General features: G+C 61.2%; 54 protein-coding genes (2 of these 54 cut by a window edge). 32 read left to right on the forward strand and 22 right to left on the reverse strand.

What is annotated here, in order from left to right:
- From KX928_RS00270 to KX928_RS23905, 4 genes are all read left to right on the forward strand, one after another.
- Positions 1-109, forward strand: partial view of an HlyD family secretion protein gene (locus KX928_RS00270; RefSeq protein ID WP_219497662.1) — the final stretch only. 908 nt of this gene lie to the left of the window's left edge; 109 of the gene's 1,017 nt are visible here — the last part of the coding sequence; the start codon falls outside the window, past its left edge; it ends in the stop codon at positions 107-109.
- Positions 99-2,870 (forward strand): ribosome-associated ATPase/putative transporter RbbA, encoded by a 2,772-nt coding sequence (gene rbbA / locus KX928_RS00275; RefSeq protein ID WP_257883456.1) that lies wholly within the window; start codon positions 99-101, stop codon positions 2,868-2,870. The genes KX928_RS00270 and rbbA overlap by 11 nt, the downstream gene beginning before the upstream one ends.
- Before the next feature lie 15 nt (positions 2,871-2,885).
- The gene (locus KX928_RS00280; RefSeq protein WP_257883457.1) at positions 2,886-3,998 is read left to right on the forward strand and encodes an ABC transporter permease; all 1,113 of its coding nucleotides are present in this window, start codon (positions 2,886-2,888) and stop codon (positions 3,996-3,998) included.
- A 93-nt stretch (positions 3,999-4,091) separates the two neighbouring features.
- The gene (locus KX928_RS23905; protein WP_257883458.1) at positions 4,092-4,220 is read left to right on the forward strand and encodes a hypothetical protein; all 129 of its coding nucleotides are present in this window, start codon (positions 4,092-4,094) and stop codon (positions 4,218-4,220) included.
- Positions 4,221-4,255: 35 nt separating this feature from the next.
- Here the strand turns inward: KX928_RS23905 and KX928_RS00285 are convergent, their stop codons facing one another.
- From KX928_RS00285 to KX928_RS00315, 7 genes are all read right to left on the reverse strand, one after another.
- Positions 4,256-5,686 (reverse strand): NAD-dependent succinate-semialdehyde dehydrogenase, encoded by a 1,431-nt coding sequence (locus KX928_RS00285; RefSeq protein WP_219497667.1) that lies wholly within the window; start codon positions 5,684-5,686, stop codon positions 4,256-4,258.
- A gap of 16 nt (positions 5,687-5,702) precedes the next feature.
- Complete coding sequence (locus tag KX928_RS00290; RefSeq protein ID WP_219497669.1) at positions 5,703-6,701, reverse strand: biotin/lipoyl-containing protein; 999 nt, start codon at positions 6,699-6,701, stop codon at positions 5,703-5,705.
- On the reverse strand, positions 6,691-7,686 hold the full coding sequence (locus KX928_RS00295; RefSeq protein ID WP_219497671.1) for an alpha-ketoacid dehydrogenase subunit beta: 996 nt from the start codon (positions 7,684-7,686) through the stop codon (positions 6,691-6,693). The genes KX928_RS00290 and KX928_RS00295 overlap by 11 nt, the downstream gene beginning before the upstream one ends.
- Before the next feature lie 10 nt (positions 7,687-7,696).
- Complete coding sequence (locus KX928_RS00300; RefSeq protein ID WP_219497673.1) at positions 7,697-8,695, reverse strand: thiamine pyrophosphate-dependent dehydrogenase E1 component subunit alpha; 999 nt, start codon at positions 8,693-8,695, stop codon at positions 7,697-7,699.
- Between the two features lie 57 nt (positions 8,696-8,752).
- Positions 8,753-10,051, reverse strand: coding sequence for a M24 family metallopeptidase (locus KX928_RS00305; RefSeq protein ID WP_219497675.1), 1,299 nt, complete (start codon positions 10,049-10,051; stop codon positions 8,753-8,755).
- Between the two features lie 83 nt (positions 10,052-10,134).
- The gene (locus tag KX928_RS00310; protein WP_219500004.1) at positions 10,135-10,944 is read right to left on the reverse strand and encodes an SDR family NAD(P)-dependent oxidoreductase; all 810 of its coding nucleotides are present in this window, start codon (positions 10,942-10,944) and stop codon (positions 10,135-10,137) included.
- A gap of 16 nt (positions 10,945-10,960) precedes the next feature.
- Positions 10,961-12,703 (reverse strand): extracellular solute-binding protein, encoded by a 1,743-nt coding sequence (locus KX928_RS00315; RefSeq protein ID WP_257883539.1) that lies wholly within the window; start codon positions 12,701-12,703, stop codon positions 10,961-10,963.
- Positions 12,704-13,006: 303 nt separating this feature from the next.
- Between KX928_RS00315 and KX928_RS00320 the strand changes: the two genes are divergently transcribed.
- From KX928_RS00320 to KX928_RS00355, 8 genes are all read left to right on the forward strand, one after another.
- Complete coding sequence (locus KX928_RS00320) at positions 13,007-13,963, forward strand: sugar ABC transporter substrate-binding protein (protein ID WP_219497679.1); 957 nt, start codon at positions 13,007-13,009, stop codon at positions 13,961-13,963.
- Between the two features lie 76 nt (positions 13,964-14,039).
- Complete coding sequence (locus tag KX928_RS00325; RefSeq protein WP_219497680.1) at positions 14,040-14,837, forward strand: SDR family oxidoreductase; 798 nt, start codon at positions 14,040-14,042, stop codon at positions 14,835-14,837.
- 67 nt (positions 14,838-14,904) lie between these two features.
- On the forward strand, positions 14,905-15,879 hold the full coding sequence (locus KX928_RS00330; protein ID WP_219497682.1) for an ABC transporter permease: 975 nt from the start codon (positions 14,905-14,907) through the stop codon (positions 15,877-15,879).
- A gap of 13 nt (positions 15,880-15,892) precedes the next feature.
- A complete protein-coding gene (locus KX928_RS00335; protein ID WP_219497684.1) occupies positions 15,893-16,894 on the forward strand; it encodes an ABC transporter permease in 1,002 nt (333 codons plus the stop codon).
- Positions 16,891-18,411: a sugar ABC transporter ATP-binding protein gene (locus KX928_RS00340; RefSeq protein WP_219497686.1), complete on the forward strand. Its 1,521-nt coding sequence runs from the start codon at positions 16,891-16,893 to the stop codon at positions 18,409-18,411. The genes KX928_RS00335 and KX928_RS00340 overlap by 4 nt, the downstream gene beginning before the upstream one ends.
- Positions 18,408-19,283, forward strand: coding sequence for an NAD(P)-dependent oxidoreductase (locus KX928_RS00345; RefSeq protein WP_219497688.1), 876 nt, complete (start codon positions 18,408-18,410; stop codon positions 19,281-19,283). Before KX928_RS00340 ends, KX928_RS00345 begins: the two co-directional genes overlap by 4 nt.
- Positions 19,280-19,990: a ThuA domain-containing protein gene (locus KX928_RS00350; protein ID WP_219497690.1), complete on the forward strand. Its 711-nt coding sequence runs from the start codon at positions 19,280-19,282 to the stop codon at positions 19,988-19,990. The genes KX928_RS00345 and KX928_RS00350 overlap by 4 nt, the downstream gene beginning before the upstream one ends.
- A gap of 384 nt (positions 19,991-20,374) precedes the next feature.
- The gene (locus KX928_RS00355; RefSeq protein WP_219497693.1) at positions 20,375-21,952 is read left to right on the forward strand and encodes a putative bifunctional diguanylate cyclase/phosphodiesterase; all 1,578 of its coding nucleotides are present in this window, start codon (positions 20,375-20,377) and stop codon (positions 21,950-21,952) included.
- Between the two features lie 332 nt (positions 21,953-22,284).
- Here KX928_RS00355 and KX928_RS00360 read toward each other — a convergent pair whose 3' ends face one another.
- A complete protein-coding gene (locus KX928_RS00360) occupies positions 22,285-23,811 on the reverse strand; it encodes a cryptochrome/photolyase family protein (RefSeq protein WP_219497695.1) in 1,527 nt (508 codons plus the stop codon).
- Complete coding sequence (locus KX928_RS00365; protein ID WP_219497697.1) at positions 23,808-24,473, reverse strand: SDR family NAD(P)-dependent oxidoreductase; 666 nt, start codon at positions 24,471-24,473, stop codon at positions 23,808-23,810. Before KX928_RS00365 ends, KX928_RS00360 begins: the two co-directional genes overlap by 4 nt.
- A 275-nt stretch (positions 24,474-24,748) precedes the next feature.
- Between KX928_RS00365 and KX928_RS00370 the strand changes: the two genes are divergently transcribed.
- The 7 genes from KX928_RS00370 (at position 24,749) to KX928_RS00400 (ending at position 33,169) form a co-directional block, all read left to right on the forward strand.
- Positions 24,749-26,317 (forward strand): 2-isopropylmalate synthase, encoded by a 1,569-nt coding sequence (locus KX928_RS00370; RefSeq protein ID WP_219497699.1) that lies wholly within the window; start codon positions 24,749-24,751, stop codon positions 26,315-26,317.
- Between the two features lie 247 nt (positions 26,318-26,564).
- On the forward strand, positions 26,565-27,605 hold the full coding sequence (locus KX928_RS00375) for a rod shape-determining protein (RefSeq protein ID WP_219497701.1): 1,041 nt from the start codon (positions 26,565-26,567) through the stop codon (positions 27,603-27,605).
- Positions 27,606-27,679: 74 nt separating this feature from the next.
- A complete protein-coding gene (gene mreC, locus KX928_RS00380; protein ID WP_219497703.1) occupies positions 27,680-28,582 on the forward strand; it encodes a rod shape-determining protein MreC in 903 nt (300 codons plus the stop codon).
- A complete protein-coding gene (locus tag KX928_RS00385) occupies positions 28,579-29,118 on the forward strand; it encodes a rod shape-determining protein MreD (RefSeq protein ID WP_219497705.1) in 540 nt (179 codons plus the stop codon). Before mreC ends, KX928_RS00385 begins: the two co-directional genes overlap by 4 nt.
- A gap of 31 nt (positions 29,119-29,149) precedes the next feature.
- A complete protein-coding gene (gene mrdA / locus KX928_RS00390) occupies positions 29,150-31,093 on the forward strand; it encodes a penicillin-binding protein 2 (RefSeq protein ID WP_219497707.1) in 1,944 nt (647 codons plus the stop codon).
- Complete coding sequence (rodA, locus tag KX928_RS00395; RefSeq protein ID WP_219497709.1) at positions 31,090-32,229, forward strand: rod shape-determining protein RodA; 1,140 nt, start codon at positions 31,090-31,092, stop codon at positions 32,227-32,229. Before mrdA ends, rodA begins: the two co-directional genes overlap by 4 nt.
- A gap of 7 nt (positions 32,230-32,236) precedes the next feature.
- On the forward strand, positions 32,237-33,169 hold the full coding sequence (locus KX928_RS00400; RefSeq protein ID WP_219497710.1) for a 2-hydroxyacid dehydrogenase: 933 nt from the start codon (positions 32,237-32,239) through the stop codon (positions 33,167-33,169).
- A 1-nt stretch (position 33,170) separates the two neighbouring features.
- Here the strand turns inward: KX928_RS00400 and KX928_RS00405 are convergent, their stop codons facing one another.
- The 6 genes from KX928_RS00405 to KX928_RS00430 form a co-directional block, all read right to left on the reverse strand.
- Positions 33,171-35,186: a M3 family metallopeptidase gene (locus tag KX928_RS00405; RefSeq protein WP_219497713.1), complete on the reverse strand. Its 2,016-nt coding sequence runs from the start codon at positions 35,184-35,186 to the stop codon at positions 33,171-33,173.
- Between the two features lie 72 nt (positions 35,187-35,258).
- On the reverse strand, positions 35,259-36,320 hold the full coding sequence (locus KX928_RS00410; protein WP_219497714.1) for a HesA/MoeB/ThiF family protein: 1,062 nt from the start codon (positions 36,318-36,320) through the stop codon (positions 35,259-35,261).
- Positions 36,320-36,772: a dUTP diphosphatase gene (dut, locus tag KX928_RS00415; RefSeq protein ID WP_219497716.1), complete on the reverse strand. Its 453-nt coding sequence runs from the start codon at positions 36,770-36,772 to the stop codon at positions 36,320-36,322. The genes KX928_RS00410 and dut overlap by 1 nt, the downstream gene beginning before the upstream one ends.
- A gap of 24 nt (positions 36,773-36,796) precedes the next feature.
- Positions 36,797-37,993, reverse strand: a complete 1,197-nt coding sequence (gene coaBC / locus KX928_RS00420) for a bifunctional phosphopantothenoylcysteine decarboxylase/phosphopantothenate--cysteine ligase CoaBC (protein ID WP_219497718.1) — start codon at positions 37,991-37,993, stop codon at positions 36,797-36,799.
- A gap of 72 nt (positions 37,994-38,065) precedes the next feature.
- Positions 38,066-38,845, reverse strand: coding sequence for a ChaN family lipoprotein (locus KX928_RS00425; protein ID WP_257883460.1), 780 nt, complete (start codon positions 38,843-38,845; stop codon positions 38,066-38,068).
- A 44-nt stretch (positions 38,846-38,889) separates the two neighbouring features.
- Entirely contained in the window at positions 38,890-39,768 is an 879-nt protein-coding gene (locus KX928_RS00430; RefSeq protein ID WP_219497720.1) for an RNA polymerase factor sigma-32, read from the reverse strand.
- Positions 39,769-39,865: 97 nt separating this feature from the next.
- On the opposite strand from KX928_RS00430, the gene cobU reads away from it, so the two are divergent.
- From cobU to KX928_RS00450, 4 genes are all read left to right on the forward strand, one after another.
- Positions 39,866-40,387, forward strand: a complete 522-nt coding sequence (gene cobU / locus KX928_RS00435; RefSeq protein ID WP_219497722.1) for a bifunctional adenosylcobinamide kinase/adenosylcobinamide-phosphate guanylyltransferase — start codon at positions 39,866-39,868, stop codon at positions 40,385-40,387.
- Complete coding sequence (locus tag KX928_RS00440; RefSeq protein ID WP_219497723.1) at positions 40,384-40,965, forward strand: histidine phosphatase family protein; 582 nt, start codon at positions 40,384-40,386, stop codon at positions 40,963-40,965. The genes cobU and KX928_RS00440 overlap by 4 nt, the downstream gene beginning before the upstream one ends.
- A 60-nt stretch (positions 40,966-41,025) precedes the next feature.
- On the forward strand, positions 41,026-41,706 hold the full coding sequence (locus KX928_RS00445; RefSeq protein ID WP_219497725.1) for a glutathione S-transferase: 681 nt from the start codon (positions 41,026-41,028) through the stop codon (positions 41,704-41,706).
- A gap of 79 nt (positions 41,707-41,785) precedes the next feature.
- On the forward strand, positions 41,786-43,300 hold the full coding sequence (locus KX928_RS00450) for a YifB family Mg chelatase-like AAA ATPase (protein ID WP_219497728.1): 1,515 nt from the start codon (positions 41,786-41,788) through the stop codon (positions 43,298-43,300).
- Here the strand turns inward: KX928_RS00450 and gshB are convergent.
- The 3 genes from gshB to rsmI form a co-directional block, all read right to left on the reverse strand.
- Positions 43,297-44,232, reverse strand: a complete 936-nt coding sequence (gene gshB, locus KX928_RS00455; RefSeq protein ID WP_219497730.1) for a glutathione synthase — start codon at positions 44,230-44,232, stop codon at positions 43,297-43,299. The two genes, KX928_RS00450 and gshB, sit on opposite strands and share 4 nt — an antisense overlap.
- Before the next feature lie 66 nt (positions 44,233-44,298).
- Positions 44,299-44,676, reverse strand: coding sequence for a YraN family protein (locus KX928_RS00460; protein ID WP_219497732.1), 378 nt, complete (start codon positions 44,674-44,676; stop codon positions 44,299-44,301).
- Positions 44,677-44,682: 6 nt separating this feature from the next.
- Complete coding sequence (gene rsmI / locus KX928_RS00465; protein ID WP_219497735.1) at positions 44,683-45,540, reverse strand: 16S rRNA (cytidine(1402)-2'-O)-methyltransferase; 858 nt, start codon at positions 45,538-45,540, stop codon at positions 44,683-44,685.
- Positions 45,541-45,624: 84 nt separating this feature from the next.
- Here rsmI and KX928_RS00470 point away from each other — a divergent pair, with 84 nt between their 5' ends.
- The 3 genes from KX928_RS00470 to murJ are packed head-to-tail and all read left to right on the forward strand — an operon-like array spanning position 45,625 to position 51,131.
- Positions 45,625-46,803 (forward strand): penicillin-binding protein activator, encoded by a 1,179-nt coding sequence (locus KX928_RS00470; protein WP_219497737.1) that lies wholly within the window; start codon positions 45,625-45,627, stop codon positions 46,801-46,803.
- Positions 46,804-46,812: 9 nt separating this feature from the next.
- Positions 46,813-49,590, forward strand: a complete 2,778-nt coding sequence (locus KX928_RS00475) for a [protein-PII] uridylyltransferase (RefSeq protein WP_219497739.1) — start codon at positions 46,813-46,815, stop codon at positions 49,588-49,590.
- Positions 49,587-51,131, forward strand: coding sequence for a murein biosynthesis integral membrane protein MurJ (murJ, locus tag KX928_RS00480; RefSeq protein ID WP_219497742.1), 1,545 nt, complete (start codon positions 49,587-49,589; stop codon positions 51,129-51,131). The genes KX928_RS00475 and murJ overlap by 4 nt, the downstream gene beginning before the upstream one ends.
- Before the next feature lie 8 nt (positions 51,132-51,139).
- Here the strand turns inward: murJ and KX928_RS00485 are convergent, their stop codons facing one another.
- Positions 51,140-51,826 (reverse strand): rhomboid family intramembrane serine protease, encoded by a 687-nt coding sequence (locus KX928_RS00485; RefSeq protein ID WP_219497744.1) that lies wholly within the window; start codon positions 51,824-51,826, stop codon positions 51,140-51,142.
- Positions 51,827-51,903: 77 nt separating this feature from the next.
- Between KX928_RS00485 and trpS the strand changes: the two genes are divergently transcribed.
- On the forward strand, positions 51,904-52,920 hold the full coding sequence (gene trpS, locus KX928_RS00490; RefSeq protein WP_219497746.1) for a tryptophan--tRNA ligase: 1,017 nt from the start codon (positions 51,904-51,906) through the stop codon (positions 52,918-52,920).
- On the opposite strand, the gene KX928_RS00495 is transcribed toward trpS, so the two are convergent.
- Positions 52,917-53,456 carry a hypothetical protein gene (locus tag KX928_RS00495; RefSeq protein ID WP_219497748.1) on the reverse strand — a complete coding sequence of 180 codons (540 nt, stop codon included), beginning with the start codon at positions 53,454-53,456 and terminating at the stop codon, positions 52,917-52,919. The two genes, trpS and KX928_RS00495, sit on opposite strands and share 4 nt — an antisense overlap.
- Before the next feature lie 193 nt (positions 53,457-53,649).
- Here KX928_RS00495 and KX928_RS00500 point away from each other — a divergent pair, with 193 nt between their 5' ends.
- The 4 genes from KX928_RS00500 (at position 53,650) to KX928_RS00515 (ending at position 56,597) form a co-directional block, all read left to right on the forward strand.
- Positions 53,650-54,129 carry a VOC family protein gene (locus tag KX928_RS00500; RefSeq protein WP_219497750.1) on the forward strand — a complete coding sequence of 160 codons (480 nt, stop codon included), beginning with the start codon at positions 53,650-53,652 and terminating at the stop codon, positions 54,127-54,129.
- A 74-nt stretch (positions 54,130-54,203) separates the two neighbouring features.
- Positions 54,204-55,304, forward strand: coding sequence for a histone deacetylase-like amidohydrolase (locus KX928_RS00505; protein ID WP_219497752.1), 1,101 nt, complete (start codon positions 54,204-54,206; stop codon positions 55,302-55,304).
- A 16-nt stretch (positions 55,305-55,320) separates the two neighbouring features.
- Positions 55,321-55,899, forward strand: a complete 579-nt coding sequence (locus tag KX928_RS00510) for a nitroreductase family protein (protein ID WP_219497754.1) — start codon at positions 55,321-55,323, stop codon at positions 55,897-55,899.
- Positions 55,896-56,597, forward strand: coding sequence for an EI24 domain-containing protein (locus tag KX928_RS00515; RefSeq protein ID WP_219500009.1), 702 nt, complete (start codon positions 55,896-55,898; stop codon positions 56,595-56,597). Before KX928_RS00510 ends, KX928_RS00515 begins: the two co-directional genes overlap by 4 nt.
- On the opposite strand, the gene KX928_RS00520 is transcribed toward KX928_RS00515, so the two are convergent.
- A complete protein-coding gene (locus KX928_RS00520) occupies positions 56,551-56,847 on the reverse strand; it encodes a DUF1467 family protein (RefSeq protein ID WP_219497756.1) in 297 nt (98 codons plus the stop codon). The genes KX928_RS00515 and KX928_RS00520 overlap by 47 nt on opposite strands.
- A 22-nt stretch (positions 56,848-56,869) precedes the next feature.
- Positions 56,870-57,274: a methylmalonyl-CoA epimerase gene (mce, locus tag KX928_RS00525; RefSeq protein ID WP_219497757.1), complete on the reverse strand. Its 405-nt coding sequence runs from the start codon at positions 57,272-57,274 to the stop codon at positions 56,870-56,872.
- 163 nt (positions 57,275-57,437) lie between these two features.
- On the opposite strand from mce, the gene KX928_RS00530 reads away from it, so the two are divergent.
- Positions 57,438-57,671 carry the 5' end (the start) of a response regulator gene (locus KX928_RS00530; RefSeq protein WP_219497758.1) on the forward strand. The gene runs 486 nt beyond the window's last position, so the window shows 234 of its 720 coding nt (coding positions 1-234); the start codon lies at positions 57,438-57,440; its stop codon lies beyond the right edge, outside the window.

Below are 57,671 nucleotides of genomic sequence, written 5' to 3' on the forward strand. Positions count from 1 at the left end.
TGTCGCCTACGTGCATCTGGACGGCGCGCCGGAGCCGGACTGGTCGTCTTTCCTGCAGGAACTGGACCTCGACGCGTCGGTGATGAACGAGACGCCTGATGCCGGATGATGCACAGGTATCGGAACATCGGATGGCGGCGCAGATCCGTGACCTGCGCCATGTCTATAAAACCGCAACACCGCTGGACGGGGTTACACTGGACATCCCCGAAGGCCGGATGGTCGGGCTGGTCGGACCGGACGGGGTTGGCAAATCCACATTGCTGAGCCTGATTGCCGGCGCCCGCAGGATGCAGAAAGGCAGTTTGCGGGTACTTGGCGGCGACATGGCCTCAAGCGCCCATTGCAGGGCGGTCAGCCGCAGGATCGCCTACATGCCTCAGGGGTTGGGCAAGAACCTCTACGAGACACTCAGCATCCACGAAAACCTCGACTTTTTCGGCAAGCTTTTTGGCCTTGGGCCCGAGCGCCGCGCGTCCCGCATCGAACAGTTGACCGAAGCAACCGGGCTGAACCCCTATCTGACGCGCCCGGTTGGCAAATTGTCGGGCGGCATGAAACAAAAACTGGGCCTGTGCTGCGCGCTGATCCATGACCCCGATCTGATGATCCTGGACGAGCCGACAACCGGTGTCGACCCGCTGTCACGGCGCCAGCTGTGGGAGTTGGTGGACGCGATCAAGGCAAGCCATCCGAAAATGAGCGTCATCGTCTCCACCGCCTATATGGATGAAGCGGAACGCTTTGATCAGCTGATAGCCATGGATGCAGGCCGCATTCTGGCCGTTGATACGCCCGAGGGGCTGAAGGCCCAGACCGGCACCGACACGATCGAAGCCGCCTTTGTGAAACTCCTGCCGCAAACCGCGACCGACGGGCACAGCCGGCTGGCAATTCCACCGCTGGATCATGTCGATACGCAGCCCGCGATCGTGGCAGAGGGCCTGACCCGGCGCTTCGGGGATTTTACTGCGGTGGACAATGTCAGTTTCCGCATCCGCGTGGGCGAGATTTTCGGCTTTCTGGGCTCCAATGGCTGCGGCAAGACCACCACGATGAAAATGCTCACCGGCCTGTTGCCCGCCTCCGAGGGCCAGGCATTCCTGTTTGGCAAACCCGTCGACACGAAAGGCACGGACATGCGCCGCCGCGTGGGCTACATGACACAGTCCTTTTCGCTCTTCGGGGAATTGACGGTGGTGCAGAACCTGCGGCTGCACGGCCGCCTGTTCCACCTGACGGCGGAAAAGACCAGCGCCCGGATCACCGAGCTGTGTGCCCGCTTCGGTCTTGATCCCTACCGCGATACGCATGCCGCAGCGCTGCCGCTGGGCATCCGCCAGCGGCTGTCCCTGGCGGTGGCGATCATTCATGAACCCGAAATGCTGATCCTGGACGAGCCGACATCCGGTGTCGATCCGGTGGCGCGCGACAGCTTCTGGGAGCTTCTCGTCGAGATCTCGCGCCGCGATCAGGTCACGATCTTCATTTCCACCCACTTCATGTCCGAAGCCATGCGATGTGACCGCATTTCACTGATGCACGAGGGCCGTGTCCTTGTTCGGGGCACGCCGGAGGATCTCGTGCGCCAGAAAAACGCCCCCGATCTCGAAGCCGCCTTCATCAGTTATATCGAGGATGACATCGGCACTCTCGGCGATAGCCGCGCCCGCGCGCAACAAGCCCTGAAAGACGCAACCGCCGCCGTCCCCGCCGCATCGCCAGAGCGACCGGGCCGCGTTCTGGCCGCGTTCGAGCGCACCTTTGCCTTCAGCACGCGCGAGGTGCTCGAAGTCCTGCGCGATCCGGTCCGCCTTGCATTCGCCTTCCTCGGCAGCATCTTTCTGCTGCTGATCATTGCATTCGGCATCTCCCACGACGTGGAGGACGTGACCTTCGCCGCACTGGATCTGGATCAGACCCCGGAAAGCCGCGCGTATCTGACACATTTCTCGGGCTCGCGCTATTTCATTGAACAGCCGGAGTTGCACAGCCCGACCGAATTCGAGACCCGGCTGAAATCCAATGACATCACGGTTGCGCTGGAAATTCCCCGTGGCTTCGGGGAAGACGTCAAGGGATCGTCGACGCCGGAAGTTTCCGCCTGGATCGACGGCGCCGATCCGCAGCGCGCCGGCACGATCGAAGGCTACGTGACCGGCGGGCACATGGAATATCTCGACCGGCACCTGAAAAACAGCGGTCTGGACATGTCTGACTTCGAACTGGTCACCGTCGAAACACGCTATCGCTACAATCCGTCGTTCGAGAGTATCTATGCCGTGGGCCCCTCCGTACCCGCCATGTTGCTCATGCTCTTCCCCGCCATTCTGATGGCCGTCAGCGTTGTGCGGGAAAAGGAGATCGGCACGATCACCAACTTCTACGTCACACCCACCAGCCGGCTGGAATTTCTGGTGGGCAAGCAGTTGCCCTACGTGATGATCGGTCTGGTGAATTTCGTAGCCATGTCGGTGCTGGTGGTCGTGGTTCTGGATGTGCCTCTGAAAGGCAGCATCCTGGCGCTGACGCTTGGCGCGCTGCTCTACGTGACCGCGGCGACGGGCTTTGGCCTGCTGGTATCGACCTTTACCCGCACACAGGTCGCAGCGGTATTCGCGACCGCCATCCTGTCGCTGCTGCCGACCATCCAGTTTTCCGGCATGCTGCAGCCCATCTCGACGCTGGAGGGGGGCGCGTGGCTGGTGGGCACCCTGTGGCCGACCAGCTATTTCGTGCATCTGAGCGTCGGCGCCTTCACCAAGGGCCTTGGCCCCGGCGACACCCTGCGGGATCTCGCGTATCTGCTGATCTATGCGCCGCTCTTCACGGTGATCTCCGCGATGCTTCTGAAAAAGCAGGAGGTCTGACGGATGCGGCAGCTCATGAATATATTCTGGTTGGGGATCAAAGAGCTACGCAGTTTCTTCAGCGATGTGGTCATGGTGATTTTCCTCGTCTGGTCTTTCACCTTTTCGATTTACAGCGAAGCAACCGGAAGCTCCGAAGACGTGAACAACGCCTCCGTTGCCATCGTGGATGAAGACCGCTCCGCCCTCTCCCGCCAGATCGTGACAGCGCTCTACCCGCCCTACTTCCGGACCCCCGAGGAGATCGCCGCGGCGGAAATAGATCGCAGCATGGATCAGAACAAATACATGTTCGTCCTGAGCATCCCCCCCGATTTCGAGCGCGACATCCGCCGGGGGGAGCGCCCCACCGTGCAACTGAACATCGACGCAACAGCCGTGGCGCAGGCCGCGCTGGGGGCGGGCTACCTGCAGGCGATCATCGAGGGTGAAGTGGCCCATTTCGCGCAGCAATTCGGCGATGAATACACACCGCCCGTTACGCTGGCCCTGCGGCGGGCGTTCAATCCCAACGGGTCGGATTCGTGGTTTCTCGCGATTAACGCCATTCTCAACAACCTCTCCATCCTGACCATCGTACTGACCGGGGCGGCGCTGCTGCGCGAACGTGAACACGGCACCATCGAACACCTGCTGATCATGCCACTCACCGCCTTTCAGATCGCGATGGCAAAGGTCTGGGCGAACGGGCTGGTTGTGCTGGTCGCCTTTTCGCTGTCGATGTTCTTCGTCGTTGAAAACCTGCTCGACGTGCCGATTGCAGGCTCAAAGCCGCTCTTGCTGCTGGGGGTCACCATCTACCTTTTCGCCGCCGCGGCGATTGGTATCCTGCTCGGCACCGTCGCCCGGACCATGGCGCAGTTTGCGCTGTTGATGCTGCTGACGATCATGCCCATGATGATGCTGTCCGGCGGTGTTGGCCCGATCGAAAGCCAGCCCGACTACATTCAGCCGATCACGTGGCTCCTGCCGTCCCGGCACTTCATGGAGTTTGCACAGGCGGTGGTTTTCCGCGGCGCCGAATTCGAAATCGTCTGGCGTCCGCTGTTCAACATGATCTGGCTGGGCTCGGTCTTCTTCACCATCAGCCTGATGCTGTTCCGTCGGTCGGTCACATCGCAACGCTGACGCCCCGATTGACACACGTCAAAACCAACCGGCCTGCCGGTGGGATAAGTCACCTGTCGCAATGATCGTAACGCTCAAGCATGGAGAATGGGGATGTTGATGTCACCAATGCTGTTCATATGTCTGTTTTTTGCCGGATTCGGGATGCTGCTGCTCGGCACCGGGGTGATCTGGTGGGTTTCCCTGCAGGCCAAACTGATCAACGAAATGACGAAGTCATGATCATGCGCGAATAAGACGGGGCCCCCGGCCGCCCCCTACCAACTGGCGGAGATGTACTGGGTTTCCATGAATTCCAGCATGCCCTCGTGTCCGCCTTCGCGACCCAACCCCGACTGCTTGACCCCGCCAAACGGTGCTGCCGGGTCGCTGACCAGACCGCGGTTGAGACCCACCATGCCGTATTCCAGACGCTCGCAAACCTGCAGGGCGCGTCTGAAATCCTGCGAGAAAACATAGGCGACCAGCCCGTATTCGGTGTTATTGGCCCGGGCAATGGCGTCCTCGGTGTCCGTGAAGGTCTGAATTGCGGCGACAGGTCCGAAAATTTCATCCGTCACGCAATCCGCGTCTTCCGGCACGTTCGACAGCACCGTGGGCGGGTAAAAGAACCCCGTGCCCTCCGGCGTGGTCCCGCCACATTCCAGCGTTGCCCCTTTCGCGACAGCATCCGCGACGAAACCGGCCACCTTGTCACAGGTATCGGCGTTGATCAGCGGGCCCACATCAACCGAGGGGTCGCTGCCGTCGCCAAGTTTCAGCGCCGACATCTCGGCGGTCAGGCGGCGGGTAAACTCCTCAGCGATGGCGTCATGCACATAGATGCGGTTGGCGGCGGTGCAGGCTTCGCCCAGATTGCGCATCTTGGCCAGCATCGTACCGTCGATTGCCGTCTCCATATCGGCGTCTTCCAGCACCAGGACGGGCGCGTTGCCGCCCAGTTCCATCGCCGGTTTCAGCACTTGGTCGGCGGCCCCCTTCAACAGCTTGCGCCCCACGCCGGTGGAGCCGGTAAAGCTGATCACACGCACGCGCGGGTCCTGCATCATATGATCAACCAGCGCCCCGGTGCGCCGGGAAGGCAACACGTTGACCAACCCCGGCGGCACACCCGCCTCCGCCAACAGCGGCATCAGCGCCAGCATGGTCAGGGGCGTTTCCGATGCCGGCTTGATGATCACCGCGCATCCTGCGGCAAGCGCGGGTGCGATTTTGCGCGTGCCCATGGCGGCGGGATAGTTCCAGGGCGTCACCAGCACCGCCAGCCCCGCCGGTTTGTGCTGCACCACGATCCGTGCGCCGGACCCGGGGGCATGGGTGATCATCCCGTCCGCGCGCACCGCTTCCTCGGCGAACCAGCGGAAGAATTCCGCGGCATAGCGCGCCTCCCCCATCGCATCGGCGCGGGCCTTGCCGTTTTCCAGCGTGATCAGATCGGCAAAATCCTCCAGACGGGCGGTCATCAGGTCCCATGCCCTGCGCAACACCTCGGATCGGTCACGCGGCGTTCGGGCGACCCAGTCTGCCATCGCCGTTTCCGCGGCGTCGAGGGCTGCATCGGCATCGGCGATCTCGGCGGAGGCAACCGTGGTAATGACCTTCTCGGTCGCAGGGTTGATCACGTCGAAACGCAGGTTGGCGGCCCCTGCCCGCCATTGGCCGTTGATGTACAGATCGGTGTGTTTCATGTGAGATCCAGTTCGCTCAAAGCAGGTGATGCAAGGGGTCGGCGAGGCGCTCTGCAAATCCCGACATCAGGGCGATTGCGGCGGCGTCATCCAGTTGGCCAGTGGTGAAATCAAGGCTCAGGCGCAGCCACTCGCCGTCGCTCGCAATGCTGAGAACGGGCGTCGCGTCAGCGCTCAGGCGCAACCCGGTGATCGGACTGCCCGTCAGGTCCCTCAACACAATGTCCGCCGCATCAGTCGGCGCTGCGACCTGATGCAGCAGCCGCGTCTTGTCGGGGTTCAGCACGGCACCTGTCGCGCCGGTCAGATCGGAAAGCATCACGGTCAGATCACCGGCATCCGGCACGGCGCGGCGCATCGCACCGGCGGCAAAGCTGGCCCAGAGCGCAGTGGCGGCAATACTGATCCCACCGTCTTCCAGCATCCACGCGAGAAATTCATCGGTCCCGGCGCGCGGCGCGCTGGCGGTGATCTGAAACAGCCCGGGCGCGATGTCCGGGCCATTGCGGCCTGCCACCGGCAGATCTTTCAGCACCTCGATATCCACAGCGCGATAGGGTTGCGGATGCCCGGCGGCAACCAGTCGGTTGAGGTCCAGCCCCGCCTGATGGGCAAGCCGCCGCGCCTTGGGGGACGCGAGAACACGGCCGTCGCCCGCTGGGGCCTCGGCCTTCCGTGCCTGCGGCGGCCGCGGTGCGGGCGCATCGGGCTTTGTGACCGGCGTGTCGGCCTGCGCCACCGGCTTTGCGGCAGGCTGCATCGTGGGCGCCTGGGGTTTTTCTGCGCTAATAATCGCGATGGTCTGACCGGTCGGGACGTCCTCTCCCGGCTCTGCCAGCAGCGCCGATATGTATCCATCCGCCCCGGCGGGCACTTCCATCGTGCTCTTGTCGGTCTCAACCTCGAACAACACATCCTCGGCGGTTACCGCGTCACCCGGCGCTTTCTGCCATGTGACCAGCAGGCCGGAGTCCTGCGCCATGCCAAGCACTGGCATGATCACCTCATGCGGCATCTATCATCTCCCCGGACATCAGCTTGCGGGCGGTGTCGGCAACGCCTTCGGGCGTGGGCACGGTGATATCTTCCAAAGCCGGGGAAAACGGCACCGGCACATCCATCGCGCCCATCCGCAGCGCCGGTGCATCCAGATGATAGAAGGCCTTCTCGTTGATCCGGCTGGCGATTTCCGCCGTGACACCAAAGCTCTGGTGCCCTTCATCCACAACGATCACGCGGCTGGTTTTCCGGGCCGAGGCCAGCAGCGTGGCCTCGTCCAACGGCACGATCGTGCGCGGGTCGATCACTTCCGCGGAAATCCCCTCGGCGGCAAGCAGGTCAGCGGCCTTTTCACAGACCTGCACCATGGAGGATGTCCCGATCAGCGTGACATCCGTGCCGTCGCGTTTGATATTGGCCTCGCCGAAGGGGATCAGGAATTCCTCTTCCGGCACCGGGGCCTTGTCCTGATACATCAGCTTGTCTTCGAAGATCACCACCGGGTTGTCGTCCCGGATCGCGGTTTTCAGCAGCCCCTTGGCCTCGTAGGCCGAACTGGGCAGCGCAACCTTCAGACCGGGGATATGGGCCACCAGCGCATGCAGCGATTGCGAATGCTGGGCCGCCGACCGCCGTGTCGCCCCGAGGTTGGTGCGCAGGACCAGCGGCGCGCTCATCTTGCCGCCCGACATGTAGTGGGTCTTGGCCGCCTGATTGCACAGCTGATCCATGATCAGAAAAATGAAATCTCCGAACATCAGGTCGACGATGGGCCGGGTGCCGGTCATCGCAGCCCCCACGGCCAGCCCCATGAACCCCGGCTCCGCAATCGGCGTGTCGACCACGCGGCTGGTCCCGAATTCCTCGACGAGGCCGGACAGGATCTTGAACGGCGTGCCGGCCTCCGCCACGTCCTCGCCAATGATGAAGGTGGTCGGGTCGCGGCGCATTTCCTCGGCCAGCGCTTCGTTCACGGCCTGCGACAGTGTAATTTCCCGCATCTCTCTCTCCTCAGGCCAGCGCGTGCCGGACGTCGGTAAAGACGTGCATGTCGACCTCCGACACATCGGGGTATTTTGCGTTCAGCGCGTAATCCACGGCGTCGGCGGCTTCGGCCCTGATCTCGGCGTTCACCGCCTCCAGCGCGTCATCCGACGCGATGCCTTCCGCCACCAGCCACGACCGGAACCGGATGATCGGATCGCGGTTTTCCTTCCAGTCCTTCTCCTCTGCCCTGGAGCGGTAGTAGTCACGGTTGATGTCGCCCACGTGGTGCCCGTGATAGCGGTAGGTCATGAGCTCGATGAAAAACGGGCCGTCGCCGGTGCGGGCGCGGGCCACCAGTTTCTGGGCCAGATCATTGACCGCCAGCACGTCCTGACCATCGACCTGATGCGCTTCGATACCGAAGGCCTCCGCACGGGCAAGGATGGACCCGGCGGCAATCTCGTCAGTGCGGGTGTATTCCGAATAGCCGTTGTTTTCACAGGCATAAATCACCGGCAGGCGCCACAGGGCGGCCATGTTCATGACCTCGTACATCAGCCCCTGCGCGGTCGCCCCGTCGCCGAAAAAGCAGACAGTGACATCCTCGGTACCCAGCAGTTTGGCGGTAAATGCCGCGCCCGTGGCAATACCCATCGACCCGCCCACGATCGCATTCGCCCCGAGGTTCCCGTTCGACTGATCGGCAATATGCATCGACCCGCCCTTGCCGCGGCAATAGCCTTCTTCCTTGCCCAGCAGTTCGCAGAACATCTCTTTGAAATCCGCCCCCTTGGCCACGCAATGGCCATGGCCGCGATGGGTCGATGTGATCTTGTCGGTGACGGTCAAGGCTTCGCAGATGCCTACCGCCACGGCCTCTTCACCCGAATACATATGGGTCAGCCCCGGCATCTTGGCCGACAGGTACAGCTGGTTGGCGTTGTCCTCGAAGGTTCGGATGCGCACCATCTGGCGATACATGCGCAGGTAGTCTTCGGAATTGGTCTGCTTGGCGGGGCTCATATGCATATCTCTTCGGAAAAGAGCCCGGCCCCGAAAGGCCGGGCAGTCTCAGGGAGGTCAGTAGCGATTGGCGATTGGCAGGTCTTCGGCGGGGAAAAGGCTGATCACCTCGCAGCCGGCCTCGGTCACCACCACCTCTTCCTCGATCCGGGCCGCCGAATAGCCGTCGGCGGCGGGGCAATAGGTCTCCAGCGCGAAAACCATGCCGGTCTGAATCTCCATCGGATGATCCAGTGACACCGCCCGGCTGATGATGGGCCGCTCGTGCAGCGCCAATCCCAGCCCGTGCCCAAACTGCAGCCCAAAGGCCGAATCCTCATCCGGAAACCCGAATTCCTCCGCCCTGGGCCAGACCTCGGCCACCTTGTCGGTGCTCACCCCCGGTCTGATCATCGCGATGGAGGCATCGATCCATTCGCGCGCCTTCACATAGGCATCGTTTTGCGCAGGTGTCGCCCGGCCGATGTTGAAGGTCCGGTAATAGCAGGTGCGGTAGCCCTGATAGGATTGCAGGATGTCAAAGAACGCCTGATCGCCGGGCCGGAAATACCGGTCGGTGAAGTTATGCGGATGCGGGTTGCAGCGCTCGCCGGAGATTGCGTTGATCGCCTCGACATCGTCGGACCCCATCTCGTAGAGCATCTTGTTGCTGAGCGCGACAATATCGTTTTCGCGCACGCCCGGTTTCAGCTCTTCGTAGATCATGTGATAGACGCCATCGACCATGCTGGCCGCCTGGGTCAGTAGCTGGATCTCGTCCCAGTTCTTGATCTCGCGCGCCGCCAGCATGATCTGCTGGCCGTCAACGACATTGATGCCCTCTTCCTTCAGCGCGTGGAACATCGCGGTTTCCGCATAATCCACACCCACGGGCATATCGGCCATCCCCGCGTCACGGATCAGGCCCGCGATTTCCCGGGCATATTTGCGCATCAGGCCGAATTCCGGCGGGATCGTGCCGCGCATGCCCACCACCCCGGCCCGGCAATGCTCCGGCACCAGCCAGTCGGAAAACTTCTTGTGGTGCATCGCGGCAGAGCCGAAATCCCACACGTAGGGGGCGTCATCGCCGGTCAGCAGGCAGAAACGGCACATCTTGTCGCGTTCCCATTCGCCGATCTTGGTGGACGAGACGTAGCGGATGTTGTTCACGTCGAACAGCAGCAGGGTGCCGGCGCCGGAGGCCTGAAGCGCCTGCCGCGTGCGCGCCAGCCGGTAGCGGCGCAGACGGTCATGGTCGATCCGGCGTTCGAAATCGACCGATGTATGACCCCAGGCGGGCAGACGCCCCTCCCACTGCCAGTTGGGTTCAAGGTCCTGCGGGGTCAGCAGGTTCGGCATCAAGGCACGTGACATGTGAAAATCCTGTTCGGGGCGGGCACCTGCCGGCCGGATATGTGAAACTGGTTGACGGGCGGGTCAGCACCGCGCCGGCAGGGTCACTGGATGCACCAGCCACCATCGATGTGGATCATCTGGCCGGTCATGTAGTCGCTGTCGTCACTGGCCAGAAACGAGGCGGTGCCGACGATGTCATCGGGATAGGACACCCGCTTGATCTGCAGCGCGTCGCGAACGATGTCGTCATAGGCCTGCCCTTCCCGCTCCTTGAAACCGATGTCGACAAGGTCCTTGTCGAGCTGTTCCCAAAGCGGGGTGACAACGACGCCCGGCGCATAGCCGTTGACCGTGATGCCATGCTCGGCCAGCGCCACGGCCCCGCAATGGGTCAGGGCGAGACAACCGTATTTGGAGGTACAATAGACCGTTACATCCACCAGTGGCTTGCGCGAGGCGATGCTGCCGACATTGATCAGCTTGTAGGGATGCCCTTCCATCGGACCCTGGGCAATCATCCGACGGGCGGTTTCCTGCATACCCAGCCACATCGCCTTGGTGTTGACGTTCATGATCATGTCCCAGTTGTCTTCGTCGATATCCATGAAGAACCGGGGTTTGTTCAGGCCCGCGTTGAAGACGCCCACGTTGATGCTGCCGAAATTGTCGACGGTTGCATCGACGGCAGCGGCATTGTCCGCGCGTTTCGTGACATCCATACGGACCGCAATCGCCGAGCCGTTGCCCTTGGCATTGATCCCCTCGGCAACGCTTTGCGCCTTGTCCTGATCCAGGTCACCGATGCAGACATTGGCCCCCTGGGCGGCAAAGGTCTCGGCGTTGGCCTGGCCCATGCCGCGCGCGGCACCGGTGATCAGAATATTCTTACCTTTCAGGCGATTGGGGTCCATGGTTTCCTCCTCGGTGTTATTTTTGTCGATTGTCGTCAAGCGTGGCATCCGCGCGTTCCTGCGCCCGCCGCAAGGCGTCGCGCGGGGGGACGATCCCGCGCAGCATGTCATGCAGTTCCTCGCCGCAGATGCGGATCACCTCGCTGATCTCCGGCACCGGTGGGCGCGGCCAGAACTGCAACTCGTCCCGCCACGACATCGCGTCCACAGCCTCGAATATCGGCGAGGCGCGGCGCACCTCCGGATCGGCGCCGACGGAGTAGCGCGGGTTGGTGCGGCTGCCATTCTGGACATAGAGTTTCTGCGCCTCGGGCGAGGTGAACACGCGCAGCGCTTCGGCTGCGGCGGCCCGGCGGTCCCTGGGCAGGTTGGCCGGTATGCCCATCACGTAACCGCCCACCGGCGCCACCGGCGTGGCTCCCGGCCCCGCCGGGTGCGGCAGGAACCCGGTCTGCCCGAAGGCGGGCGACGCGGGGTCGCCTTCGAAATACGGGGCGAGCAGCGTATAGCCATATGCCATCGCCACATTACCGGCGGCAAAGGGGCGAATACGCTCGTACCATGACATCGACAGAATATCGGGCGGCGAATATTTCAGCAGCTCCATCAGGTATTCGGCGGCCAGCAACCCGGTTTCGGTGTCGATGGTGAAGCGATAGCCGCCGCGGTCCAGCTGTTCGGTGTCAAAGCCCCCGGCGATCTGGTGCAAGTCCACGATCGGTTGTCCGAAATCCGACAGGGTGGTCAGAAACGTGTGGCCCAGCGCGGTGCCCCGGGCGGCGTTCCACGCGATCCCGTAGCGCCCATGGTGCGGGTCGTGCAGCGCTTTGGCCGCGCTCAGCAACGCGTCGGTGGTGGCGGGCGGCTCCAGCCCGGCATTGGCGAACCGGTCACGCCGGTAAAACAGCAGCTCCGGCGTCGTCTGGGCCGGAACGCCGTAGGCGCGGCCGCCCCAATGGGCCGCCTTCCAGCCCGCGGTATGGAAATCTGCCGGGTCCAGCCGCGCAATATCCATGACCTCGTCCAGCGGCAGCAACACGCCCTTCTCGACGAATTCACCGATCCACGGCAGATCCACGGCGATGATGTCGTAGCGGCTGGTCGGCCGCTCGGCGTTCTTCAACGCCTCTTCGCGCAGCCGGTCGATTGAAAAGGCGCGTTGCTGGATCTGCGCGCCGATCACCTGTTCGAACTGCCGCTTGAGGGTTTCCATCACCATGAAGGTCGGATCGCCATGCACCAGAACCCGCACACCGCCCGACAGCTTCAACGGCTCGCCAAGCACCTGGAGCGGCGGGATGGACTTGGTCGCCATATAGGAACCGCCGAAATAGTAGTCCGCGGATTCGGCGCGCATTTCACTGGCGCCGAATTCGATCTCGGCCAGACGCCGGACGCGCGCCGAGAGCTGCATCCAGCCGTCAAACAGCAACTCGCTCGGATGCAGCGAGAAACTCTTGCCCGAGCGGGTGCGCGGACGCTGTTCGATCAGCCCGGTTTCGATCATCTCCTTCACGCGGCGCGAGGCCGTGGCATAGGGGATATGCGATGCCGAGATCAGCGAGGTCGGCGTGACCGTCTTGCCCTCGATATGATTGCGGATCAGGAACAGGGACATCAGGAAGAAGGGGTTCGGCGCAAAGACCTCGATCACGTCTTCGAGTTCTTCGCAGAAGCTTTCCAGAAACGAGATCACCTGCAGCATTTCGATCCGGTCGCGCGGCGAGACTGTCTGAAATGTCAAAGCTGAGCCGTCCATAGGTCTGTACCGTTTTGCATCCCGGTCGGGGGGGTGCGCCGGGCTTGGCGCATTTTTGTTCGATTTGGACAAATTCGATTCGGTCATGTTGCCCTCTCCCTCAAAATGTTCAGAATGGCCGCGGACCAGTATTGCTTAGATATCCGATCTGGACACCAGGATTCTCAAATTGGATATTTTCGGGGGATTTCAGCACACCGGATTTCGCCACCCTGTCGGAGCCAATCCGATCAACGGATAACGATTCCCGCGGAGGAGAGCCGGGAATTGGCAGAACAAGAATGTTACCCGGGAGGAAACACTATGAATATCCGCACGACTCTTGCTGCAACCTCTGCCCTGGCCATGACGGCTGTCGGCGGATCGGTCGCGGCCGAAACGATGACCATCGGCATCACCCAGAACAACGTGGGTGTCGACAGCTATCAGACCACCTACGAGAAAGCGTTTATCGCCGCTGCGGAAGCCAACAGTAAAGTTGATGTCGTGGTTCTGGATGCCGGCGGCGATGTCGCGCGCCAGATCGCCCAGATGGAAGATCTGATCCAGCAGGAAGTTGACGCCATCATCATCTGGCCCACCAATGGCGAAGCCGTCATTCCTGCGGTGCGCAAGGCAAGCAAGGCCAACATCCCCGTGGTTGTGACCAACTCCAACATCGCCGAGGCGGGCTTTCCTTTCGTCGCGTCCTTCTCCGGCCCTGACAACATCACGCAAGGATCGCGCTCGGCGGAAATCATGTGTGACAAGTTCAAGGAAATGGGCATCGAGAACGAGGCCCGCGTGGTGCAGATCTCCGGCCAGCCCGGCTACACGACAGCCATCGAACGCCAGAAGGGTTTTGATGACCGCCTGCCCGAGGTCTGCCCCAACGTGACGCTTGTCGAAACCCAGCCCGGTGACTGGAACCGCGAGAAATCCCAGAAGGTGATGGAAGCGTTCCTCGTCAAATATGATGACATCGACGGCGTCTATTCCGGCGATGACAACATGGGTGTCGGCGCGCTGAACGCGGCAAAGGCTGCGGGCCGTGACGGCATCATCTTTGTCGGCGCCACCAACTTCGCCGTCGGCTACGAAGCGATGGAGCGGGGCGAATACTGGGGCTCGATCTACCAGTCTCCGGTCGACGATGCCAAGGCCGCGCTGAAAACCGCGATCGAGACGCTGGAAGGCAAGGAACTGCCCTTCCTGAACTACTTCGACACGCCGAAGATCACCCAGGACAACATGGGCGACTTCACCAAGCCTGTTTTCTGAGGCTCTCCCGTGATGCGTGGGGCCGTCGGGTCCCGCGCATCCATTTCCCAGGAATTGCCAAGCGAGGGAGGAACCCATGGGTCGGGTCTCTGGACGGTCCTGCATTGTCACGGGTGCTGCACAAGGCATCGGGCGCGCCATTGGCGAGGCGTTGCTGGATGAAGGCGCCGACGTTTGTTTTGCCGACATCAACGGCGAGAAGGTCGCCGAGGTGGCACTGGCGAACACAGATCGGGCCCGCGCGAACGGCGGCAGGCTGACGCACCGGGCGGTCGATGTCACCGATCGCGATCAGGTCTGCGCCATGATCGGTCACGCGGTCGGGGTGTTTGGCAAGCTGGACGTGAAATTCAACAATGCCGGTGTCAACAAACCGATGAATTTCCTCGATGTCACGAACGAGAACTGGCATTTCATCATGGGTGTGAACGGGCTGGGCTGCATGATCGGCATGCAGGAAGCCGCCCGCCAGATGATCGCGCAGGGCACCGGTGGCAAGATCATCAACACCGCCTCGATCGCCAGCCGCCAGGGGTTCGACAACGTCGCCCCCTATTGCGCCTCGAAATGGGCCGTGGTGTCATTGACCCAGTCGGGCGCGCGCGATCTGGCCAAACACGGCATCACCGTGACCGGTTTTGCGCCGGGCGTGGTGGACACCGAGATGTGGGAGGAGGTCGACCGCGACCTGATGGAGATCGGCGCGGCCCAGCGCCCGGGGCAGGCAATGGAGGAGTTTTCCGCCGACATCCTGAAAGGCCGGGTCGCGCAACCGGATGACATAACCGGCACAACGACATTCCTCGCGTCAGCGGACAGCGACTACATGACCGGCCAGATCGTGATGATCGACGGCGGCATGACGCTGGTCTGAACGCGGGAGACGGATAAGACTGCCCTGCGGGGAACAGCTTCGACACAGCGGAGCGAGGGAGTATGGGATGGCACAGCTGACGAAATCTGACATCGGGGGTTTTCTGGCCCGACAGGGCATCCTTGTGGCCTTCGCCGTCTTCATCATCGGGTTCACTCTCGCGAACCCGCGGTTTCTTGACCCCGATAACATCATGGGCGTGATCCGCTCCTCCGCCATTCTGGGCGTGATGGCGCTGGGGGTTACCTTCGTGGTGATCAGCGGCAACCTCGATCTTTCCGTCGGGTCGATGATGTCCTTTTCGACTATCGTTGTGCTGGATCTTCACGACAAGCTCGGGCCGACACTGGCGATCCCGGCAATGTTCGCGATGACCTTATGTCTCGGTGCGCTGATCGGGTTTCTGGTGGGCTACCTCAAGCTCAACTCACTGATCGTGACGCTGGGTATGCTGTCGGCGATCCATGGCCTGACGCTGACCTACTCCGGCGGCAAGAACATGGACATCGCCGATAAGGAGGGCACGTGGTTCAGTGTCTTCGGGCAAGGCGACGCCCTGGGCATTCCCGTGCCGATCCTGCTCTTCGTCCTGCTGGCGGCCTTTCTGGGCATCGTGCTGGCGAAAACGCCCTTTGGCCGCAAGGTCTATGCGGTGGGCGGCAACGGGGTCGCCGCGACATTCTCGGGCATCCGGCGGGCGCGGGTCGTCTTTACCTGCTATCTCGCCTCCGCCTTCTGCGTCGCAACCGCCGGCCTCCTTCAGGCCAGCCGGTCCATGGGCAGCCAGAACACGGTGGGCCAGGGGCTGGAGCTGGAGGTGCTGGCCGCCGTCATCCTGGGCGGCGCGTCCCTGCTCGGCGGCTCCGGCACGATCTTCAAGACCGTCATCGGCGTGCTGATGCTGGGGTTCATCCAGAACGGTCTGCTTCTGGTCGGGCTGCAGTTCTACGTCCAGTACGTGGTGACCTGGGTGATCATCATTCTGGCCGTCTGGCTCGATATCGCCGCCAAGCGCGGCACACTCTGGTCACCGATCGCGTAGGGGGAACCGACACATGCAGGCTGGCACACTGAGCACTTTTCTCAAACGCGGCGCGATCTGGGGCTTCATCCTGTTCGAGCTGATCTTCTTCAGCGTCGCGGGCGCATTCCTGTCCCTCAGCGACAAGGCGTTCATGGACCTCGACAACATGCTGCGGCTGTTCAAACAGTCCGCCCCCATCGGGATCATCGCGATGGGCATGACCATCATCATGATCAACGGCAATATCGACCTCAGCGTCGGAGCCACCTTCGCGCTCTGCGCCATTGTCCTGCTCGACAGCCTGACATGGCCGATCTTTGCCGGGCTGGGCGACTGGGTGATCCCGGTGTCCTGGGCGCTGGCGCTGCTGACAGGCGTCTTGCTGGGGGCGATCAACGGGCTGATTGTCTGGAAGACCGGGGTGGATGCCTTCATCGTGACGCTGGGGTCCATGCTGGGCTACCGCGGGCTGGTCTTCATGTACAACGGCGAACAACCCACCAGCCACCTGAACTGGACACTGGTGGATTTCGCCGAGACGCAGTTCCTGGGCCTGCACACCGCCACATGGTTCCTGCTGGCCGTGACCCTGGTGATCTGGTTCCTGATGACCCGCACCATTCACGGCCGCAACGCCTATGCCATCGGCGACAACCGCGAAGCGGCCGTGAATGCCGGCATCCGGGTCGGGCCGCACATGATGATCAACTTCATGATCATCGGCTTTCTGGCCGCCCTCTCCGCCGTGGTCTTCTATTCCGAAAGCGGCTCGGTCAACCCCAACGACGGCGAACTTTACGAGCTCTGGATCATCACCGCCGTGGTGCTCGGCGGCACCAAGCTGACCGGCGGCGCGGGTTCGGTGATCTCGACCTTCGGCGGCGTGCTGGCGATCCAGCTGCTGCGCAAGGGTCTGGGCCATATCGGCGCGGATACCTCGACCGTGAACCTCGTGATCGGGCTCATCCTGATCGCCGTGCTCTACCTTGACCGGCAACTGAACCGCAAAGGCGCAGAGGAGTTGAAGATATGACCGGGCAAACCCCCGCCCTGCGTCTCGAAGGGATCGTCAAGACCTTCCCCGGCGTGCGCGCGCTCGATGGCGTGTCCTTTTCCGTCATGCCCGGCGAGGTCCACGCCCTGATGGGCGAAAACGGTGCCGGAAAATCCACCCTGATGAAGGTTCTCGGCGGTATCTACCAGCCCGATGCGGGCCAGATCCTGATCGAGGAGGCCCCCACCGTCATGGCCTCCCCGCTGGAGGCCAAGGCCAAGGGGGTTGTCTTCATCCACCAGGAACTCAGCCTTGCAGACGAGCTGTCGGTTGCCGAGAATGTCTATCTGGGCGAGTTGCCACGCAAATCCTTCGGACGCGTCGACTGGGACAGGCTCTATGCGGATACCGAAAGAATTCTCGACCGGCTGAAGGTCGGGTTCACCCCGCAGACCCTCGTGGGCGATCTGTCGATTGCCAACAAGCAGATGGTCGAGATTGCCCGCGCCCTCACGGTTGATGCCAAGGCGGTGATCTTCGATGAACCCACCGCCTCGCTGACCGATGCCGAAAAGGATGTGCTGTTTGAGGTCATCGCCGACCTCAAGGCGCGCAACGTGGGCATCATCTACATCTCGCACCGGATGGAAGAGATCTTCCGCATCACCGACCGGGTCAGCGTGCTGCGCGACGGCCAGCATACCGGCACCGCGATCACCGCCGATACCAACGAGGAGGCGGTGACCCAGATGATGATCGGGCGCAAGCTCGACCTGTCGCGCAACGTCGCGCACCACGAATTGGGCGACGTGGCCCTTGAGGTGCGCAACCTCAGCTGCGGCCACCTCTACAAGGATGTCAGTTTCAAAATCCGGCGCGGCGAGGTGGTGGGTTTCTACGGGCTTGTCGGGGCGGGGCGCACCGAAATCGCGGAAACCCTGTTTGGGTTGCGCGACCCCTCTGCCGGGCAGATCCTGCTTGATGGTCAGGCGCTGCGCATAACCTCCCCTACCGACGCGATCGAACGCGGCATCTCACTGGTGCCCGAAGACCGCAAGGGCCAGGGCCTCGTGCTGGGCATGAACTGCCGGGACAATATGACCCTGCCGCAGGTCGACGATCTCAAAGCCGGGCCTTTCGTCGCCGAAGGCGCGGAGGTGGCGATCTTTGACCAGTATCGCGACCGGCTGGATATCCGCACGCCGGGCTGGAAGCAGCTTGTCGGCAACCTCTCGGGCGGCAACCAGCAGAAGATCGTGATCGGCAAGTGGCTCAGCATGCACCCCAATGTGCTGATCGTCGATGAACCGACCCGCGGCATCGACGTGGGCAGCAAATCCGAAATCCACAACCTGATCCGCGACCTCGCAGCGCAGGGCTACGCGGTAATCGTGATCTCCTCGGAAATGCCCGAGGTGCTGCATGTGGCAGACCGGATTTACGCTCTCTTCCAGGGGCGGATCACCCGCGAGTTCACCTCCGAGGACGTGACCGAGGACAGCCTCGTGCGGGCGATCTCGGGGCTTGCCGACAACGGCGGGGCGCAGGTGGCATGAGGCGCGCGGGCTTTGCGGGGCTGGGGCGCATGGGTCGCCGGATGGCGGCCAATTGCGCGCGAGCGGGCCACGATGTGACGGTCTGGAACCGCAGCAGCGGGCCCGCGCAGGCCTTCGTTCAGGCGGCTGGCGGGCGTATCGCGGACACGCCGGCGGTGCTGTCCGGCCAATCGGATGTCGTGATCACCATGCTCGCGGATGATGCGGCCGCCCGGTCGGTCTATTTCGGTGAGGGCGGGCTCATCGCTGCCCCCGGTGCCCGCCTTCTGGTCGAAATGGGCACGATGAGCCCGGCGCTGGTCACGCAGATTGCGCAGGCGGCAGCGGCGGCGGGCAAGCGGTTTGTCGATGCCCCCGTCTCCGGCGCCACCAATGCCGCCGAGCAGGCCACCCTGCTGATCATGGCCGGGGCGGACAGCGATCTTGCCCCGCAGCTTGCGCCGCTCTTTGACGCGATGGGGCGCAAGACCATCTGGCTGGGTCAGGTCGGCGCCGGCGCGACGATGAAACTGGCGGTCAATATGCTGATCCACGGTATGAACCAGACGGTCTCCGAGGCGCTGTGTCTGGCCGAGAAGGCGGGCATCGCCACCGACCGCGCCTTTGACGTGATCGAAAATTCCGCCGCCGCCGCACCGATGCTGAAGTTCCGGCGTCCGATCTACCTCGATGAGGCCCGCCACGAGGTGACCTTCACCGTCGCCCTCGCCCGCAAGGATGTGGGGCTGGCGCTTGATCTGGCCCGGCGTACAGGCGTGCCGCTGCCGCAGACCGAAACCACCTACCAGGTTCTGAAGGCCGCCGAAGCGCAGGGTTTCGAAGCCCGCGACATGGCCGCCATCTTCAACTACATGCGAGGAAACACCGAATGAAGGCAGCATTGTTCGTCGGCGGCTGGCAGGGTCACGCCCCCACACAATTCAGCGACTGGTACGAAGCGCTGCTGCGCGACAACGGGTTCGAGGTCGATGTCTACGACACGCTGGAACCGCTGGAGGATCCGGCCGCCCTTGCTGATCTGGACCTGATCACGCCGATCTGGTCCTCCGCCCGGTCCGGCCACAAGGACAAATACGGCAATATGACTAAGCCGCAGGAAGACGGCTTGCTGCACCTTGTCGGCAACGGCTGTGGCCTTGCGGGATGGCACGGTCACATGGGCGATGCGTTCCGCGACCGCCCGACCTATCATTTCCTGATCGGCGGCCAGTTCGTCGCCCATCCGCCGGGCTGGCCCGACAATCTGCAGCCGCGCGAGGATTACATCGATTATGACGTGACGATCTGCAAACCGGACGACCCGATCGTTGAAGGGATCAGGAGCTTTCGGCTGACGACGGAGCAGTATTACATGCTGGTCGATCCCTCGAACGAGGTGCTGGCCACCACCACGTTTTCAGGCGACCACCTGTGGTGGATCGAGGGTACTGTGATCCCGGTCATCTGGAAACGCCGCTGGGACAGGGGCCGCGTCTTTTACTGCTCCATCGGTCACGAACTGGACGATTTGAAGGTCCCGCAGGTGACCGAAATCATCCACCGCGGCGCCGTCTGGGCGGCCGAGGGCAAGGCCCGCTAAAGCGGTCAGGCTGACTTTGCCGCCGCTTTCTGCACCGCCTCCGGGGCGGCCCGCCGTGGGCCGCAAAGATCGCCGCCGGCTTATGGGGCATGACCCGCGGGCTGGTGCCGGGTGCCGCGTGACACCTCCCTGCGATCCCAAGGCGGACGGTCCGGTTTCCAATGCCCCCCGCCCGCTGCCCCGGTCACGCACTCCTGCGCGTGTCTGTCAGGCGATCTTGCCCCGTTCCCCGACACGGCCACTCACTAAATTTCTAAACAGATTTTGCGCCGCTCATTCATGAAATGAAGACGGGTTTATTGCAGCTTGCGCCGGATATTTCAGTTTACGACGAGTTCAGGTATGAGACCAGTTTCATCAGTTTCGTTCAGGCATTTTGCCAGGGTGTTTGCCATACCGATTGCTTTCTTTCTGTCTGCAATCATTACGTGGCCCATACTGGCCGAGATGGAGCTATTCGAACGGTTTTACGCCTACAGCCGCGCGCATGAAGACTGGGATCTGGACGAGCTTGTCTTGCTTATCGGCAACCTGACGATCGCCCTGATCTTTTCAATCCTGTTTCAATGGCGCAGGTTAAAAAAACTCACGGCAGAACGCGAGATGCAGCGGCAGCGCGCGGAAAAAAATGCACGCCACGACCCGCTCACCGGGCTGATGAACCGTCGCGCCTTCACATCGGCGCTTGAGAAAATCTCAGACCCAGCCTCCAGGCCGAAGGACCGGGTCATTGCTATGGTCGATCTCGACAGGTTCAAACCCGTAAATGACCTTTATGGTCATGCGGCAGGCGATGCGACCCTTCAGACGGTTGCGCAAAGGCTCAGCGACGAGGTCGGTTCCGACGGTATCCTGGCGCGTCTCGGGGGGGATGAATTTGCAATCATCTATGAAGGCACCATCGACACCAATCAGGCAGAACGTATATCCCGGCGTATCCTGCACAGGATGGAAGAGGCCGTCGAGTTCGAGGAATGCCGGATTTTCATCAGCAGCAGCATCGGGCTAGTGAAATGGAACACCGCGACGCCCTGTGCCGAAGCGGTGCGCCGGGCAGACAAGGCACTATACACGGCAAAGAAAGAAGGCCGCGGTCAATTCGCCTGGTATGATGCGGAGCTGGACCGGCAGTCGCATGCGCGGGCGGAAATAGAATCCGACCTTCGCGAAGCCATTCTCAACTGCGACATCGAGCCATGGTTTCAACCGATCATCCAGATTGAATCGAACACGCTGACCGGTTTTGAGGTGCTGGCGCGCTGGAATCATAAATCGCACGGTCAGATTCCGCCCAGTACCTTCATCACCATTGCGGAGGATAGCGGCCAGATCGGCAATCTTGGTCTGAGCATCTTGCGGCAGGCGTGTTTGGCAGCCAGCCACTGGGACCCGAAACTCACCATTTCGTTCAACGTCTCCCCTTACCAGTTCCACGATCCGCAACTCGTGGATCAAATCAAGGAGATCGTCAGCGAGTGCGACTTTGACGCAAGACGGCTGACCATCGAGGTTACGGAAAGCTCCGTCATCAATGATTTTGAGGTGGCGCGGGCAAAGCTGGATGCGTTGAAGAACATCGGTGTGGCGGTGGCGCTTGATGATTTCGGCACCGGCTATTCCAGCCTGGCGAGCCTGCGGCAACTGCCCTTTGACCGGATCAAGATTGACCGGAGCTTCGTCACCAACATCGCGGCGGAACCGCAAAATCAGAAAATCGTTTCAGGCATTATGGCGCTGGCGAGCGGGCTTGAGCTTGATGTCACCGCCGAAGGCATCGAATCGTCTGATGATCTCAGTTATCTTCAATCGCTCGATTGCTCATTGGGCCAGGGGTTCCTGTTCGAAAAAGCGGTCCCTGCCAAACAAATTTCCTGGCTGCTGGAATCGAAGTGGATCGACCGGCATGTCGATCCGCTGGACCGGGGCATCGAGCCTCCCAAAGACCTTCGCGACGCGGGCTAGCGCCGGGTCGCATGTTGCGGGGGCACGCGTGCCACGGGCTGGCGCCCTCCCCAGACACCCCGGCAGGTGGTGTCATTCCCTTGCAGGCGCGGCCCTTGGCACCGGCGCGGCGGCGGGCGGTTTTGCGCCGCAAGGACGACGTTTACCTTTTGGTATCAAAGCCAGCCGGGCGCTGCGTTAACCTGCCCCGCAGCGCACAGCCGGTGCACAACTGGTGTACGGTTCGTGCACGGGTGGTGCAACGCCCAATGGCCTTGTTTTGCGGGCGTTAACCGGCGGGTCGCGGGTTTGCGTGGCCACCCCCCACCGGGCGTTGCGCCGGGCGCGGGGGGTCAGATGGTCTCACCGGCTGCAAGCCGCTCCAGGAAGGCCTCCGCTTCGCTCAGCACCGTCTCGCGCTTTTCCGCATCCATCCGGTCCCATGTCCGGTACATGTTGCCCATGCGCGCATTGTTTTCGAACCGGTCCCGGTGGCGGTCGAGAAAGTGCCAGTAGAGCAGGTTGAACGGGCAGGCCCCCTCGCCTGTTTTCCGGCTGACCGCATACGCACAGCCCTTGCAGTAATCCGACATGCGGTTGATGTAGGCGCCGCTGGAGACGTAGGGTTTGGAGGCAATGATCCCGCCGTCGGCGAACTGGCTCATGCCCACCGTATTGGGCGCTTCGACCCACTCGAAAGCATCCATGTAGACGGCCAGATACCAGCGGTGAACCTGCGCCGGGTCGATCCCGGCCAGAAGCGCGAAATTCCCTGTGATCATAAGGCGTTGAATATGGTGCGCATAGGCCTCATCGCGGGTCTGTTCCACCGCTTTTGACAGGCACCGCATATGCGTTTCGCCACCCCAGAAAAGGCCGGGCAGATCGCGGTCGTGGGCCAGCACATTCCGGTCGGTATAGTCCGGCCCTTCGAGGAAATAGATGCCGCGCATGTATTCGCGCCACCCGATGATCTGACGGATGAACCCCTCGGCAGCGTTGATCGGCACCTCGCCCGCGGCATAGGCCGCCGCCACCTTCTCGCAGACCTCGCGCGGGTCCAGCAGACCGATGTTGATATAGGCCGAGATCACCGCGTGGTAGAGAAACCTGTTCTCCGCCAGCATCGCGTCCTGGAAATCCCCGAACTTCGGTAAAGCTTTGGAAATAAAGTGACTTAACGCCCGCCGCGCCTCGCCTTCCGAGGTCGCGAACCAGAACGGGCGCAGCCTGCCGAAGTGTTCGCCAAAACGTGCCTCCACAAGGTCCAGCACCTCTTCCACAGTCTCGTCGGGGGTGAAGTGCATCGGGCCGTTGAAGTCCACGTCATCCGGTGCCGGTTTGCGGTTCTCGTGGTCGAAATTCCACCGCCCCTCCACCGGGTCGTCACCGTCCATCAACAGGCCGGTCTTGCGCCGCATCTCGCGGTAGAAATACTCCATCCGCAGCTGTTTACGCCCTTCGGCCCAGCCCTCAAACTCCTGATGTGACGCGATAAATCGCGCGTCGGGCAGAATGCGCGTCTTGATCGGGGCATGCTTGAGCTTGCTGATCAACCGCCATTCGCCGGGCTCGGTCACAAGCACCTCGGATGCCCCTGTCTCCTCGGCGCGGCGCAAGAGTTCCCCAACGATGGACCCGGCATTCCCGGTATCGTCCAACCGCGTGTAGCGCACGTCCCAGCCATCATCGGCAAGGGTCGCCGCGAACTTGCGCATCGCGGCAAGGACCAGCGCGATTTTCTTGGGATGATGCTGCACGTATCCGGTCTCTTCCGTGACCTCCGCCATCACCACGATATCCGTCTCAGGATCCGCCTCGCGCAACGCGCTCACCCCGCGGCTGAGCTGATCGCCAAGCACCGGCACAAGGCGGCTCACCACGGCACCGCCTTGCCCGCCCAGTCGAAGAACTGGCCGGTGTCATCCGGTGCCAACCCCTCTATAACATTCAACAAATTCTGCGCCGCTTCTTCGGGCGGCACAGATGGATGCCGACCCAGGTATTTCTCGGTGAAGGGCGTGGCCACCGTGCCGGGGTGCAGCGCCACGCAGATCGATTGCGGATGCGTCCGGCTGAGTTCGATGGAGGCCGTGTGCACGATCTGGTTCACCGCGGCCTTGGCGCTGCGATAGCTGACCCATCCGCCTATCCTGTTGTCGCCGATCGATCCCACGCGGGCGGACAGAACGGCAAAGACCGCGCGCCTGTCGCGCGGCAACAGGTCGGCAGCATGGCGCAGAACCAGGGCAGGCCCCAACGCATTGACGGCAAACTGGTCCATCATCGCCGCGGCAGTTACCGACCGGATGGATTTCTCCGGGGCTGCTCCGTCGATCTCGAGCGCGCCGGTGGCGACGAGCACCAGATCGAAACTTCCCTCCGTTCCTTCCAGATGCTTTGCCACCGCGGTTTCTTCGGTGATCTCGAACCCATCGGCCGAACGCGACAGCGCCACCACCGTTTCACCGCGCGCACGACATGCCTTTGCCGCTGCTGCACCCAGACCGCCGGAAGCCCCTATTATCAAAACTCTTTTCATCCCCAGCGATCTAGCTGAGCGAAACATCGCTTCAAGGTTCAAAAGCCCTTCGCGCGCCGTGTTTGTCTCAAAAAACCACCTTCCCATTTCCGCCGGGGCGGGTATAAACAGGCGCATGGCACCGGTTTTTCATATACCCACCTGCCCGCGCTACTCTTTGCGCCCTGCCGCCGCTCTGCTGCTGCTAACCCGCCTCTGAGCGTGCCTGTCGGCGCGCCCGCTCAGAGGGATGTGCAGCGCGCCATGAAAACAGCAGAAAATTGAAAGAACCAGACATGACAGATAAAGCCAAACAGGACCGTGTCCTGATTTTTGACACCACGTTGCGGGACGGCGAGCAATCGCCCGGTGCGACCATGACACATGCCGAAAAGCTGGAAATTGCAGGACTTCTGGACGAAATGGGCGTCGACATCATCGAAGCCGGTTTCCCGATTGCCTCCGAGGGTGACTTCGCCGCCGTTTCCGAGATTGCCAGGCAAACGCAGAATTCGGTGATCTGCGGGTTGGCCCGGGCGCAGTTCGGCGACATTGATCGCTGCTGGGAAGCGGTGAAACACGCCAAGCGCCCGCGTATCCACACGTTTATCGGCACCTCGCCGCTGCACCGCGCGATCCCGAACCTGGACATGGACCAGATGGCCGAGCGTATCCACGAAACCGTGACCCATGCGCGCAATCTGTGTGACAATGTGCAGTGGTCGCCGATGGACGCGACCCGTACCGAGGAGGATTACCTTTGCCGCGTTGTCGAAATCGCAATCAAGGCCGGGGCCACGACGATCAACATTCCCGATACCGTTGGCTATACCGCCCCGCGCGAATCCGCCGAGCTGATCGCGATGCTGTTGCGGCGTGTTCCCGGCGCGGATGAGATCGTCTTCGCGACGCACTGCCACAACGATCTGGGGATGGCCACGGCCAACAGCCTCGCTGCCGTCGAGGCCGGTGCGCGGCAAATCGAATGCACGATCAATGGCTTGGGCGAACGTGCCGGTAACACGGCCCTCGAAGAGGTCGTGATGGCCCTGAAGGTGCGCAATGACATCATGCCGTACCAGACCCGCATCGACAGCACCAAGATCATGAACATCTCGCGCCGCGTCGCGACCGTGTCCGGCTTCCCGGTGCAGTTCAACAAGGCCATTGTCGGCAAGAACGCCTTTGCGCATGAGAGCGGTATCCATCAGGACGGGATGCTCAAGAACGCCGAGACCTTCGAGATCATGCGCCCCGAGGACGTGGGCCTGTCCGAGACCAACCTGGTGATGGGCAAACACTCGGGCCGGGCCGCGTTGCGTTCCAAACTGGAAGACCTCGGGTTCGAGCTGGGCGACAACCAGCTCAAGGATGTTTTCGTGCGGTTCAAGGAGCTGGCGGATCGCAAGAAGGAAATCTACGACGATGACCTGATTGCCCTGATGCGCACCTCCTCCGATCCGGAAAACGACCGGTTAAAGCTGAAATCTCTCAAGGTGGTGTGCGGCACGGACGGACCGCAGCAGGCCGACCTCGTGATGGAAGTGGATGGTGTGGAGAAAGCCACGACTCAAACCGGGGACGGACCGGTTGACGCCTCTTTCAACGCGATCAAGGCACTGGTGCCGCATACCGCGCGCCTGCAGCTCTATCAGGTGCATGCGGTGACCGAAGGCACTGACGCACAGGCGACAGTGTCTGTGCGCATGGAGGAGGACGGGCGCATCGTGACCGGCCAATCAGCCAGTACCGATACGGTTGTTGCCTCCGCGCTGGCCTATATCCATGCGCTGAACCGCCTGCTTGTGCGCCGGGAAAAAGGCGGCAAGGACAAGCCAGAGATCAGCTACAAGGACGTCAGTTGATGTAATCCGATAGCTTCGGGCGACGCATCCCCCCGCTGCTCGGGGGATGCCTTCCGACCGATGCTCCGCCGATCGGCCCCGCAAGACTTAACCGCGGGCGTAGACACGACCGGAACGCAAAAGCAACATGCTGCCCACATCATTGTTAACGCCTCTTTCACCTTAACTCGCCTATGCCTATAAGGGGTCAAAAGCCCGCCTCGCAGGAGTCGCGGGCCAAGAGAAATTCGAGCAAGGTTAAGCGGCAATGTTTGATAAAATTCGCGGGCTATTTTCATCTGATATGGCCATCGACCTCGGGACGGCCAATACGTTGGTCTACGTGAAGGGCCGGGGCGTGATCCTGTCGGAGCCTTCGGTGGTCGCGTATCACGTCAAGGATGGTGTCAAGAAGGTGCTTGCCGTGGGTGAAGACGCCAAGCTGATGCTGGGCCGGACCCCCGGCAGCATCGAGGCGATCCGCCCCATGCGTGAAGGGGTCATCGCTGATTTTGACACCGCCGAAGAGATGATAAAACACTTCATCCGCAAAGTGCACAAACGCTCGACCTTTTCCAAGCCGAAGATCATTGTCTGCGTGCCACATGGCGCTACACCGGTCGAAAAGCGCGCTATTCGCCAGTCGGTTCTCAGCGCGGGCGCGCGCCGCGCCGGCCTGATCGCCGAGCCCATCGCGGCGGCCATCGGCGCGGGCATGCCGATTACCGACCCCACGGGCAATATGGTGGTTGATATCGGCGGCGGGACAACCGAAGTCGCGGTGCTGAGCCTTGGTGACATCGTTTATGCGCGGTCTGTTCGCGTGGGTGGAGACCGCATGGACGAAGCCATCATCAGCTATCTGCGTCGCCAGCAGAACCTGCTTGTGGGCGAGACCACGGCAGAACGGATCAAAACCTCCATCGGGACTGCGCGCATGCCCGACGATGGCCGGGGCACATCGATGCAAATCCGCGGGCGCGATCTGCTCAACGGCGTGCCAAAGGAAATCGAAGTCACCCAGGCGCAAATTGCGGAAGCCCTGGCAGAACCGGTTCAGCAAATCTGCGAAGCGGTGATGACAGCGCTTGAAACGACCCCTCCTGATCTCGCGGCGGATATCGTCGACCGGGGTGTCATGCTGACCGGCGGCGGTGCCTTGTTGGGCGATCTCGATCTGGCCTTGCGTGAACAGACGGGGCTGGCGGTGTCCATCGCGGATGAATCGCTCAATTGCGTTGCTCTGGGCACCGGCAAGGCGCTGGAGTACGAAAAACAACTGCGCCACGCCATCGACTACGACAGCTGATTGCGTAAGAATAAACCACCCCTTCTCAGTGGCAGGTCTGCCCTGCCTGACACGGGGGCAGGAGACGCCAAGAAATGGCCAAGGACCGATCGAATAGCAGCGAGTTTACCGGCCCTGTCCGCCGGTTGCTGCTGAGCGTTCTGGTCCTCAGTCTGCTCGGGGTCTTTCTGGTCTGGCGCATTGACAGCCCGAGGGTGGAGCGGTTCCGGGCGCAGGTCACGGATCGGTTCGTGCCCAATCTGGAATGGGCCATGGCGCCGGTCACAGGCGTCGTCAATCTGCTGCAGGATTTTCAAAGCTACCAGCGCCTGGCCGAGCAGAACAGCGAACTGCGCTCTGAACTGCGGCGGATGCAGGCGTGGAAAGAGGCCGCTTTGCAACTGGAGCAGGAAAACGCCCGGCTGCTGGATCTGAACAAGGTCCGGCTTGATCCGCGGCTCACCTATATCACCGGGGTTGTGCTGGCCGACAGCGGATCGCCCTTTCGGCAATCTGTCTTGCTGAATGTCGGTGCCCGGGACGGGGTTGTCGACGGATGGGCCACGATGGATGGTATCGGCGTCGTCGGGCGTATTTCCGGCGTCGCGCAAAACACCGCCCGGGTGATCCTGCTGACGGATGCCTCAAGCCGCATACCGGGCATTATACAGCCATCGGGCCAAAGGGTTATTGTGTCCGGTGACAATACATCAGCCCCGCCTATCGACTTTCTTGAAGACAGCGATCTGGTGCGTCCCGGTCACCGCGTGATCAGCTCCGGCGATGGCGGTGTGTTCCCCGCCGGTCTGCTGATCGGGCAAGTCGCCGCAGATCCCAGCGGCAAGCTGCGCGTGCGTCTGGCGGCCGACTATCAGCGCCTCGAATTCCTGCGCGTCCTGCGCCATCACGGCACCGACCCGGTGTCGGATACGGCGCGGATCATCGGACCGCAATTGCCGGCAGCCCCCCTGATTGCCCAGGAGGAGGTCAGCCAGTGAGCGAGCTTGCCCAGACGCGTTTGTGGACCATGCGGGCGACGTTTGCACTTCTGGTCTGCGTCATCCTTTTCTTTCACTTGTTGCCCTTGGAAACCACGCCCCGGCGTTGGGTTGGGCCAGACCTGCTTCTGGCATTTGCCTGCGCGTGGTCCATCCGCCGACCGGAATACGTGCCAGTCGCGGCGCTGGCGGGACTGTTCCTGCTGGCCGATCTTCTTTTACAGCGCCCGCCGGGTCTATGGGCACTGCTTGCCCTGCTGGGGTGCGAACGCCTGAAGAAACGCGCAAGGGGTCTGAGGGACACCGGGTTTGCCAGTGAATGGTTGAGCGTGTGTATCGTGGTGGCGGGCGTGGCTGTCCTGTACCGCGCCGGATTGATGATCACGCTTGTCGAATTGCCCGCCTTTGGCTTGACCCTGTTCGAGACGATCATGACAATGCTGTTTTATCCGCTGGTTGTTGCCGTGACCCATGGCCTGATGCGCGTGCGCAAGGCAACACCGGGTGATCTCGATGGATCGGGAGGCCGGATATGAGCTTTGCTGAAACGGCTGCGGAGGCCGGCAGATGAAAAAGACACGCGCCGAGACGGATTTCAGTCATCGCCGCATTTCCCGACGGGCCGCGTTGCTGGGCGGGGCGCAGTTGCTGTTCATCGGCGGACTCGCGGCGCGCATGCGGTTCCTGCAGGTCGATCAGGCCGATCAGTTCCGGCTTCTGGCCGAGGAAAACCGGATCAACGTACGCCTCATCCCGCCCTCGCGCGGTGAAGTTTTCGACCGCAACGGTATCAGGCTTGCGCAAAACGCACCGTCCTACCGGATTGTCATCGTACGCGAAGACGCGGGCGACACCGATGCAGTGCTGGAAAAGCTGTCGAGGATCATCGCGCTGGACGCTGAAACGCTTGAGCGCACCAAGCTGGAACTGAAACGGTCCCCGTCATTTCTGCCGGTGACAATCGCCGAGGATGTCAGCTGGGATGACATCAGCCGGGTTTCTGTCAATGCACCGGCGCTGCCGGGTGTGACACCCGAAGTCGGACTTAGCCGCGTCTATCCGCAGGGGTCTGATTTTGCGCATGTATTGGGGTATGTCGGCCCGGTCTCCGACTATGATCTGGAGAAAATTGACGACCCGGAACCGGTTCTGCGCATTCCGCGTTTTCAGATCGGCAAGGTCGGTGTTGAAACCAAGCTGGAACCGATGCTGCGTGGCAGGGCGGGCGCAAAACGCGTTGAGGTCAACGCCGCGGGCCGCGTCATGCGCGAGATTGACCGGCGCGAGGGGACGCCCGGGTCAGACCTGCAACTGACCATTGACGCCAAGCTGCAGGGATATGTGCAGGCACGGCTGAGCGAGGAAAGCGCAAGTGCAGTGGTGATCGACTGCGATACCGGAGATCTCGTCGCCTGCGCCTCGGCGCCAACCTTTGACCCCAATCTCTTTGTGCGCGGAATTTCGGTGAAGGATTACAAATCGCTGACGGAAAACAAATACCGTCCGCTGGCGAGCAAGACCGTTCAGGGGCTGTATCCTCCCGGGTCGACCTTCAAGATGATGACGGCAATGGCAGCGCTTGAGGCCGGATTGATCGGACCGGACGAAACGGTTTACTGCCCGGGCCATCTCACGGTCTCCGGTCGCCGGTTTCACTGCTGGAAACGGGCAGGCCACGGGTGGGTCGACCTGCAGACTTCGCTCAAGCGCTCGTGCGACGTTTATTACTACGACCTTGCAATCAAGATCGGGATCGAGAAGATTTCTGCCATGGCCAAGCGTTTCGGGCTGGGCGTCAGGCACGATGTTCCGATGTCTGCCGTGGCGCAGGGGATCGCTCCGACGATGGACTGGAAGGCCACCAACTACGGGCAGGACTGGCGTGTGGGCGACACTGTAAACGTCTCTATCGGACAGGGCTTTATGCTGGCCTCACCGATGCAACTCGCCGTGATGACCGCCCGGCTTGCCACCGGACGGTCGGTTGAACCACGCCTGATCAAATCCATCGACGGTGTCGAGACGCCCGGGCGCGGCGGTGAAGACCTCGGCATGAACGAGAACAACCTGCGCAAAATGCGCCGCGCCATGAATGCGGTGGTAAATGACAGGCGCGGCACAGCCTATGGGTCGCGCATTATTGAAGATACCATGCGCATGGCCGGGAAAACCGGGACAAGTCAGGTGCGTAACATCACCGCCGCGGAACGGCGTGCGGGTGTGATCCGCAACGAGGATCTGCCGTGGGAACGGCGCGACCATGCCCTGTTCGTCAGCTTCGGGCCCATCGAAGCCCCCAAATACGCGGCAGCCGTGGTTGTTGAACATGGCGGCGGCGGGTCCAAGGCCGCAGCACCCATCGCACGTGATATCATGCTGCAAGCGCTTTACGGCGGCATCCCCCCGCTCGACGCTTACCCTGCAAAAGACCGGGAGCGTATTGACGCGCAGCAGGAGAAGCTGCGCGACATGCAACCGCAGGCCTCTTTCGTCGGGCGGGATCAGGCATGAGTTATTTAGAGTATGCCGTAAAGTCCGCGCCAACCGGCTATCGCAAGATCTTCTATCTGAACTGGCCGGTGGCAATACTGCTTGCCTCTGTTTCCGGGGCCGGGTTCCTGATGCTGTACTCCGTGGCGGGTGGCTCTTTCAGCCCCTGGGCGGAGCCTCAGATAAAACGGTTCGTGATGGGCTTTTTCCTGATGTTGGGCGTGGCTATGGTGCCGATCTGGTTCTGGCGCAGCCTCGCCGGTATTGCCTATCTGATGACCATCGCGCTGCTTGTCGCGGTCGAACTCTTCGGCACCGTCGGTATGGGCGCGCAGCGCTGGATCGACCTTGGGTTCATGCGCCTGCAGCCTTCCGAGTTGATGAAGATCACGCTGGTGATGTTTCTCGCCGCCTATTACGACTGGCTGCCTGCCAAACGCACATCACACCCCTTCTGGGTGATTTTGCCGGTAATTGTCATCATCATTCCGACGTTTCTGGTGCTGCGTCAGCCTGACCTCGGCACCTCGATCCTGCTGCTGGCCGCGGGTGGTGGCCTGATGTTTCTGGCCGGTGTTCACTGGGCGTATTTCGCCGCCGTAATCGCCAGTGCCATCGGGTTGGTGACCGCCGTTTTCCAGTCGCGCGGGACGCCGTGGCAGTTGATCAAGGATTACCAGTTCCGCCGGATCGACACGTTTCTGGATCCCAGTTCCGACCCACTTGGCGCGGGGTATCACATCACGCAATCAAAAATCGCGCTTGGATCGGGCGGCTGGACCGGACGCGGGTTCATGCAGGGCACGCAAAGTCGGTTGAACTTCCTCCCTGAAAAACACACTGATTTCATCTTCACGACGCTGGCGGAGGAGTTCGGGTTCCTTGGGGGCTTCTCGCTGCTTGGGCTCTACGCCTTGATCATCATATTTTGCGTCTGGTCCGCCCTGATGAACAAGGACCGGTTTTCGTCGCTTCTGATCCTTGGCATCGCACTTAATTTCTTTCTGTTTTTCGCCGTGAACATGTCGATGGTCATGGGCATGGCTCCCGTGGTTGGTGTGCCCCTGCCGCTGGTCAGCTACGGCGGTTCCGCGATGCTGGTTCTGATGCTGGCGTTCGGATTGATGCAAAGCGCACATGTGCATCGCCTCAGGTAGTAAAAGCATGACCGTAAACGTCCTTTTCGCGGCACATCCGGATCGGTGGGACACCTACCAAACACCGTTGCAGGCAGCATTCACCGAGGCTGGCATAAATGCTCACCTCTCCCCCGATATGGCGCCGGACATGGTGGATTACATCATCTACGCCCCGAACGCGCCGCTTCAGGATTTCGCGCCCTATGCGCGCGCCAAGGCGGTGTTGAACCTGTGGGCCGGCGTGGAAGCCGTGGTGGACAATCGCACCCTCAAAATCCCGTTGGCACGCATGGTCGATCCCGGCATGACGCAATCCATGACCGAATGGGTGGTGGGACATGTGATGCGATACCACCTTGGATTTGACCGCCACATCGTGAATCCCGATCACCTGTGGGAGCCGCATACACCCCCCCTCGCGGCAGAGCGCAATGTCTGCATTCTGGGGATGGGAGCGCTCGGCACATCGGTCGCCGGTAGTTTGAGAGGCCTCGGATTCTCTGTAAGCGGCTGGAGCCGCCGCGCAAAATCCGTGGAAGGGGTCACGCTGCACCACGGCCCAGACGGCTTGAAAACCGCCTTGTCGGAAGCCGCCATCGTAATTCTTCTGCTGCCCGATACCGCCGCGACGGAGAATACCCTGAACGCTGAAACGCTTGCGCACCTGCCCAAAGGTGCATTTATCATCAACCCCGGGCGCGGCCCCCTGATTGACGACGCGGCGCTTCTGGCAGCACTGGACAGCGGACACATCGCGCACGCCACGCTCGATGTATTCCGCATAGAACCCTTACCGCAGGATCACCCCTTCTGGGCGCATCCGGGTGTAACCGTCACGCCGCATGTTGCTGCCGAAACGCGCCCGATCACCGCGTCCCGGGTCATTGCTGAAAACATTCGACGCGGCGAAGCGGGCGAGCCGTTTCTGCTCCTCGTGGACCGCAGCCGCGGATACTAGGTCATGCGGCCGCGAGGCCCCGCCCCTTCAACAGGGCTTCGACACCCGGCAGCCGACCCCGGAACGCCATGTACAACTCGGCGGCGTCCCGACTGCCACCTGTTGACAGGATATGCTTTTCCAGCGCCGCCGCCCGGTCGGGGTCAAAGGCTCCGTCGGCCTCTTCAAAGGCGGCAAAGGCGTCTGCATCCATGACCTCAGACCACATGTAGCTGTAGTATCCGCTGGAATATCCGTCACCGGCAAAGACATGCGCGAAATGCGGTGTCGCGTGGCGCATCGTAATCGCGGCAGGCATCCCCAGTGACTCCAGAACCTCCTGCTGCCGGGCCATCGGGTCATGCGGCGCAGGACCGTCGTGGAACGCGAGGTCAACAAGTGCGGATGCCACGTATTCCACTGTTTGAAAGCCCATGTCGTAGGTTGCGGCTGCCAATACCTTGTCGAGCATCTCCTTGGGCATCGCCTCGCCGGTCTGTGCATGCGTCGCAAATTCGGCCAGCACCTGCGGCACATCGAGCCAATGCTCGTAAAGCTGGCTCGGCAGTTCGACAAAATCGCGCGCCACCGAGGTGCCCGAGACGCTTTCGTAGGTGACATCCGACAACATCTGATGCAGTGCGTGGCCAAATTCGTGAAACAATGTGCGCGCATCATCATACGACAACAGCGCCGGGTCGCTCTTGGCGAAATTGCACACGTTCATCACAATGGGCGCTTGCGCTTCGGGAAACTTGGCCTGTGCCCGCATTGCCGAGCACCATGCACCGGACCGCTTCGACCCGCGGGCAAAGTAATCCCCGATAAAGACCGCAACGTGCCGGCCCTGCCGTGTTACTTCCCATGCCCGGCAGTCCGGATGATACAACGGCACATCAAGCGGGGTGAACTGCAGCCCAAACAACCGGGTTGCACAGGAAAACGCCGCATCGATCATGCGATCAAGCTGGAAATAGGGTTTCAGCGTGGCCTCGTCCAAATCATGTTCTGCCACGCGGCGCTTTTCAGAATAATAGCGCCAATCCCACGGAGCGAGCGGACCGTTTACGCCATCTTCCTGCATCATCCCGGTCAGGATTTGGGCGTCGGCTTCGGCCCGGGCGCGCGCAGGTTCCCAAACTGCCATCAGCAGGTCGCGCACTGCATCCGGCGTTTTGGCCATTTCGGTTTCCAGTTTGTAAGCCGCAAAACTCTCATATCCCAACAGCCGCGCCCGTTCTTCGCGCAGGCTCAGGGTTTCGGCAGCAATCGCGCGGTTGTCGGTCTCACCGCCGTTCGCACCCCGCGCCACCCACGCCTTGAAAGCCTTTTCACGCAGGTCGCGCCGGTCAGAAAACTGCAGGAACGGTACGATCAGCGACCGGGACAGCGTGACCACGGGGCCACCTGCCTGTTTTTCCTCTCCGGCCGATTTGGCACTGGCCACGACAAAATCCGGCAAGCCGCTCAGATCGCCCTCTTGCAACGGCATGTACCACTCCCGCTCATCCGTCAGCAGGTTCTGGGTGAAGGTGGTGCCTAGCACCGCAAGCCGCCCCTTGATCTCTTTCATTCGGGCGTCTTCCGCGCCGGTCAGGGCCGCCCCGGCGCGGATAAACCCGCGATGGGTCAACATCAGCACGCGCGCCTGCTCAGATGTGAGGTCGAGTGTCTCGCGCTTTTGCCAAATGTCCGCCACGCGGGCAAACAACGCCTTGTTGCTTGAGATTTCCGAGAAATGTGCCGCAAGCTTTGGTGAGAACTGTCTTTGCAGGTCTTCGCGCACCGGGTTGCTGTCCGCGCCTGCCACGGTGAAAAACACACCCAAAACCTTGTCCAGCGCCTTGCCAGCCGCTTCCAATGCTTCGATGGTATTGGCAAAGCTCGCAGGTGTGTCTGAGGAGGCAATCACCTCAATTTCCGCCGCGTGTTGCGCAAGAGCTTCTTCGAGCGCGGGCGCAAAATCATCGTCGGAAATCCGGTCAAATGGTGCGATCTGAAAGGGCGTGTTCCAGTCTTGCAGCAATGGGTTTGTCATTAATATCTCCTTTGAGACACAAGCTAGGGTGCGCCCCGCCATTGCACAACCATCCCGCGCATTTTCCGAAAGTTAGCCTGCTTTGGCCTGCGTGGCGCCGCAGGTTGCGCACGCATCGCGGCGCTGCACAGAGATCGTGCGGCTGTCGCCGTAGAGTGCATCATAGATCACCATCTGACCGCGCAGCGGCGTTCCCGCCCCGGTAATGAGCTTGATTGCCTCGGCAGCCATCATTGCTCCCACGACACCGGGCAGCGGCCCCAGAACGCCTGCCTCGGCACAGGACGGCGCCAGCTCAGGCGCGGGCGCTTGCGGAAAGATACATTGGTAGCAGGGTGCGCCGTTTGCAGGGTCAAAAACGCTCAGCTGACCTTCCCATTGGCTCAACGCCCCCGAAATTAATGGAATGCCCTGCGCCACCGCCGTTCTGTTCACCAGATAACGTGTGTCGAAATTGTCTGTCCCGTCGAGCACCAGATCATATTCGGACAGCAGGTCAGCGGCGATGTCTGCGGACAGGCGGCGGTGATAGGGCCGCACGACCACATGTGGGTTCTGCGCCTCCATTTCCGATTGGGCCGAGAAGACTTTCGGCATTCCTATCGCTGCATCCTTGTGGATGACCTGCCGCTGCAGATTTACATTCTCCACCGTGTCATCGTCGATCACTCCGATGGTGCCAACACCGGCAGCGGTCAGGTACTGCAATGCGGGCGCACCCAGCCCGCCGGCACCAACCACCAGAACCCGGGCGTTCTTGAGTTTTTTCTGCCCCGGGCCGCCGATCTCCCGCAGCACAATGTGGCGCGCATAGCGGTTGAGTTCCGTGTCGCTGAAAGTTGGCGCGGGTCCCGCCGATGTCCCGGGGGCCTGAGTCTGATCCGCACGGGCGCGCAAGGCATTCAATCCGCGACGGTACCCCAGTACGATGATGGCAAAACCACCGAGGATCAGCCACGGCGCAGGGCTTCCCCCTGTGGCCAGCCGCAAAGCGCTGTCCGCTGGCAAGGTGAACTGGATGATCAGGACACCAACATACAGAACCGCCAGCATCGACAGACGCGTGGCGCGCGGTGCACCCATAAGCGACCCGATGCCCCAAAGTGCCCCTGCCATGATGATGATCACCAGCATCAGTGCCGCCCTGTGGATCCGAAGCCACCCGCGCCGCGGGACGTTTCACTCAAAGTCTGGGCGGTCTCAAACTGTCCCTGAACGACCGGGGCAACCACCAGCTGAGCGATGCGCATGCCATGGGTCACTTCAAGAGGAACCCGCCCCGCATTCATCATGAGGACGCCAACCGGGCCCCGGTAGTCGCTGTCGATCGTACCGGGGCTGTTGACCAGCATGACACCGTGTTTAAGCGCGAGGCCTGAGCGTGGGCGGACCTGTATTTCATATCCCGCCGGGATTTCCATTTGCAGCCCTGTCGGGATCAATCCGCGCTCTCCCGGGTGTAAGACGACCGGGCCATCGGGCAGATTTGCCCGTACGTCCGCGCCTGCCGCACCTTCCGTCTCATAAGCGGGCAAGGGAACGCCACGGTCCGCGCCATCGACCCAGGTTATCTTGATCCGAACCAAAGCATCCTCCTCCGCCCGATACGATCAGTTTTTCAGCGCTTGCGCGATACGATCCGCGAGACGCCGCGCAACCTGTTCCTTGGGCATCGTGGGCCATGTCTCTGCGCCACTCGCATCAATCACCACCACCGTATTGTCAGACCCGCCCATCACACCGGAGGCTGCTGACACGTCATTGGCCACAATCCAGTCGCACCCTTTTCTTTTCCACTTCGCGGTTGCGTTCTCGACAACGTCATTGGTCTCCGCTGCGAATCCGATCACGAGTTCGGGGCGGTTCTTCCTGAGGTTCGAGACATTTTTCAGAATGTCAGGATTCTCAGCAAACGCCAGATCGGGCAATCCGTCCTTGGATTTCTTGAGTTTGCGATCGCTGGCGCCAGCGACCCGCCAATCTGCCACGGCGGCCGCAAACACACCGGCATCAACCGGCAAAGCGGCGGTAACCGCATTGAGCATCTCCTCCGCCGTCTGCACTTTGACAATACTGACCCCCTCCGGAGGAGGGACATCAGCGGGGCCGGTCACAAAAACAACATCCGCCCCAAGCGCAGACAAGGCGCGTGCAATTGCCGTTCCCTGTGCCCCCGACGATCTGTTGGCGATGTATCGCACGGGGTCTATCGGTTCGTGGGTGGGACCGGAGGTGACCAGCACGCGTTTGCCGGCAAGAGGGCCGTCCGCCAGCTTGGCCTCGATCGCCGCGACGATTTCCAGCGGCTCCGCCATGCGTCCCGGACCGAATTCGCCGCAGGCCATATCGCCATCGTTGGGACCAACCCGTGCAACGCCATCCTCTTGCAATGCTACCAGATTGCGTTGTGTCGCCGGATGTTGCCACATGCGAACGTTCATTGCGGGCGCAATCAGTACGGGCGTGTCCGTCGCCAGAAGCAATGTGCTGGCCAGATCGTTCGCCAAGCCGCTGGCCATCTTAGCCATCAAGTCCGCTGTCGCGGGTGCCACCACCACGAGATCGGCCACACGGCTGAGTTGGATATGGCCCATTTCGGCTTCGTCCGTCAGATCAAACAGATCGCGGTACACCTTGCGACCCGCCAGCGCCGAGACCGACAGCGGCGTCACGAAGGCCTCGCCTGCTTTTGTCAGAACGGGCGTGACAGTCGCACCGCGTTCACGCAGCCTGCGGATCAGATCCAGTGACTTGAACGCGGCGATCCCGCCTCCGACAATCAGCAAAATATGTTTTCCGGTCAGCATGATGCGCCCTTGTCCGGGTGGAACTTTCCCTGACCATAAGCCGCCCGCCCGGCAACCACCAGCCCCCGCCGTTCAGTTGAAAGCGTCGCAGGGATCGCCGCGATCAACCGCAGGACCGTCTTGCGTGGCATCAAAGACGCCGTCGGGGTCGGCGCCTGCTTCTCCCTGCCCCAGCGCAAAAACGGCGATGTCCGGCGACGCCTGTGCCAAGGCATGCGGTGCCCCCCAATCCATACGCGCATGGCCGTTGCCGGTGATCACCACAACCGGACCGCCGGTTTCCGCAAGGGCGGTGCGCGCGGCACGCGCCAAAACGGCATCCCGCAAGCGCTGAATCGCGACCATCTTGGGCAGCAGGTCTTCTGGCAAGGCATTACAATGCGCTACGCGCTGAATGTTTTCGCGCAGTTGCCGCTGATCCTCCGGCAAAGGCCTGTCCAGACCAAAGAGGCTGGCCTGCTCTACTCCGAATGCCTCGGACAGGGGCATGCCCATCATGTCGCGCACCTGATCCCGGGGGACACCCGCACCGTAGATGGCGGCTGACGGAGCAGCCGAGAAAATCGGATAGTACATCGCGAAATCCGGCCAGCCGGATTGATCCCAGTCGAGCACACTGCGCAGCGTCGTGATATCCGTTCGGTTATCGGCCGTGACGGCGTGCGCCTGTTCGGGCGTCAGCATCTCAAACACCAAGGCCGCGGGTCGAAGGGTCTGAACCCATGCGGCCTGAACCTCGTGATGCCACGGGTTATCGTGTTGTTCGCCGATGAAGACAACATCCGCCTGCGCCGCAGCTTCGGGAACAGGGCGTACATCCGGCGTTTCGGCAACAACATAAGGAGCGGCCAATGCGACCGCTCCGAAGTGCAAAATCGTGATGATAATGCGGATGTTCACATCAGGAAGTGATGCACTTCACGAGATTGCGTTTCAAGCGACTTGCGCATCTTGCCGAACGCGGCCGCTTCGAGCTGCCGCACGCGCTCCTTGCTCAGCGACAGCTCCTGTCCGAGGCTTTCCAGTGTCCGGGGCTGATCCCGCAGTTTACGCTCCCGCACGATGAACCGCTCGCGGTCATTGAGGTTGTTCATCGCCTGCAACAACCACGCCCGCAGCTGTTCGGTATCGTGTTTGTGCTCGACCGTCTCCGCTGCCTGTGCGCTGTCATCTTCCAGCGCATCAATCCACTCGCGGCCCTCGTCTTCGGTCGACTGCGTGGCGTTCAGCGAATAATCAGACCCCGAAAGACGCCCTTCCATCATCTCGACATCATGGAGCGGGACACCGATCTCGGATGAGATCATCTGGCGCAGTTGATGACGGTCCAGCACCTCTCCTGCCGCGGCACTTTCGCGTTCCAGCCGTGCCTGAACCCGGCGCATGTTGAAGAACAGGGACTTCTGAGAGGATGTCGACCCGGTGCGCACCATCGACCAGTTGCGCATCACGTAGTCCTGGATGGAGGCCTTGATCCACCAGACGGCATAAGTGGAAAACCGCACGCCACGATCGGGGTCGAATTTGTCCGCGGCTTTCATCAACCCAAGACCGGCTTCCTGGATGAGATCGTTCATCGGCGCACCGTAGCGCTTGAACTTAGAAGCCATTGAAATAGCAAGCCGCATGTAAGCCGTGATCAACCGATGAAGAGATTTTTCACACCGTTCGTCGCGCCAGGCATATGCAAGTCGCAGTTCCGTTTCAGCGTCCAAAAGCTCCGCTTTCATCGCTTTCCGCGACAGTGTCATATCTCTTGCCGAGTCCAAAGCCATAGCGACATCTCCCAGTCAGATGAAGCACACCTTGCCGTGTACAATTGATATAGATACGCACGATACACGTGATTGGTTCACCGCAAAGGTTTATAAAATGTTGCCAAAATTGACCTTCGTGCTAGGTGGCGCGGCCTCCGGCAAGTCAGTCTGGGCCGAAAACTATTTGTTAAGCAGTCGTTTAGCTCCCGTTTACGTTGCAACTTCACGGGTGTTCGACGACGAAATAAAAATGCGCGTAGAGCTGCACAGATCGCGCAGATGTGACCGGTGGCTTAATTTTGAGGCAGATTTAGACCTGTCGCCGGTGCTGATGCAGACAGACGCAACCCAGGGGGTTCTCATCGACTGCGCAACGATGTGGCTCAGCAATCACCTGCTTGATGACAACAACCTGACAGATGCCCAGAGCGCTCTTCTATCTGGCTTGCAGGCGACACAATCACCCAGTGTGATTGTCTCGAATGAAGTGGGGCACGGAATCGTCCCGGATAATGCGCTGGCGCGTGGTTTCCGCGAAGCGCAGGGCAGGCTCAATATCGCTCTGGCCGCACAGGCAGATGTGGTTGTCATGGTCATCGCCGGGCTTCCAATGGTTCTAAAAGGACAGCTGCCGTGACGACGTGGCATTGGGTGCGTCACGGGCCGACACACGAAAAGGCCTTTGTCGGATGGCGCGATGTTCCCGCCGATTTGTCGGATACCGCTCAGATAGAACGTCTGCGCGCGCATCTGCCGCAAGACGCGGTCCTGATTTCCTCCGACCTGATACGCGCAGCCCATACCGCCGATGCCATCGCCTCGCCAAATCACTTCCGTCTGCCGCATGATCGGCAGCTACGGGAGATGAATTTCGGGGCGTGGGATGGCATGCATTTTGCCGACGTTGCCGACCGGCACCCCGATTTGAGCCGGAAGTTCTGGGAATTCCCGGGTGATTTTCGGCCACCGGACGGTGAAAGCTGGAACATGGCGGCGACCCGCGTGGCATCGGCTGTTGACCGGATCAGCCTTGCCCACCCAAAGCAACATATCATTGCCGTGGCGCATATCGGCGTCATCCTGACCCAGCTGCAGCACGCCTTGCGGATCACGCCGCAGGAGGCAATCGGGCAAAAGATCGATAATCTGTCGGTTACGCAGATCACCCTGGCCCCGGCGGGGGCGACAGTGGGCCCGATCAATCACCTTCCGTGATCTCACTGCGCACAGATCACCATTTGCCAGTTCTCTCCGCTCTATCTTAGGGTCGCTTGCATGACATATGACCTTTATATCGGCGATCGCTCTTTCTCCAGCTGGTCCCTGCGGGGCTGGCTGATGATGGAGAAATTCGGCATTCCCTTCCGCACACATCTGGTCGGGCTCTACAGTGGAACCATGGCATCCGACCTAGCGCCGCTCGCGCCTGCGCGCCTTGTGCCCGTCCTGAGGACACCTGATGGCACGATTGTGGGCGAATCCCTTGCGATGGCCGAAACCCTGGCCGAACGACACCCCGGGAAAGCCTTCTGGCCCAAAGACCCGGCGCAGCGCGCCCGTGCAAGATGGTTGTGCGCAGAAATGGCGTCGGGCTTTTCAGCCTTGCGCGCAGCCTGTCCCATGCAGTTGCAGCACGTTGATACAGGGTTTGCGCCCTCAGTGGATGTGCTTGCCGATCTGGATCGCATCGAAACGATCTGGACCGACGCGCGACAGATATCGGGTGCCGGCGACGGCTGGCTCTTTGGTGCCTATTCTCTGGCCGACGTCTTTTATGCTCCGGTCGCCGCCCGGATCATCGGATATGATTTGCCGGTGTCCGACGGCACCCGCGCTTATTGTGACGCAGTACTCGATGATCCGGCATTCAGGCAGTGGCGGGCGGAAGGTCTGAAAGAAGCCTACGATCCCTTTCCCTATCCCGTGACTGAAACGGTCACGGACTGGCCTGCCTGACAATCGCCTGCCGCTGGCATTAACCTTTCATCAACCCCCGTAAAGTACCGATTAACCTTGATGATCGGAAGGGGGTCTCGTGGTTTCTGTTGCGCATTCGGTTGCCTTTCGGGGGGTGGAAGCCTGCCTCGTGGAAGTGCAATGTTCCCTGTCATCGGGCCTGCCGGGTTTCAGCATCGTGGGTCTGCCCGACAAAACGGTGTCGGAGGCCAAGGAGAGGGTGCGCGCTGCGCTGGCCTGCATGGCCATCGCGTTTCCGTCGAAAAAGGTGACCATAAACCTCAGCCCTGCGGATCTGCCAAAGGAGGGGAGCCATTTCGACCTGCCGATCGCCGTCTCGCTGCTCGCCGCTCTCGACATTATTCCCAGAGACATCACGCAATCAGTCATCGCAATGGGTGAGTTGTCGCTCGATGGTAAAATCGTACCCGTGACCGGCGCCCTGCCGGCGGCCATGACTGCCGCTTCCGAAGGCTATGATCTGCTGTGCCCCGAAGCCTGCGGACGCGAAGCGGCATGGGTCAGCGACGCGCGCGTGACAGCCGCAAAATCACTGGGTGACGTGGTGCGCCACTTCACAGGACAGGTTCCCATCGCACAGGCCCAGCCGGGAGAAATCCCCGCATCGCCCCAGCGCAGTGATCTGTCTGAGGTGAAGGGACAGGAACGCGCCAAGCGCGCATTGGAGATTGCCGCGGCAGGCCGGCACCACCTGATCTTTATCGGCACACCCGGCTCCGGCAAGTCCATGCTTGCCCAGCGACTGCCCGGCATTTTACCCCCGATGACCGCTATGGAAGCCCTGGAGACCTCCATGATCCACTCGGTCGCAGGATTGCTGGACGAAGGTGGCATCACCCGAAACCGGCCCTTTCGGGACCCGCACCACACATCCTCGATGGCGGCCATTATCGGCGGTGGCCGCATGGCAAAACCCGGAGAAGTCTCGCTGGCGCACAACGGGGTTCTGTTCATGGATGAGTTCCCGGAGTACCAGCGCAATGTGCTTGAGACGCTGCGCCAGCCGGTGGAGACCGCCGAAGTAATGGTCTCTCGTGCCAACGCACATGTCAGATATCCCTGCCGGTTCATGCTGGTGGCCGCGGCAAACCCCTGTAAATGCGGGTATCTGTCCGACCCTGAACGCGCATGTGCCCGTGTTCCGCAGTGTGGTCAGGACTATCTGGGGCGCATCTCGGGTCCGTTGATGGACCGGTTCGACCTGCGCGTCGATGTGCCGCCCGTGACCTATACTGATCTCGATCTGCCCGCAAATGGCGAAAAATCCGCGTCCGTCGCCGCGCGCGTGGCTGCGGCCGAGGCGGTGCAAAGCAGGCGCTACGCGGACCGGCCCGGGGTGCGCACCAATGCCGATGCCGCAGGCGAGGCTCTTGAAGAGATCGCGACGCCCGACACGCAAGGGCGCGAGTTGCTATTGCGCGCAGCGGAACGCTTCAACCTGTCAGCCAGAGGGTATCACCGGGTTATGCGCGTCGCACGTACCATCGCCGACCTTGACGGCTCCGAGGCTGTGCGTCGGCCGCATGTCGCGGAAGCCATCAGCTTCCGCCTTGCCAGTCCGGCGGAAGCCTAGGATATCCGTGCCTCGATGGCCTCCCAGATTTTCGCGGCAATGTTGACGTTGTCAAACCGTTCCAGTTCCTGAATACCGGTGGGCGATGTCACGTTGATTTCCGTCAGGTAGTCACCGATCACGTCGATCCCGACGAAAATCTGGCCCTTTTCCTTCAGCAAGGGTCCGATGGCCGCACAGATTTCCAGGTCCCGCTCCGTCAGGCCGATCTTCTCCGGTCGCCCGCCGACATGCATGTTCGACCGTGTTTCTCCCGCAGCCGGGACCCGGTTGATCGCCCCGACAGCCTCGCCATCCACAAGGATCACACGTTTATCTCCCTTGGAAACATCCGGCAGAAATTTCTGAACGATCAGGGGCTCGCGGGAGAATCCGGTGAACAGCTCGTGCAGCGAGCTGAGGTTGCGGTCATTGGCATCCAGACGAAACACGCCCGCGCCACCGTTGCCGTAAAGCGGCTTGAGAATGATATCTCCGTGCTTTTCCTTGAACGCCTTGATGGTCGACAGATCCCGCGCAATGCTGGTGGGCGGGGTCAGATCGGGATAGTCCAGCACCAGCAGCTTTTCAGGATAATTGCGGACCCAGAACGGGTCATTCACCACCAGCGTATCCGGGGTCAGCCGGTCCAACAGGTGGGTGGATGTAATGTAATGCATGTCGAAGGGCGGATCTTGCCGCAGCCAGACAACATCGAAATCCGCCAAATCGACTTCGCGGGCGTGCCCGAGATGTGCGTGATCGCCCTGCACCCGCTGAACCCGCAGATCATGCCCCCGCGCCGTAATACGCCCCTCCTGATAGGCAAGATGATCGGGCGAGTAGAAAAACAGATCATGCCCCCGCGCCTGTGCTTCCTCGGCCAGGCGGAACGAGCTGTCCGCGGTGATGTCTACGGCCCCGATCGGGTCCATCTGAAAGGCGATTTTCATGGCCACTCCTGCATTGCTGCACTCTACATGGCCCAGCGACTGCAAAGGTGCAATGGCTTCACCAAATCATGAGACTTCAAACGCGTTCTCAATGATCTGCACCGCTCCGACAGCGTCGACGAGGGCCGCGTCAAAACGGCACTCCGTCAGTGCGCCCATTGGCTGGGTCACCAGATACTGTTCCGCCGACACGCAGATCCGCTGCATCTGCCGTTTGCTGATGCGGCTGGCCGCGGCGGCGAAGCTCTTGCTTTTCTTGACTTCTATGAAGACGAGCATGGCCGCCTTTTGGGCAATCAGATCAATCTCGCCACCGAGGCCGCGCCATCGGGTTTCCAATACCGCAAAGCCACGCTTCTCATACTCTGCCGCGACGATTTCCTCGGCCGCGCTGCCGGCGTGATAGGCCATCTGGCCGGTCGCCGTGCGCGCCTTTTGTACCATGGTGTCTTACTCCTTCGAGAGTTCCAGCGCCAATTGATAGACCTGACGTCTCGGGACGTCATGCGCCTTTGCGATCATGTCCACGGCATCACGCATCGACAGTGCTTCCAGGGCCTGCACCAGATCGATCTTTAGGGCATCTTCACTAACGGTTTCTGAACGGTTGCGGTCGATCAGAACCACGATTTCGCCCTTCGCGGACCGGGCCTCGTACCGTGCGGCCAGTTCTTCCAGCGTACCGCGCTGAACCTCTTCGAATTTTTTGGTCAGTTCGCGGCAGACAACACCGGATCGTTCGCGCCCCAACACGCTGCCTGCATCCGCCAGCATTGCCGCCAGCCGTTTCGGGCTTTCATAAAAGACGAGCGTGCCGGGAATGTCGCGCAACGCCTCAAGGGCGGCCCGCCGCGCGGCTTTTGCGTTGGGCAGGAACCCCGCGAAATGGAATGCATCCGTCGGTAACCCGGCCAGAACCAGCGCGGTGAGCAGCGCCGACGGTCCGGGGGCGCAGGTGATCATACACCCTGCCTGGCCCGCCGCACGGCCCAGCTCGAACCCGGGGTCCGCGATGAGCGGCATCCCGGCTTCGGATGCATAGGCAACCGATTTCCCGTCCCCAATGGCCTTGAGCAGGCGCGCGCTTACCCCCTCCCCGCTGTGATCATGCAGGGCGATCATCGGACGGCCCACCAACGGAATGCCGTGAATGTCCATCAGCCGACGTAAACTGCGCGTATCTTCGGCGGCCAATACCTCCGCGGACGCCAGCACGTCCAAGGCCCGCAGCGTGATATCGCGTGCGGTCCCGATCGGCACACCGACAAAGTACAGGCCGGCGCTCAGAGACACCTTTTGAAAATTCAACGCTGGACCCGCCTTTCGTGACGTCTATGATTGCGGCAAGAGCGCGATCTCGCGCCTAAACTTTGATCGCTGGAGTGTTTGCATATGTTTGCTGTTTTCCCATTCGCCCGCAAGGTCTTGCGCGCCGCCACTTTGCCTTTCATCGCATTGGCGCTGGCGGCTTGCGATCAGGTCCCCGGGGGATTTGGCGGAGGACCCAGCATCAATACGGGCGAGGCCGTGCCCGTGGCGTTGCTGGTTCCCAGCGGTTCAGGCCAGACCGGCGACGCCATTCTCGCACAAAGCCTTGAAAACGCAGCGCGGCTGGCGATGCGAGATCTCAACGGCGCGTCGGTGGACCTGCGCGTGTATCAGACCGGGGGAGATGCGGCGACAGCCGCCGCCCGCGCCGAGCAGGCAATAGACGAGGGCGCCAAGATTATTCTCGGTCCGGTCTATGCGGCTTCTGCCAATGCGGTGGGCAACGCTGTGTCCGGCAAAGGTGTCAGCGTGCTGTCGTTCTCCAACAATGCGGCGATTGCAGGTGGCAACGTATTTGTTCTGGGCCAGACCTTCCAAAACACCGCCAACCGCATGGTTGGCCACGCCCGCGCGCAGGGCAAGGAACGCTTTGTGATCGTATATGGGCAGGATTCTGCTGGAACCCAGGGGCGTGATGCGATCAGCAACGCGGTCGCGGCGCAAGGCGCGTCGGTGGTGGGCTCCGTCGGGTACGCATTGTCACAACAGGACGTCATCGCGGCGATCCCCCAGGTCAAATCAGCGGTGGAAAGCAACGCCGCGGATGCCGTCTTCATGACCACAGACACGGCCACGGCGCTGCCCTTGCTGTCGCAACTCCTGCCAGAAGCCGGGGTCACAACCGAAACTTCGCAATTCATCGGCCTGACACGCTGGGACATCCCGCCCCAAACGCTCAGCCTGCCGGGGGTGCAGGGCGGCTGGTTCGCGGTTCCGGACCCGAACGCGACGGCAGCTTTCAGTGCACAGTACCAAAGTGCGTATGGCAGCCTGCCGCATCCCATTGGCGGTCTCGCCTTTGACGGCATCGCGGCGATTGGTGCGTTGGTCAGCCAGGGTCAGTCCGATGCGCTGACCGGGGCGGCCCTCACGCAGGGTGCCGGTTTCCGCGGCGCCAGCGGTATCTTCCGGCTACGACCCGATGGCACCAACGAACGCGGATTGGCGGTGGCCACCATTACCGATGCGCAGGTGGTGATTGTCAGCCCGGCACCACAGTCTTTCGGCGGCGCAGGATTCTAAGGCACCCAAATGGCCCCTTCAGTTCAGCAGGTTGATGCGCCTCCAGCGGGGGGGTTGATCTGCGCGCCAGAGCAGATTTTCGACACCGGCGCGTTTGATCAGGGCCTCAAAGACGCCTTGAAAGGTACCTCCACATCCGCAGAGATCCGGTCCATCGCGGTCACTTTGCTGAAGGCGCGTCAAAAACACGGGCGCGAAAACATCGCCAAGGCTTTTGCCGAGCGCCCGTTTGACGCGCGCCCCATGACGCGCGCTTACACGTTCCTGACGGATAATCTGGTCAAATCCGCGCTGCATGTCGCGAAGGCTGTGCTGCATCCCAAGCCGAATCCGACCGCGAGCGAACATCTGGCGGTCATTGCCGTGGGCGGGTACGGGCGTGGCGAAATGGCGCCGTTTTCAGATGTCGATCTGCTCTTCCTGACGCCTTACAAGATCACCGCATGGGCGGAGAGCGTCATCGAATCCATGCTCTACATCCTGTGGGATCTGAAGCTGAAAGTCGGTCATGCCAGCCGGACAATCGTGGAATGCCTGAGATTGGGCGCGGAAGACTTCACGATCCGTACCGCCATGCTCGAACAGCGGTTTCTGGCGGGTGACGCTGCGCTTGCGGGCCAGCTCGCAGAGCGGCTTCGAAAGGATTTGTTTGCGGGCTCGGGGCGGGAATTCGTCGAGGCGAAGCTGAACGAGCGCGAGGCGCGGCACATCAAGTACGGCCAGCGCTATGTCGTCGAACCCAATGTGAAAGAGGGCAAGGGCGGCCTGCGCGATCTGCAATCGCTCTACTGGATTGCCAAGTACATCCACAGCGTGAATGACGCGGCTGACCTGGTGGATCTGGGCGTTTTCACGGAAGACGAGTTTAGGGGATTTGTCGCCGCTGAAAACTTCCTCTGGGCCGTGCGCGGGCATCTTCACCTGATCAATAACAGAGCCACGGAACAGCTGACCTTTGACATGCAGGTCATGGTGGCCGAGGCGATGGGGTACGAAGATGTGAAAGGCCGCCGCGCGGTCGAGATATTCATGCAGGATTTCTTCTTGCACGCAACAGAAGTCGGCGATCTGACCCGGATTTTCATCACGAAACTTGAAGCCGATCACGTCAAGGCCGAACCCATACTGGAGCGGATTTTCCGACGCCGGCCAAAGGTCAAGGAGGGATACGTCGTTGTCCACAACCGGATCGCGCTGAAAGACGACAAGGCCTTTCTGTCCGACAAGCTGAACCTGTTGCGACTGTTCGAAGAAGCGCTCCGAACCGGTATGCTCATCCACCCCGATGCGATGCGCCTGATCAAATCAAACCTGCATCTCATAGATGGCGAGGTGCGCACCGACCCCGAAGCGCGGCGCATTTTCTTCGATTTGCTGCTGAAGCACGGCAATCCCGAACGGGCGCTGCGGCGCATGAACGAATTAGGCGTTCTGTCGGCCTTCGTACCGGAATTTGAGCCCATCGTCGCGATGATGCAGTTCAATATGTATCACAGTTACACTGTAGACGAGCACATCATCCAATGCATCGCCAACCTGGCCCAGATCGAGCGTGGAGAGCTGGAAGAAGACCTGCCCGTCGCCTCTTCGATCCTGAAGCGCGGTCTCGACCGAAAAACCCTCTATACCGCCCTGCTGCTCCACGACATCGGCAAGGGACGTTCCGAAGATCACTCCATCCTCGGGGCCCAGATGGCGCGCAAGATCGCGCCGCGGCTGGGCCTGAGCAAGGCCGATACCGATACGGTTGAATGGCTGGTGCGCTACCATCTTCTGATGTCCGACATGGCGCAGAAACGCGACATCGCCGACCCGCGCACGGTGCGTGATTTCGCCAAGGCCGTGCAGACCGTTAAACGGCTGGATCTGCTCTGTGTGTTGACGGTCTGTGACATTCGCGGTGTGGGTCCGACCACGTGGAATAACTGGAAAGCTGTCCTGATCCGTGCGCTGTACCGCCAGACGCGGCGGGCGCTGGAGACCGGTCTGGAAGACCTTAACCGCGAAAACCGCGGCGTCGAAGCCAAACGTGCGTTGCGCGAGGCGCTCAGCGACTGGCCACGCAAAGAGCTGCAAAAGGAAACCTCCCGCCACTATGATCCTTACTGGCAGGCGCTGCATGTAACGGCACACGTGGTTTTTGCCCGGATGTTGCGGGATGTGAAGGATGATGAAATCCTGATTGATCTGCACCCGGACGAAGAGCGCGATGCCACCCGCGCGTGTTTCGTCATGGCCGACCATCCCGGCATATTTGCACGTCTGGCAGGTGCGCTTGCGCTGGTTGGCGCCAACGTGGTGGATGCGCGGAGCTATACGACCAAAGATGGCATGGTCACCGACGCCTACTGGATTCAGGACAGCGACGGAAACCCCTATGATGCGGCGCGGCTGCCGCGCTTGCGCCAGATGATCGAAAAAACCCTGCGCGGCGAGGTTCTGGCCCGCGAAGCCTTCAAGTCGAAAGACAAGGTCAAGAAGCGAGAGCGCGCTTTCAAGGTGCCCACGCACATCACCTTCGACAACGAAGGATCGGAAATTTACACGATTATCGAGGTCGACACGCGTGACCGGCCCGGGCTGCTTTACGATCTGGCACGCACCCTTGCCAATGCCAATGTCTATATCGCGAATGCCGTCATTGCGACCTATGGCGAGCAGGTCGTTGATACCTTTTACGTCAAGGACATGTTCGGTCTGAAATACCATTCGGAGAACAAACAGCGCGCCCTTGAGAGAAAACTGAGGCAAGCGATCGACGAAGGTGTTGAAAGGGCAAAAGAGTGACCCCCATCCGCCTGTTGTCCGGGTTTTTTACCGTCGGTGGCTGGACGATGATGAGTCGCATTCTGGGGTTCATACGCGATGCGATGATCCTCGCCTTCCTCGGGACCGGGCCGCTCTACCAAGCCTATGTCGTCGCTTTCCGCCTGCCCAACATGTTCCGCCGGTTTTTCGCAGAGGGCGCGTTCAACATGGCCTTCGTGCCGATGTTCTCAAAACGTCTCGAAGGCGGCGATGATCCGGACGGCTTTGCCTCCGATGCCTTTGCCGGGCTGACGACAATCCTGATTGCCTTGACGCTGATCGCCATGGCGGCCATGCCCTGGTTGATCTACGCGCTGGCGTCAGGCTTTGCGGGTCAGGAACAATTTGGACTATCCGTGGAATTCGGACGGATCGCATTTCCCTACATCCTCTTCATCTCGCTGGCAGCCCTTCTGTCCGGCATGCTCAACGCGGCCGGCCGGTTTGCCGCGGCGGCGGCGGCGCCCGTGTTGCTCAACATCCTGCTGATCAGCGCAATGGCCGCCGCCGCCTACCTGGGAGGTGATATCGCGCGGGCGCTTGTCTGGGCCATCCCCGTTGCCGGTGTTGCGCAATTCGCCCTTTTGTGGATCGCCGCCAAACGCGCGGGCTTCACCCTCAAAGTCAAGCGCCCAAGCATGACGGCGGATATGCGACGCCTGATCAAAGTGGCGATCCCGGCGGCTCTGGCGGGGGGTGTCGTGCAGATCAACCTGCTGGTCGGACAACAGGTCGCAAGCTATTTCGACAAGGCGGTGGGCTGGCTTTTTGCGGCAGACCGCCTCTACCAGTTGCCGCTGGGCGTGGTCGGCATCGCGGTGGGTGTGGTGTTGCTGCCCGATCTGTCCCGGCGCTTGCAGGCCAACGATGACACCGGCGCCCGAAGCGCCCTGAGCCGCGCCGCCGAAGTTTCACTGGCGCTGACCATTCCTGCTGCCGTGGCATTGGTCGTCGTGCCGTTTCCTCTGGTGTCGGTCTTGTTTGAACGTGGCGCGGCCACGGTGGACGATACCGCCGCCATCGCCGTCGCGGTCGCGATCTATGGGCTGGGTCTGCCCGCATTCGTCCTGCAAAAGATCATGCAGCCGGTATTTTTTGCCCGCGAAGATACGCGGCGTCCGTTTCATTATGCCGTGGTTTCGATGGTTGTGAATGCGGCCCTTGCCATTGGGCTGGCACCGGTCGTCGGCTGGATCGCCCCGGCAATTGCGACCTCCGCCGCCGCCTGGATGATGGTGGCGCTGCTGCGCGTCGGCGCCAGGCAATATGGCGATGTTGCGCGTTTTGATACACGTTTCAAACGCCGGATCTGGCGCATGGTTCTGGCGTCGGGGCTGATGGGCGTTGCGCTTTGGTTCGGCAACATCCTTCTGAGCCCGTTTCTCGGGATGGCATGGTGGCGCGGGTTGGCGCTCGTCATCCTGATCACCATTGGTATGGTCAGCTATTTCGGTTTCGCGCATCTTATCGGGGCGATCAAGATATCGGAAATCCGGGGGGCGCTACGCCGCTCTGCCTGAGCCGCCTGTCAGTTTCTGCGCAACGCATCCAAAACGCGGGCCACACCTCCCGGCACCAAGAGAGCAGAGGCGGCAAACCCAAAGACAAAGCCAAAGAGATCCGCGACCCATCCGTTTCCAACGTCAAAAAACACGCCCCAGATCAGCTGCAATCCCATCAGCATGGCGATCAGGGTAAAGGCCCGTAACTGTTCTTCGCCCCGGGCAGCAAGGCTTTGCCACATGACAAAGGAATACCCGCCGATGAGGCCATAGACCGACGGAAAGCCCCCCACCAGCCACTCCGGATCATTGAGCGTCAGGGCGTAGAGCAAGGCCCCGAAAATGCCGCCTCCGACGAAGAGGACAAGCACTGCGACCTGCCCCATGACCTCGCCGACAAGCTTGCCCAGGGCAAGCAGCAGCACCGCCGCGAACAGAGTGCCGGTAAAGCTTGTGTGCACGAAGGGGTATGTGAGGAACCTCACCAGATGCTCGGGCAGCCATCGCCCGTTGGTCACCATCCAGTCAAAGATGTCGCCGGAAAACCCGTAGCTCTGAATGGCCGCCAGCCGCCATCCAACCGCTTCGGCACCGCCGATCACCCCTTTCGCACCAAGGCTGAAAGCCGCCTCGGGCAGGATGACGGCCAGGAACAGGATCACCACGACAGGGGGTAGCGGATTGACCGGGGGGGCTTCTTTGTGGTCGTGCATGGGCTCATTCCTTGACGATGCTCTGGCCCATGGGTAAGCCAGCGCAAACTGCTTTTCCAGCCTGAACGGAACGTGACATGACAACCCCGACTTTTACGCCCCGCGTTTTCTCCGGCATTCAGCCGTCGGGCGGGCTGACGCTGGGCAATTATCTGGGTGCGATCAAGCGTTTCGTACAGATGCAGGAGGAAGGTCTGCCAACCGTTTACTGCATGGTTGACCTGCACGCGATCACGGTGTGGCAGGACCCTGCTGACCTGCGCCACAACACGCGTGAGCTTGCGGCGGGGTTCATCGCCAGCGGCATCAGCCCTGAAAAATCGATCCTGATCAACCAGAGCCAGGTGCCCGAGCACGCGCAATTGGGATGGGTGTTTTCCTGCGTGGCGCGCATGGGATGGATGCAGCGCATGACGCAGTTCAAGGACAAGGCCGGCAAGAATACGCAAAATGTATCGCTGGGGCTGTTCGGGTATCCGGCCCTGATGGCCGCCGACATTCTGGTTTACCACGCAACGCACGTTCCGGTTGGCGAGGATCAGAAGCAGCATCTTGAATTGACCCGCGACATCGCAACGAAGTTCAACCACGACTATGGCGTCGATTTCTTTCCCATCACCGAACCGGTGATCGAAGGTGCCGCCACCCGTGTGATGTCGCTGCGTGACGGTTCCAAGAAAATGTCGAAATCCGACCCCTCGGATGCCTCGCGCATCAATATGACCGATGATGCCGATACAATCGCCAGGAAAATCCGCAAGGCCAAGACAGATCCGGATGCCCTGCCCTCCGAGACAGAGGGCCTGACCGAACGTCCCGAAGCGCGCAATCTGGTGAATATTTACGCCGCTCTGAGCGATCAGTCGGTCGATCAGGTTTTGAACGAGGTCGGTGGTCAGCAATTTGGCAGCTTCAAACCGCTGCTGGCGGAACTTGCCGTCGCCAAGCTCTCTCCGATCTCAACGGAAATGGCCCGGTTGATGTCGGACCCCGCAGAAATTGACCGCATCCTGGCGCGAGGGGCCGAACAGGCGCGCGAAATCACGGTCCCGATCCTTGAGAAGACCTACGAAATCATGGGGATGGTTCGCTAGTCGGTGACCTTCTGCAAAACGTTGCGAAGGAAGGTGCTTTCATGCGGTCTGTCCGCTTCGACGCGCCATGCATGGGTCTGCTCGACACCCGCCTGTGCCAGCCTGCGCTTCGCCGAGGAGACACGCTGGTGACCGAACACGAATGACGAAACGCTGAATGCAAAGCAAGCGTAGGCACTGGCCGTACAGAATGCCGCAAACACACTCTGATTTTCAGGTAAGGTGATTCCCTTGAGAAAGAAAACAAGTGCCAGAATGGCCGTGAAGATGCTGGTAAAGGTGATCACCGTGGTGCGACGCAGGCCCCAAATGGGCTTCAGGTCGCGGTAGGGATTGTCGGATTTCTGCAACTGGTGCAGCCAGAAACTCAGCGCCGTACCCGCCATACCAGCGGCGACAACCATGAAAATCTTGGTCCAGAGCACCGCGATCGCAAACACCAAAGCACCACAGAGCGCCAGAAAACTGCCCTGCGGAGTCTCAGCGATCTTTTGGTAGAAATCTCTCGACATCACCAAATTTGCCAAGCGAGACATAGTGTTACCTCCATCCTCGGAGACTCAAAACTAGCACAGGCGGCGGATTGTGTCTCACGCTCTTCCCCTATAAGGCGAAAAATTGCCGATCTGCAACTTTGGTTAATGCACAGATGCTGCGCGCCGGGACATCTGGTTTCGCAGCCGGCCCACGCCTATGTCTCCAAAGTGACCCAGATAAAAGGATCCTGAAATGTCGCATTCGGCACACGCCAGCGTTGGACACGTGCATCTCAAAGTGTCGGACTTGGAGCGCGCGATATCATTCTACCGTGACGTTCTGGGCTTTGAGGTGACCCAGCGCTACGGCAATGCGGCAGCCTTTCTGGGCGCTGGCGGATATCACCACCATATCGGTCTGAACACCTGGCACAGCGCAGGTGCATTGCCGCCGCCCGAAAGGCACACCGGGCTGTACCACGCCGCCTTCCTTTACCCGGACCGAAAAAGCCTGGCGACAGTGCTCAAGCGCGTCCATGACGTCGGCATTGCCCTTGACGGCGCCGCGGACCATGGCGTCAGTGAAGCGGTTTACCTGCGGGACCCGGACGGCAACGGCGTCGAGCTTTACCGTGACCGCGACCCGCAGGACTGGCCCCGTGATGACACCGGCGCACTTGCCATGGTGAACGATCCGCTGGACGTCGCGGCGCTGCTGGCCGAGGCGGATTAGACACCTGCTCTTTGCATGGACAATCGGGCGGCACTGCGCCACTTTCTGCTCAGGGTCCAACAACGGGGATATCGATGGCAACCGGTTTTTTCTGGGATGAAAAATGCTTCTGGCATGGGGGGGGTAACTATGCCTTCACCCTGCCGATCGGGGGCCATGTGCAGCCGCTGGCCGCAGGTGGTCTGCCGGAGAACCCGGAAACGAAACGGCGCCTGAAAAACCTCATGGATGTCACGGGCATTTCCGCGGAACTGGACATGCGCAGTGCCCCCATGGCCAGCCGCGAGGCGTTGCTGCGCGTGCATCCGGTAGGCTATCTGGACCGCTTCAAAAGCCTTTCGGACGCAGGCGGCGGTGAGCTGGGGCGCCGTACCCCTTTCGCCGCCGGTGGCTATGAGATCGCCGCACTCTCTGCGGGGCTGGCCGTGGCCGCAGTGGATGCGGTCATGACCGGCGCTGTGGATAATGCATATGCGCTGTCCCGCCCGCCGGGGCATCATTGCTTGCCGGACTTCCCAAATGGTTTTTGCCTGTTGGCCAATATTGCAATCGCTGTTGAAGAGGCCCAGTCTAAGGGCCTGGCGAACCGTGTCGCGGTGCTGGATTGGGATGTCCATCATGGCAACGGTACCGAGGCCATCTATTATGACCGCGACGATGTGCTGACAATTTCCTTGCACCAAGAGGGGAATTACCCACTGGACACCGGTGCCATCTCAGATCGCGGAAGGGGCGCAGGCGATGGTTTCAACATCAACCTGCCCTTGCCAGCGGGTGCCGGCCATACGGCGTACCTACATGCAATGGACACGGTTGTGCTGCCTCAGATCGAGGCTTTCAAACCGGACGTCATCATTGTTGCCTGCGGGTACGACGCCAGTGCAATTGATCCTCTGGCGCGAATGCTTGCCACCGCGGATACCTTCCGCCAGATGACCCGGCGGGTCAAAACTGCCGCCGAAACCCTGTGTGATGGGCGATTGGTCCTGGTGCACGAAGGTGGATATTCAGAAGTCTACGTTCCGTTTTGCGGCCACGCGACACTCGAAGCCCTGTCTGGCAGTGCCATTACCGCCCCCGACCCTCTTGGCCCGGCGTTGGACGTGCGACAGCCCGGCCCCCGGTTTGACGCGTTTCTCAAGGCTGAAATCGATCATCTCGCCCAACAACTCTGATATCCGGACCCAACGCATGCCCTCTGCCAACCCTGCCGCCATGGACTTCCTGCTGAGCCGTCGGTCGCGGCCTGCCAAAACACTGCGCCCGCCGGTGCCATCGGCCACGCAGCTTGCCCCGTTGCTGCAAGCCGCCGCACGGACACCGGATCATGGCAAACTTGAACCCTGGCGTTTCATGGTGATCGAAAAACCCGCGATGGGCAGATTGGCAGATATCGCCGAAGCCTGTAGCCGCGCGCTGGGTCTTGAGCAGGAGCAGATTGCAAAAGGGCGCAGCCAATTCGATCAGGGTCATCTGGCCGTGGCCGTAATCGAGGTTCAAAAGCGGTCCGAGAAAATTCCGGCATTGGAGCAGACCTATTCCGCCGGTGCCGTGTGTCTGGCGCTCCTCAACGCCGCGCTGGCAGCAGGCTGGGGGGCCAACTGGCTCAGTGGCTGGCCCAGCCATGACAGAATTTTCATGCAGGACGCCCTGGGGCTTGAACCGCATGAGCGCATCGCGGGTCTGATCCATATCGGAACCGAAACAACTGCGCCACCAGAGCGCCCGCGCCCAGACGTTGACAGCATCACGACATGGGTGAGCAGATGATCCTGACCGCCTTCTTCGCCGCATTGGGACAAATCACAGACCCGCGGTTTCGCCGGGTTCTGTTGCTCGGCATCGGGCTGACATTTGTCCTTCTGGTTGCCGTAAGCGCCGGATTTGTCTGGCTGCTGTCCGGGCTGGTGGGCGATCAGACCACCCTACCCTTCATCGGCGAGGTGCATTGGCTCAACGATCTCGTCAGCTGGGGGTCGGCCTTCCTGCTGGCCGTCCTGTCGGTTTTTCTCATGGTCCCGGTGGCCGCGGCGATTACCTCGATTTTCCTCGACGCGGTGGCACAGGCGGTTGAAGACGAGCATTATCCCCATTTGCCCCGAGCCGCCTCCGTTCCCATCGCCGATGCGCTTCGCGACATGGTGAACTTTCTGGGGGTCCTGATCGGGGCCAACCTGCTGGCCCTGATCCTCTACATCCTCTTTGCGCCCGCCGCCCCGCTGATATTCTGGGGGCTCAACGGGTTTTTGCTGGGCCGGGAGTATTTTACCCTGGCCGCCATGCGCCGCGTGGGTCGGGCACAGGCGAAACAGATGCGGTCACGTCACATGATCACAATCTGGATCGCGGGTGTGCTGATGGCCATTCCGCTATCCGTACCACTCCTGAATCTCGTGATCCCAATTCTGGGCGCAGCGACCTTTACCCACCTGTTCCACTTGCTGCAGGGGCAGGCGCACCGCGGTTGAACCAGTCTAGATCGCGGACGGTGATCACCTCAAAAATAATGATCGACGAGATGATCGCCCACAGCACAAGACTGATAGCGGTGGTCACCCACGCCTTCTTGCGCAGGTTGTGCACCTCGGGCGCGCCCGCATGGGTGCCGGGTACAACCTTGCCGATATCGCCTTGGGTCTGTACGCGAATGGGCAGAACGACGAGGAAGGTCATCGACCAGATGACTGCGAACAGGACAAGTGCAGAAGTGATCCCCATCAGGGCGTCTCCTTATCAGGGGTCAGACCTGTTCCAATTCGACAAGGCATCCGTTGAAGTCCTTGGGGTGCAGAAACAGGACCGGTTTGCCATGCGCGCCGATCTTTGGCTCACCGGAACCCAGCACGCGCGCGCCGGTTTCGATCAGATGGTCGCGGGCTGACAGGATGTCGTCCACCTCGTAACAGATGTGATGAATCCCGCCTGCCGGGTTCTTGTCGAGAAACCCCTGTATCGGACTGGCATCGCCCAGAGGGTACAGGAGTTCGATCTTGGTGTTGGGCAACTCGATGAAAATGACGGTCACGCCATGATCGGGTTCATCCTGAGGCGCGCCGACATTTGCACCCAGTGCTGACCGGTACTGTTCGGCTGCAGCCTCCAGATCGGGAACGGCAATGGCAACGTGATTCAGACGACCGATCATTTCACACACTCCGACGTTTGTGATCTCGTCGGTCTTATGCGGTGCAGGCGCGCGCGTTGCAAGTGACGCACCGCCGCAGGCCAGTGCCCTCTGAGCCATTAACGTGCTGTTAGCCATATGTGCGCCATGTTGAGTCGAAACCCGAGTCACTCCGGAGGCGATCATGGATAAAACTGACCCCTTTGCTACGACGATTCCCGCACCTACGGCCAACCGCCCACTGCTTGGGCTGACTGTCCTTGTTATCGAGGACAGCCGGTTTGCCTGTGAGGCCATGCGGCTTTTATGCCTGCGCAGCGGGGCACGTATCAGGCGGGCAGATTGCCTGCGATCCGCACGCCGGCATTTGCAGGTGTATCGCCCTTCCGTTGTGATCGTTGATCTTGGCCTGCCCGAT

This window comes from Roseobacter insulae (assembly GCF_019375555.1).
GTDB lineage: Bacteria > Pseudomonadota > Alphaproteobacteria > Rhodobacterales > Rhodobacteraceae > Roseobacter > Roseobacter insulae.

Excerpts from the sequence above, each read along its gene's own strand:
- rbbA (WP_257883456.1), top strand. The coding sequence starts at position 99 with ATGCCGGATGATGCACAGGTATCGGAACATCGGATGGCGGCGCAGATC.
- KX928_RS00280 (WP_257883457.1), top strand. The coding sequence starts at position 2,886 with ATGAATATATTCTGGTTGGGGATCAAAGAGCTACGCAGTTTCTTCAGC.
- KX928_RS23905 (WP_257883458.1), top strand. The coding sequence starts at position 4,092 with ATGTTGATGTCACCAATGCTGTTCATATGTCTGTTTTTTGCCGGATTC.
- KX928_RS00285 (WP_219497667.1), bottom strand. The coding sequence starts at position 5,686 with ATGAAACACACCGATCTGTACATCAACGGCCAATGGCGGGCAGGGGCC.
- KX928_RS00290 (WP_219497669.1), bottom strand. The coding sequence starts at position 6,701 with ATGCCGCATGAGGTGATCATGCCAGTGCTTGGCATGGCGCAGGACTCC.
- KX928_RS00295 (WP_219497671.1), bottom strand. The coding sequence starts at position 7,686 with ATGCGGGAAATTACACTGTCGCAGGCCGTGAACGAAGCGCTGGCCGAG.
- KX928_RS00300 (WP_219497673.1), bottom strand. The coding sequence starts at position 8,695 with ATGAGCCCCGCCAAGCAGACCAATTCCGAAGACTACCTGCGCATGTAT.
- KX928_RS00305 (WP_219497675.1), bottom strand. The coding sequence starts at position 10,051 with ATGTCACGTGCCTTGATGCCGAACCTGCTGACCCCGCAGGACCTTGAA.
- KX928_RS00310 (WP_219500004.1), bottom strand. The coding sequence starts at position 10,944 with ATGGACCCCAATCGCCTGAAAGGTAAGAATATTCTGATCACCGGTGCC.
- KX928_RS00315 (WP_257883539.1), bottom strand. The coding sequence starts at position 12,703 with ATGGACGGCTCAGCTTTGACATTTCAGACAGTCTCGCCGCGCGACCGG.
- KX928_RS00320 (WP_219497679.1), top strand. The coding sequence starts at position 13,007 with ATGAATATCCGCACGACTCTTGCTGCAACCTCTGCCCTGGCCATGACG.
- KX928_RS00325 (WP_219497680.1), top strand. The coding sequence starts at position 14,040 with ATGGGTCGGGTCTCTGGACGGTCCTGCATTGTCACGGGTGCTGCACAA.
- KX928_RS00330 (WP_219497682.1), top strand. The coding sequence starts at position 14,905 with ATGGCACAGCTGACGAAATCTGACATCGGGGGTTTTCTGGCCCGACAG.
- KX928_RS00335 (WP_219497684.1), top strand. The coding sequence starts at position 15,893 with ATGCAGGCTGGCACACTGAGCACTTTTCTCAAACGCGGCGCGATCTGG.
- KX928_RS00340 (WP_219497686.1), top strand. The coding sequence starts at position 16,891 with ATGACCGGGCAAACCCCCGCCCTGCGTCTCGAAGGGATCGTCAAGACC.
- KX928_RS00345 (WP_219497688.1), top strand. The coding sequence starts at position 18,408 with ATGAGGCGCGCGGGCTTTGCGGGGCTGGGGCGCATGGGTCGCCGGATG.
- KX928_RS00350 (WP_219497690.1), top strand. The coding sequence starts at position 19,280 with ATGAAGGCAGCATTGTTCGTCGGCGGCTGGCAGGGTCACGCCCCCACA.
- KX928_RS00365 (WP_219497697.1), bottom strand. The coding sequence starts at position 24,473 with ATGAAAAGAGTTTTGATAATAGGGGCTTCCGGCGGTCTGGGTGCAGCA.
- KX928_RS00370 (WP_219497699.1), top strand. The coding sequence starts at position 24,749 with ATGACAGATAAAGCCAAACAGGACCGTGTCCTGATTTTTGACACCACG.
- KX928_RS00375 (WP_219497701.1), top strand. The coding sequence starts at position 26,565 with ATGTTTGATAAAATTCGCGGGCTATTTTCATCTGATATGGCCATCGAC.
- mreC (WP_219497703.1), top strand. The coding sequence starts at position 27,680 with ATGGCCAAGGACCGATCGAATAGCAGCGAGTTTACCGGCCCTGTCCGC.
- mrdA (WP_219497707.1), top strand. The coding sequence starts at position 29,150 with ATGAAAAAGACACGCGCCGAGACGGATTTCAGTCATCGCCGCATTTCC.
- rodA (WP_219497709.1), top strand. The coding sequence starts at position 31,090 with ATGAGTTATTTAGAGTATGCCGTAAAGTCCGCGCCAACCGGCTATCGC.
- KX928_RS00400 (WP_219497710.1), top strand. The coding sequence starts at position 32,237 with ATGACCGTAAACGTCCTTTTCGCGGCACATCCGGATCGGTGGGACACC.
- KX928_RS00405 (WP_219497713.1), bottom strand. The coding sequence starts at position 35,186 with ATGACAAACCCATTGCTGCAAGACTGGAACACGCCCTTTCAGATCGCA.
- KX928_RS00410 (WP_219497714.1), bottom strand. The coding sequence starts at position 36,320 with ATGCTGGTGATCATCATCATGGCAGGGGCACTTTGGGGCATCGGGTCG.
- coaBC (WP_219497718.1), bottom strand. The coding sequence starts at position 37,993 with ATGCTGACCGGAAAACATATTTTGCTGATTGTCGGAGGCGGGATCGCC.
- KX928_RS00430 (WP_219497720.1), bottom strand. The coding sequence starts at position 39,768 with ATGGCTTTGGACTCGGCAAGAGATATGACACTGTCGCGGAAAGCGATG.
- cobU (WP_219497722.1), top strand. The coding sequence starts at position 39,866 with ATGTTGCCAAAATTGACCTTCGTGCTAGGTGGCGCGGCCTCCGGCAAG.
- KX928_RS00445 (WP_219497725.1), top strand. The coding sequence starts at position 41,026 with ATGACATATGACCTTTATATCGGCGATCGCTCTTTCTCCAGCTGGTCC.
- gshB (WP_219497730.1), bottom strand. The coding sequence starts at position 44,232 with ATGAAAATCGCCTTTCAGATGGACCCGATCGGGGCCGTAGACATCACC.
- KX928_RS00460 (WP_219497732.1), bottom strand. The coding sequence starts at position 44,676 with ATGGTACAAAAGGCGCGCACGGCGACCGGCCAGATGGCCTATCACGCC.
- KX928_RS00470 (WP_219497737.1), top strand. The coding sequence starts at position 45,625 with ATGTTTGCTGTTTTCCCATTCGCCCGCAAGGTCTTGCGCGCCGCCACT.
- KX928_RS00475 (WP_219497739.1), top strand. The coding sequence starts at position 46,813 with ATGGCCCCTTCAGTTCAGCAGGTTGATGCGCCTCCAGCGGGGGGGTTG.
- KX928_RS00485 (WP_219497744.1), bottom strand. The coding sequence starts at position 51,826 with ATGCACGACCACAAAGAAGCCCCCCCGGTCAATCCGCTACCCCCTGTC.
- trpS (WP_219497746.1), top strand. The coding sequence starts at position 51,904 with ATGACAACCCCGACTTTTACGCCCCGCGTTTTCTCCGGCATTCAGCCG.
- KX928_RS00495 (WP_219497748.1), bottom strand. The coding sequence starts at position 53,456 with ATGTCTCGCTTGGCAAATTTGGTGATGTCGAGAGATTTCTACCAAAAG.
- KX928_RS00500 (WP_219497750.1), top strand. The coding sequence starts at position 53,650 with ATGTCGCATTCGGCACACGCCAGCGTTGGACACGTGCATCTCAAAGTG.
- KX928_RS00505 (WP_219497752.1), top strand. The coding sequence starts at position 54,204 with ATGGCAACCGGTTTTTTCTGGGATGAAAAATGCTTCTGGCATGGGGGG.
- KX928_RS00510 (WP_219497754.1), top strand. The coding sequence starts at position 55,321 with ATGCCCTCTGCCAACCCTGCCGCCATGGACTTCCTGCTGAGCCGTCGG.
- KX928_RS00515 (WP_219500009.1), top strand. The coding sequence starts at position 55,896 with ATGATCCTGACCGCCTTCTTCGCCGCATTGGGACAAATCACAGACCCG.
- KX928_RS00520 (WP_219497756.1), bottom strand. The coding sequence starts at position 56,847 with ATGGGGATCACTTCTGCACTTGTCCTGTTCGCAGTCATCTGGTCGATG.
- mce (WP_219497757.1), bottom strand. The coding sequence starts at position 57,274 with ATGATCGGTCGTCTGAATCACGTTGCCATTGCCGTTCCCGATCTGGAG.